Raw genomic sequence first — 57,631 nt, 5'->3', positions numbered from 1 at the left:
TCCGCGTTCAGCCGCCTTGCGGTCGATCCTGCCTTGCTCATCGCCTCTCCCGGTCATCAACACTATGGGTGTTGCATTGACCCGTTGAAACCGCCGGCCCAAAGAGAAAGTAACCAAAGAGAGAATGGCCTAAGAGCAAAGGCTCGCGACGCGACTAGAAGGAGCGGTGGGCGGCTGCGGTAGCCTGATTAACCTGGGTCTACACGAAACATCAGTGCGTTTACGTAGCGGGTGCTTCAACGTGCCGTGGCGAAGAGGAAGTTCAGCGACTGAGGCGGCTTCTGCTTTTCGCTCCTGTATGCGACGCCACCACACTTCTCCCTCTCCCCTCCGGGGAGAGGGTCGGGGTGAGGGGCCGGGCGGAGCGGGGCGATGAATCCCGATGCAATGCGTCTCTTCCCTTCGCTCACCCCGAAGAGAAGAGACGCCCCATGCAGAGCGCTACTCCGCGCTATCGACCTTCACTTCCACTCGCCGGTTCGGTGCCAGGCAGGCGATCAGTTCCGCGCGCTTGCCGTCCGGGCAGTCCTTCACCTGATCGGCCTTGCCATGTCCTTCGGCGCTGATCCGCTGTGCCGGCACGCCGGCGCGTACCAGTTCGGCTTTTACCGATTCGGCGCGGCGCTGCGATAGCTGCTGGTTGTAGGCATCGCTGCCCAGGCGGTCGGTGTAGCCGTCGATGCGTACCGAGCGCAGTTTGTCGCCCTGCCCGCTCAGTTCCGCGGCGAGGTCGTCCACCGTGCGGCGGCCCGTTGGCGACAGCTCGGACTTGTCGAATGCGAACAGTGCATCGGCGGAAAGTACGCGCGGCTTGCTTGCCGCCGCCGCGGGTGCGGGTGCCGGCGGCTTCGGCTCATCCAGCAAGGCCGCGCAGGATTCTGGCTTCCAGTAGAAGCTGCGCGCCAGCTTGTTTTCGTCGAACAGCACCTTGTACTGGCACACCGTTACTTCGTCGCTGCCGGGTTTGCGGAAGTTGAACAGGTAGTTCCACTCGCGCACGCCCCACACGCCTTCGCTGAAATGCGGATAGCCGATCAGGTCGGACACCTGCGGCTTGTTGAGGCCGGCCTTGATCTGCCGCAGGTTGGCCAGGTTCGGGAAGGTGCCGCCCTTGTGCATCGGCGTGGTGTCGCCGGGCTCCGGCCAGACCATCTGGCCAGCCGAGCCGCCATCCTTGGCGATGTCGTGGCTCACATTGCCGCAGGCGGCCAGGGCCAGCGCGAACGAGGCCAGGGCGAGGTGCTTGATCGAGATACGCATGGAATGGACTCCTTGAAGATCGCTCATGGTCTTGTTCGCGCTCACCACACCACCCCCGCGCCGACGCCGGCGCCGGCATCGCCGCGCGAGTTGGTGGTGGCATTGAGCTTGAATACGTAGCGGCCGCTCTCGGTGATGGTGGACACGCCGACCGCAATGCCGTTCTCGCCGTGGAACGTGCCCAGCGCCACGCCGGCCGAACTCTGGTTCGGCTGGTAGGCCTGCGGCAGGCTGGCCATGGCCATGGCCGAGGCGATGCCGGCATTGGCGCGGTTGCCGATGCGGTTGAGGTCGCGGTCCACCGACTGGAAGCGCTGGTCGACGTAGTCCTTCGACCAGTTCTTGGCGCTCTGGATGGCGTCGTTGAGCTGGCCCACGTTCACCGCGTCGGTAGCGTTGGTGCCGGCCGCCACGTTGGTGACGGTGCGCTCGTGGCCCACCGAACCGACCGACACGGTATTGGCGGTATTGGCTACCGAGTTGGCGCCGATCGCCACGCTGTTGTCGCCGGTGGCGCTGGAGTTGCCGCCGATCGCCGTACTGTTGTTGCCCGAGGCGTTGGAGTTGGCGCCGGCCGCGGTGGAGTTGTTGCCGGTGGCGGTGGCGTTCTTGGTGTTGTCGACGCTGGTCTGGTAGGTGTTGTTGGTAGTGCCCGGCCCCTGCGACGGCAGGTTGTTCACCGTGTTGGTCAGGTTCTGCAGGCTGGTGTAGAGCTGCTGCAGGGTCTGGTTGGTGGCGAACAGCTGCGAGCCGTTGATCGCATCCGTGCTGCTGCCGCTGATGCGGCCCGCCGCCACGTTGGTAAGCGTGCGCTCCGCGCCCACGCTGCCCACGCTCACCGTCGAACCCGGCGTCGCGCCGGCGAAGTTGTAGGTGGTGCCCGCCAAGGTTGCGCTGGCCGTACCCACCGCCGCGTCGGTCTTCGAACCCGCGCCGAGCGCCACGCTGCCGGCGAATGCCGCTTCCGTACCCGCGCCCAGCGCCATCGCCTGGATACCGTTGGAGGTGGCATTGGTACCGAGCGCCACGCCATCGGCCAGGTTCACCGTGGCGTTCTGGCCGATCGCCGTGCCGCCCGGAGCCGTCTGCTGCACGATCGCACCGTTGCCGATGCCTACGCCGTTGTCGCCGTTGACCGTGGTCTTCGGGCCGACCGCCACGGACTCCGCACCCGCCGCCAGCGAATCGCTCGCGGTGGAGTTGGCGTGGAAGTACTTGATCGGCGTGACCGAGAACGAGGACATCGCACCCTTCAACTGGCGCAAGGTCACGGCATCCTGGTCGAGCGTGCCGTCCGCCACGTTGGTGATCTGGCGGAAGTCGGTGGTGTTGCCCACCGACACCGCGCCGAGCAGGTTGCGGTCCGTGGTGTTGTACGGAATCACATTGGTGCCGACGATGATCGAGCCGGACGCCGGCGCGATCGCACGATCGGACACCGCTCCCGAACCCAGCGCCACGCCGCCCAGCACCGATACCCCGGTATTCTGGCCCAGCGAAGTACCGGAAGCCGCCGTGGCCGTGGCGCCCACGCCCGCGGCCAGCGAGTTGGCACCCGTCGCGCCGTTGTTGGCGTAGTTGCCGCCCTGCGTGCCGCCGTCGTTGACGCTGTAGTAGTGCGTGGCGTTGGCGATCACGGTGCTGTTCAACGTGTCGATCGCCTGGTTGGTGGCGTACAGCTGCGAGCCGTTGATGGCATCGGTGCTGTTGCCGTTGACCTGGCCCGCGGCCACGTTGGTGACGGTGCGTTCGGCACCCGGCGCACCCACGCTCACCGTGCTGGTCGGCGTCGTGCCGGCATAGGTGTAGGTGTTGCCGGCGATGGTGCCGCTGCCGGTCTGCACTACGGCCGCGGTGCTCGAACCCGCGCCCAGCGCCACGTCGCCCACGTTCGCGCCGGCGGTGGCGCCATTGCCGATCGACACCGCGTTCTCCGTGTTGGCCGTCGACACCGGGCCGATCGCCACGCTGTTCAGGCCATTGGGCAGCGAATCGGCCAGGTTGGAGTTGGCGTGGAAATACTTGATGCCGCCGGTGTTGATCTGGTTGAACACCTGCTGCAGCGAGCTGTAGGTGTTGCCGCCGTAGGTGATGCTGGTATTGAGCGTGCCGGTGGCCGGATCGTAGGTGGTGTTGCCGCCGTAGCTGGTGGCGATCGAGTTGCCCAGGTTGGTGACGGTATTGCCCAGATTGGTGACGCTGGTGCCTACCGTGCCGATCGCCTGGTTGGTCTGGTACAGCTGCGAGCCGTTGATCGCATCGGTGCTGTTCTGGTCCAGGCGGCCGGCGGCCACGTTGGTGATGGTGCGCTCCGCACCGGTGGTACCGACGCTGATGGTGCTGCCCGGCGTGGTGCCGGCGAAAGCGTAGGTCTGGCCGTTGATCACCGTGTTGGGCGTACCCACCGCCGCGGCCGTGACCGAACCCGCGCCCAGCGCCACGCTGCCGGCGAACGCCGCCTGCGAGCCCTGGCCGATGGCCACCGCCTGGATGCCGTTGGAGGTGGCATTGGTGCCCAGCGCCACGCCGTCAGCCAGGTTCACCGTGGCGTTCTGGCCGATCGCCGTGCCGCCCGGCGCGGTCTGCTGCACGATCGCACCGTTGCCCATGCCGATGCCGTTGTCGCCATTGACGGTGGTCTGCGGACCGATGGCTACCGACTCCGCACCGGCGGCCAGTGAGTCGGTCGCGCTGGAATTGGCGTGGAAGTACTTGATCGGCGTCACCGAGAACGAGCTCATCGCACCCTTCAGCTGGCGCAGGCTCACCGCATCCTGGTCCTGCGTGCCGTCCGCCAGGTTGGTGATCTGGCGGAAGTCGGTGGTGTTGCCCACCGACACCGCGCCGAGCAGGTTGCGGTCCGTGGTGTTGTACGGAATCACATTGGTGCCGACGATGATCGAGCCGGAGGCCGGCGCGATTGCCCGGTCGGACACCGCGCCTGCGCCGAGCGCGACGCCGCCCAGTATCGATACGCTGGTGCCCTGTCCCAGCGAGGTGCTGCGATCGGCCGCGGCAGTGGAACCGACGCCCGCGGCCAGCGCATTGACGCCGGTCGCGCCGTTGTTGGCGTAGTTGCCGCCCTGCGTGCCGTTGTCGTTGACGCTGTAGTAATGCGTTGCACCCGCCGCCACCACGTTGCTGAGGTTGTCGACCGCCTGGTTGGTCGCCCACAGCTGCGAGCCGTTGATCGCATCGGTGCTGCTGTTGCTGATGCGCCCGGCGGCCACGTTGGTGATGGTGCGCTCGGCACCGCCCGCGCCCACGCTCACCGTGCTCGCCGGCGTGGTGCCTGCGAAGTTGTAGGTGGTGCCGGCGATGGTGTAGCTAGCCGTGCCCACCGCCGTGGTGGTGGTGGATCCGGAGCCCAGCGCCACATCGTTGGCATTGGTGGCGACGGCACCGTTGCCGAACGCCACGCCGCCCGCCGCCTGCGCGGCACTGCCGTTGCCCAGCGCGACCGAGCCCACGCCCTGCGCGTTGTTGCCGTTGCCGATCGCCACCGCACCGTCGCCGTTGGAGGTGTTGTTCGAACCCACGGTGACGGCGCCGTTGCCGGTGGCGGAGTTCGGATCGCCGATCGCCACCGCGCCATTGCCGTTGACGGTCTGGCTTTCGCCCAGCGCCACCGCGCCGGTGCCGCCGAGCACCTGCGAGTTGTGGCCGCCGGCGATCGAGCCTGTACCCGCGCCCGCCGCGACAGTATTGGTGTCGCCCAGAGCCACGGTAGATGCGGCGAGCGCCTGCGAAGCATTGCCGACCGCGGTCGCATTGGCCGCCGACGAAGTCGCCGCATTGCCGACCGCTATCGCGTTCTGGCCAGACGCATTCGCATGAAGCCCGACCGCCGTTGCGGCAGCCCCCGACGCGGAAGTCTGGAAACCCGCGGCAAACGCAAAATTGGCTGAGGCGACGCTGCTGGCACCAAGAGCGGTGGCCTGCTGGACCGAGGCGTTCGCTCCTTGACCGAAGCTCGTCGCCCAATCGCCGGTCGCCTTCGCGCCGATACCGATGGCGGTGGCGAACGAGCCGTTCGCGTTGGCGTTGCCTCCGATCGCGATAGCGCCTCCCGATGGTCCGGTGGAAGCAGCGCTGGTACCGATCGCGATGCTGTCGACCGCGGACGAGGCTGCGCCGTTACCCACTGCCACGGCGTTCTGGGCGGAAGCGTTGGAATGAAGGCCGACGGCAGAGGCCCCCGAGCCGGTGGCCGACGCCTGGAACCCTGACGCCAGCGCGAAGGTGGCGCTGGCTGTGCTGCCGGCTCCCAGGGCCGTAGCCGTTTGCACCGTGGCGTTGGTGTTCTGTCCGAGCGCCACCGCCCAATCGCCGCCTGCCTTTGCATTCATGCCGATGGCCGCGGCGTAGGTGCCCGAAGCAGCGGCGCCCGGTCCGATGGCAATAGCGTTGGGGGAAGTGGCACCGTTGTTGAGGTAATTGGCCTGCTGCGTGCCACCGTCGGTGACGCTGAAGTAGTGCGTAGGCGCGCTGGTCGCGACCGCATTGACCGCCTGCGTCAGCGCATAGAGCTGCGAGCCGTTGATCGCATCCGTGCTGCTGCCGCTGATGCGGCCGGCGGCGACATTGGTGATGGTGCGCTGATTGGTACCACTGCCGACGCTCACGGTGCTGGTCGGTGTGGTGCCGGCGAAGTTGTAGGTGGTGCCGGCGATGGTGTAGCTGGCCGTACCGACCGCGGCAGCGGTGGTGGACCCGTTGCCCAGCGCCACGTCGCCGACATTGTTGGCGGCGGCCGAGTTTCCGAGTGCCAGCGTGCTGTTGGCGTTCGCGCCGGCGCCGGCACCCAGGGCCACCGCATTCGTCCCGTTCGCGGTGCTGATCCGGCCGATGGCGATGGCGCTCCCGCCGGTGGCACTCGAACTGGTACCGATCGCGATGCTCTGGTTGGTGTTGGCCACCGCCGTATCGCCGAACGCCACGGCACCGGCGGCCAGCGCCTGGCTGGTGCTGCCGATCGCGATACTGCCCTGGCCGACCACCGTGTTCTGGTAGCCGATGCCGACCGCGCCCTGCGCCGCGGTTCCGGCCGTACCCACCGCTTGCCCACCGCCGCCGACCATGTTGGTGTTACCCATCGCGACCGAGCCGTTGCCGGTGGCGGTGTTGTCCAGGCCGCTGGCGATCGCGCCGTTGCCGGTGGCGGTATTGGGATCGCCAATGGCGACAGCGCCATTGCCGCTGGCGACGTTGCCGGAGCCGACCGCGACGGCCTTGCCGCCGGTGGCGGTCGAGCCGTTGCCGATCGCCACGGCATCGCCCGCATTGGCGACCGTGGCGGTGCCGATGGCGATCGCGTTGGTGGCGGAAGAGGCAGACTGCCCGCCAATGGCGATGGAGTTATCCCCGCTGGCCGTCGCACTCGCGGTGGCATTTGCACCGATCGCGGTGGCCCCCACGCCCGTGGCATTGGCTCTCACACCCAGGCCTACCGCGTAATCCTTATTGGCGAGGGACTGTACGCCGATAGCGACGGAACCCGCGCCGCTGGATGTCACGTCCGTACCGATAGCCACCGCGCTTCCCGCGGTGGCCCCTGTATTGGCGGCCGTGCGCGCTCCGAGATAAATCGAATTAGTGCCGGAAGCGATCGCACCAGCGCCTTGAGCGATCGCGTTCAAAGCAGAACCATTGGCTCCTGAGCCCAGGACGACGGCACCTTGCCCACTCGCCTTGGTCAAATAGCCGATCGCTACGGCATTGACACCGCTCACCGCCGACTGCAGGCCCATGCCGATCGAGTACTGGCCTGACACGCTCACGTCCGTACCGATGGCGATGGCCGATTCGGCCGACGCGCCAGTACCCACGGTGCGCGCGCCAAGATAAACCGCATTGAGCGCTGTTGCATAAGCTTGCCAACCGGCGGCGGTCGCATGAGTGGCGGTGCTTTGCGATGACAAGCCGACCGCCGTTGCGCCATCAGCCGAAGCTTTGCTGGATGCGCCCAGCGCAGTGGCCTGGCCCGTACTTGCCGCGGCGCCGGAACCAAGGGCTACGGCATTGATGGCGCCGGTCGCGCTGGCCGAAGGACCGATCGCCACGCTGTTGCCGGAGTTGACATCGACGGAACTGAGAGCGCCGATGGACACCGCGTTGCCGCCGACAGCTTTCGCGACCGTACCGATGGCGACACCACTGACGCCGGAGGCGGTGACGTCCTGGCCTATACCGATGGAGCTATTGGCGAGCGCACCAGTGCCCGCTGCCGTGCGTGCACCGAGATAGATCGAATTGACGCCGGTCGTGTATGCCTGGAAGCCGAGGGAGATGCCGTTCTGGGCTGCCGCGTGCGAGTTGTACCCCACCGCCAGTGCGCCCAGCACGTCGGCATGCGCAAGCGAACCGAGCGCGGTGGCTCCTACGCCGCTTGCCGCGGAACTGAGGCCCATGCACGCAGCGGTACTGTTATAGGCGTTGTAAGGCGCCGCCGAGCAATCCACCGACTGCGCCTGCGCTGTCGCCGACCACCCGACCCAGCCAAACGCGACCATCGCGGTGAACACGCCCGCGCCCAACGGACGCAGCACGCCGCGCGCATCGCCCTTGGTACTGGCGCCACGCCGGCTCGTCGCCAGCTCCGACACCACCACGAGCTGCTGCAGCGCGCGGTTCCAGACCTTGCCGTAAATCTTGTTCATGACGATCTCCTTGCATGGGGCGAGTGCAAATCAAGGAGGCGCGCGGATCCGGCGACGCGGGCGCGCAAAGACCCGGAGCGCGCAACCGCCATCGGGTTCCGCGCTATCGGCGCCTGCGGCGCGCGTGCAGGTTGTGGTTCCGCGGCCCGTGTGTTTCAGGCGTTCGCGACGAGCGCGAACATCACGGCGACGGTGCCCGGGACATGGCCCGGATCAGTCGCTCATAAGCGCGGAAGCGGCGCGAGGCCGCGACATGGTTGGATGGGGATCCCCTGGATCGGCGGGCGCTGGAATCGCTTGTGCTCGACCAACGTCATTGTCGACTACTCCCGTATGGCTTCCATCTGTGGATACGTGTCCTTTGCGTATGCCACTTCCCTTCCTGGGAAGGCCGCCCCTTTCCATTCGTTTCCACCGCCGCTGCCGGAGTGCGCGCGAAACCGCGCGCCGGAAAGCGCGATGCGTGATCGTGGTCGAACCGGCGATGCGCGCGATGGCACGCCCACCGGCGAAAAACGCCAGGGCACTGCGTGCCTGCGATACTCGCCATCTGCTCTGGTGATTTTTCGCGCAGGGCATGTGCGCACGCGCGCGCATCAACGTTTGCCACGGCATGCATCCGCGCGGCCACCGGCAGCAACCTGCACGGCTGGCTCGGACTGGGTTTCCGCACGCGCGGGCACTGGCCCATTGCTTTCTCCCATGGCGCTGCATGGGAACACGGGAAGGTGGAACGTTTTCGCGGGGCAGCACTTTCCCGTGGCGCGGCGGACGCGCCATGGCAGGAACACATGCTTTGCCGGGCGAAACGCTGCTTCCGGATGCCCCCTGCACCTCGCTGTCTGGGGCCGCGTCCAGGCCCGTCGCTTCCTGGCGATGAGGCGTGAACGCAACCGTTGATTGGCATTCACGGATGGAAGCCGATGCGGGCCATCCAAGAATGCTTCCGTGAGACTACGCAGGTTTTGAGCAACGAAAAGTAGTGCCGCGCGGAGTTGCGAGCTGCGTCACTCTATTTTCCGGTAACGCTTTGTCGCTGATCTTTTCCGTCACGCGAGCCGTGACATTGATGCGCCGAAGACTTGAAAGATTGCGCAATCTAAAAATATTTGGACGTCCAAACAGAATGTCGCGCGATGCCGTCGCGGTCGCCGATCGCGATGATCGGAAGCCGGTTGCGAAACATGCGCGATGCATATCATCCGGGCGCCATGCGCACGCCGGAAACGATGGCTCAGGGGCAATCGCGCAAGGAGAAGATCGGCGCCATCGGCACCCATTTCTGTCCAGGCTGCGCCCACGGCAGGCGTTGCTGGAAGCTGTCCATCAAGGCCTCCCACGCCTGCACGCGCGGGTTGGCGGCATCGGCGGCGGCCTTTGCGGCGCCGTCGAAATCCTCGGCCACGTCCATCACCAGCACCAGGCGGTTGCCGGTGCGGAAGATCTCCAGGTCGCGCACGCCTGCATCGCGGATCGAGGCGACGATCTCCGGCCAGATCTGCTCCGGCCGGTGCCAGCGTTCGTATTCGGCGATCAGCGCCGGGTCGTCGCGAAGATCCAGCGCGAAGTACATGCGCGGCATGTCAGCGCTCCGCCGCGCCGCGCATGCGCGCGAACAGCAGGATCACCACGAAGCTCACCGCCGGCACCAGCATGGCGCGCGCGATGTCCGCGGCATCCGACACCGCGCCCATCACCGCCGTCAGCACCGCGCCGCCGATGATGGTCATCACCAGCAGGGCCGAACCGAGCTTGCGCTCGTCGTCGCCGCGGCCTTCCACGCCCAGCGCGAAGATGGTGGGATACATCACCGACATGAAGAAGCTGCACGCCACCAGCGCGCAGGCGCCCAGCGCTCCGGGCACCGCCACCGCGAACACGGTGAGCACCACGTTCACCGCGGCGAACAGCGCGAGCAACCGGCGCGGCGCGACATAGCGCATCAGCGCGCCGCCGGCGAAGCGCCCGGCCATGAAGCAGGCGAGGGACACGAGCATATAGTTGGCGGCGAGCTTGGCCGGCGTGCCGGGCACGGTTGCCTGCACGTAGCGGATCAGGTAGCTCCACACGCCCACCTGCGCGCCCACGTAGAAGAACTGCGCGGCCAGCGTGGCGAGGAAGCGGCGGTCGCCCAGCAGGCGCGCCAGCACGCCTTGGCCTTGCGCCGCGCCGCCCTCTCCCACCGCATGCACGGCGGGAAAGCGCGTGAGCACGATCAGCAGCCCCCAGGCCAGCACCACCAGGCCGATGGCCAGGTACGGCAGCTGCACCGCCGCGGTCTCGTGCGCGACGAAAGCAGCGCGCTCGGCGGCGCTCAAGGCGGCGAGTTGTTCGGGCGTGTGTTCGACACCGGAAAAGATGAAGTGCTGGCCGATCAGGATGCCGGTGATCGAACCCAGGGGATTGAAGGCCTGCGCCAGGTTCAGGCGGCGCGCCGCGGTTTCGCGCGGGCCCAGCAAAGTCACGAACGGATTGGCGGAGGTCTCCAGGAAAGCCAGCCCGCTGGCGATCACGAACAGCGCGAACAGAAAGAAACCGTACGTGCCCTGCTCCGCCGCCGGCCAGAACAGCAAGGCGCCCAGCCCGTACAGCGCCAGCCCGAACACCACCGCGCTCTTGTAGCCGAAGCGGCGCATATAGATGCCGGCCGGCATCGCCACCAGGAAGTAGCCCAGGTAGAACGCGCTCTGTACCAGGCCCGCCTGGAAGTCGTTCAGCACGAACGCCTTCTTGAACTGCGGGATCAGCACGTCGTTGAGGTTGTTGGCCACGCCCCACAGGAAGAACAGGCTGACGATCAGCGCCAGGGGAATCCACGGATGGCCGGCTACCCGCGCCGAGGGCGCCGCCAGCTGCGGCGTTTGCGTTGTCGTGTCCAAACTGCCTACCCCGCTGGCTGGCGTCCCTGGAGGGACAAGTCGCGACAGATTGTGCAAATATGAACAGCAAATTCACCCGTAACACAAGATGCAACGCAGCAAGGGGCCGCTGCGTGGCGCTACAGGACGCGCTGAGGCAATCTTGCCGGTCATCGAAGGGATCATCGAGGGGACCCCCAGCATCATGCCCAAGCAGAGCACACCCAAGTACCGCGCGCCCGCGCTGGACAAAGGCCTGGACATCCTGGAGCTGCTCGCCGGCTCGCCGGTGCCGCTGAGCATCGCCGAGGTCTCCGAGGGCGTAGGCCGGTCCCGCGGCGAGATCTTCCGCATGCTGCAGGTGCTGGAGGAGCGCGACTACATCATGCGCGGCGAGGGCGACTCCGGTTACTCGATCACGCCGCGCCTGTTCCGCCTGGGGATGGAGCAGCCGCCGCTGAAGACCGCGGTCGAAGCGGCCTTGCCTGTCATGCATCGCCTGGCCCACTCGGTCGACCAGTCCTGCCACCTGGTGGTGCCCTCGCGCGAGCAGATCGTGGTGATCGCGCGCATCGACCCGCCCGGCGAGATCGGCCTGGTAGTGCGCGTCGGCCACCGCCGCCCGATGTCGCAGGCCACCTCCGGCCACGTGCTGCTGGCGTTCCAGACCGACGAAGTGCAGAAGCTGTGGCTGGACATGATCGCCGCGCACGAACCCGAGCTCGACCGCAAGAAACTGCTAAAGCACGCCGCGCTGGTGCATTCGCGCGGCTACGCCACCGCACCCAGCCATATCGTCGACGGCGTGACCGACCTGTCGGCGCCGGTGATGCAGCACGGCAGCGCGGTGTGCGCGCTGACGGTGCCGTTCATCGAGCGGCGCGCTTCGGCGATCAGCGAGAAGCTGACGCTGGAGCATCTGCGCCAGGCGGCGGCGGATATCTCCGACACGCTGCAATACGGCGGCCCTTCGCGAGCGGATTGAACCGGACGGATCCGCACACGCGTTAGCGCGTTAACGGGCAAAGGCATACGTTTTTCACGCTCCGCCACGGCAAGGATGCCGACACTGGCTTGCCCTCAGGCCGCCCAGGAGCGCGTCATGCCGTCGTCCCTTCCGCGCTGGTGCATCGTGATCCCCTGCCACAACGAGGAACGCGCCATCGGCGGCGTGCTGGCCAGTGCGCAACGGCTGGGCGTGCCGATCTGCGTGGTGGACGACGGTTCCACCGACGCCACGGCGAAGATCGTCGCGCGCCATGCCGGCGTGACCCTGCTGCGCCACCAGGGCCGGCACGGCAAGGGCGAGGCGCTGCGCACCGGCCTGCGCGCCGCGCGGCAGAGCGGTTTCGAAGCGGTGCTGACCATGGACGGCGACGGCCAGCATCAGGCCGACGACGTGCCCTATATGCTGGCCGCCGCCAAGCGCCACCCCGGCAGCGTGGTGATCGGCGCGCGCCTGCTGGATACCGAACGCCAACCCCGCGCCCGCCACATCGCCAACCGCGTCGCCGACTGGGGCATCTCCTGGGCCTGCGCCCGCGGCATCGCCGACACGCAGAGCGGCCAGCGCTGGTATCCGCCGTCCGTACTCGAGCTGGCCGATACCGCCACCACGAACGGCTTCGCCTACGAGGCCTCGCTGCTGATCCGCGCCTGCCGCGAAAGCGGCGTCGACGTCGTTTCCATCCCCATCCCCTCGCGCTATGGCGCGCAGTTCCGCCACAGCCATTTCCGCCCGCTGCTGGACGTGGCGCGCATCACCTGCGCCACCGCCATGCACCTGCTGAGCTACGGGAAACTGCGCGAAAGCTACCGCCTGGCCCGGGAACGCCAGGCCTGCGTCGAGCACCATCGCGTGCGCATCGCCGCCGACGGCGCCCACCTCAGCACCGGCCTTCCCGGGGGATTCGGCTGACCAGCTCTTCCACGCCGGGCGTGGCCATGCCCAGCGTCTCGCGCAAATGCTCCAGCACGCGCCGGTTGCGCGCCTGCGTCTGGCTGGCGATGGCATCGCGCACCACCTGCACCTTGTAGCCATGCACGTGCGCATCCAGCGCGGTGGTGAACACGCAGGCATCGCCGGCCATGCCCGCCAGCACCAGCTCCCCGACCTGCAAGTGTTCCAGCAGCGCGGGCAGCTGCGTGCGGTAGAACGCCGAATGGCGCGACTTCAGCAGACGCACGTCCTCGCGCCCCGGCATCAGCGCATCGGCTGCTTCGCGCGATACGGCAGGGCCGGCTTCGCGCGTGTACGCGACCACGCCGTGCAGGTCCTCATGCCAGCGGTCGAAGTTGTCATTGACGTAGACGACCGGCACGCCCCGGCCACGGAAATGCTCGCGCAACAGCGCAAGCTGCGGGATCGCCGGGCGGAACTGCTCTGCCAGTCCGGTACCGCCTTCGAAGCGGAAGTCGTTGAAGACGTCGACGATCAGCAGGGCCTGGCGATGGGGTTGCACCATGGCCGCAACGTGGCACCCGGATGGTCAACGGGGAGTGTTGGGGACGTGGAATTTTTCGGCAACGCACCGCCAGGCTTTCACTGGCGCTACGGCAGCCTGAACTTGCGCGTGGCGCGCAGCGGCCAGATCGACGTAAAGCGAGTGCCGCCGACCAGGCGGTGGGCGGCCGAAACGCCGTTCAGAACGCCCAATCCATCGAGCACATCCTTGGCGCGCCGGAAGGCATGCCGCGGGTCAGCGGTGAGCATGAAAAGATTGATCTCCTTCGGGCTGACATCGTAGCCCTCCAGTTCGACCGCATCGCCCAAGGCCTCCTTCAACTTGCCCTCGATGGCCGCGAGAAAGGCTTCGTCGGCCAGGGATTTGCGCCAGAACTTGATGACGAGCTGATAGTCCATCGAATGATTGTATGCCCTGTTCCGGGTCGTCGGCAGAGCTTATGCAAGCGCCATCGGAGTCGCTCGAGGCGGTCGCTAAAGATTCTGACAGCGGGCCGGGCCGCCCCATGGTCTGCTTTACCTGCCCGGCGTCGGGTGCAACCACAGGCCAGCAGCATGAACCGCGAACAGAAAGAGCGTGCCGGGCTTTTCCATCAACTGCATGCCGGCCCAGGGCCATTGATGCTGCCCAACGCCTGGGATGCCGCCAGTGCCAGGGTGATCGAAAACGCGGGCGCCAAGGCGATCGCCACCACCAGCGCCGGCATGGCCTGGGCGCTGGGCTATCCCGACGGCGAGCAGATGCCCGTACAGGAGCTGCTGGCGGCCTGCCGGCGCGTTTGCCGGGTGGTCGGCGCGCCGGTCAGCGTCGATATCGAACGTGGCTATGCGCTCGATGCCCAGGACACCGGCAACCTGGCCGAGGCGCTGATCCAGCTGGGCGTCGTGGGTATCAATATCGAAGACGGCACCGACCCGGGCTCGCGGACGCTGGGGCATCCCGGCGTGCTCAGCGAGCGCATTGCCTGCGTGCGGAGGATTGCGCGGCATCGTGACCTGCCTTTCTTCATCAATGCGCGCATCGATACGTATCTGAGCGATCTGCCGGCCGAAGCACGCCTGGAGGAAACGCGAAAGCGCGCGCTGGCCTATGTCGATGCCGGCGCTAATGGCATCTTCGTTCCCGGCCTGGCCGAGGCCGCGGACATCGCTACGCTCGTGCAATGGCTGCCGGTGCCGCTCAACGTCTATGCCGGCTATCCGGGCGCACCGGGCTCGCAGGCGCTGGAACAGCTGGGCGTGCGGCGCATCAGCCTGGGGTGCGGACCGATGCAGGCCACGCTGGCACACCTGGGCGCCATCGCGGCGGAAGCGCTCGATGAAGGCCGCCACGACACGATGGGCAAGCGGATGTTGACCCCAGCCCAAGCGAATGGCCTGTTTCGCACGAGCGAGCACGAGAAGGCCGGCGTCCAGCGATACGCAAGCCGTGCCGTGGCCAGCGCGGCGGCGACAGCGTAGGAACACGGGGCGGCGCCACGAAGGGTTTCGGGTATGAGGCCACCCACGAGGACGGCCACAGGTGGAACGCAAGCGGTGGAATGGGCAGGAACCCAGCCAGGCCAGAAACATGGCCCGCGGCGTGCGATGCCCGCGCACCTGGGTCTGGCAAGCTTGCGAAGCAACGCTTGCAGGCGTCATACCCACCCGGCACTCTAGGCGGCTTTCGCCAACCGGGAATCCCCATGTCGAACCTCGACAACATCCTCCAGATCATGCCCGCCACCGGCTGGGTCGCCGTCTACGACGAAGCCGGCGAAGAAAGCGCCCAGGCCATCGTCTGCTTCGCCCTGGTCGAATCCGAAACCGGCGGCACCCGCCGCCGCAGCGTCCGCCCGATGTGCGCCGACGGCCGTGCCGTCGCCTTCGCCGACGAAGCGCCGAACTTCGTGCGCGTCGAAGAGCTCGAAGCCTTCGAGGAAGACGAGGAAGACGAAGAGGAAGAAGAAGACGAGGAATAAGCCCCCGTCCGCTCAGGCCAGCTGGCGCGCCGCCAGCTGGCCGAGTTTTTTCAGCGCCTGCTCCAGCCGCGCATCCCACGGCATCCCGCAGCTCAGGCGCAGGCAATCGCGGTAATCCCCGCGGCTGGAAAACAGCACGCCTGGCGAAGTGCCGATGCCCTGCCCCAGCGCCGCCTCGAACAGAGCCTCGCCATCGCCGCCCGGCGGCAATTGCAGCCACAGCGACAGGCCGCCCCGCGGCTCGCAGGCGCGCGTGCCCGCCGGCCAGTGCCGCGCGATCGCCTCGTGCAGGCGCTGCGCGTTGTCCGCCAGCGCGCGGCGCAGGCGCCGCAGATGGCGTTCCAGATCGTGCTTCTGCAGGTAATCGGCCATCGCCAGCTGCGGCAGGCTGGCCGCGCCGACGGTGGAGAAATACTTGGCGCGCACCAGCGCATCCGTCCATGCGCCGGCCGCCATCCAGCCCAGGCGCAGGCCCGGCGACAGCGATTTGGAAAACGAACCGCAACTGATCACGTTGCCGCGCGTATCCCAGCGGCGCAGCGGCGATGGGCGTTCGCCTGACCAAGCGAGATCGCCGTAGACGTCGTCCTCGATCACCACCGTGCCATGCCGCGCGCAACTGGCCAGCAGCGCCTGCTTCGCCGCGTCGCTGGTGACGCTGCCCAGCGGATTGTTGAAGTTCGGCACCAGCACCGCCGCGCGCACGCGGTTCTGCTGCAGCAGTTGATCGAGCCGCACCGCATCGATGCCCTGCCCGGGCAGGTTCGGTACCTCCAGCACCTTCAAGCGCAACGTCGCTACGGCCTGCAGAATGCCGTGATACGTCGGCGTCTCCACCAGCACCACGTCGCCCGGCGCAGTGAGCGTGCGCAGCGCAAGGCTGATGCCTTCCATCGCGCCGGCGGTGATCACGATCTCGTCCGGCGACACCGCGGCGCCCAATTGCGCATACCGGCGGGCGATCTGCCGGCGCAGCGCGGGCAGGCCTTGCGGCGGCGCGTAGTCGAGCGCTACGGCGGGATGGTGGCGCAGGCTGCGGCTCAATGCCGCCGTGAGCGCCGCCTGCGGCAACAGCGCGAGCGAGGGCGTGGCGCTGTGCAGCGGCAGCACGTCGCCGCGCGCCAGCATGTCGAGCACCTCCTGCAACGCAGGGTTGTTCACCGTGCCCGGCGCGCGCCGGCGCATCGGCCTGGCATCGGGCGGCGGCGGCGCGGCGGCCCGCACGTAATAGCCCGAACGCGGACGCGCCAGCACCAGGCCCTCCCGTTCCAGTTGCAGGCAGGCCTGTACCGCGGTGGCCGCACTCAAGCCATGGCCTTGCGCCAGCTGGCGGATCGACGGCAGGCGCTCGCCCGCGCGCAGGGCGCCGCGGGCGATCTGGCCGCGCAGTTCGCCGGCCAGGCGTTCGTAGAGCAGCATGGCGCCCTCCCAACTGTATCGGTCTAATTTCATCCTATCTGAATCTGTATCGGTTGAGGCAAGCGGCCTACGCTGGCCTCGTCGCCCACAGAGAAAACGCCATGACCTCCCTGCCCGGCCGCGGCGATTCGCGCGCGGCCCTGCTCCAGCTGCTGTTCGCCGAACTGCTGATCGGCTCGGTCGGCGTGTTCGTGCACGAGAGCGGCCAGGACGCCGTCACCGCCGTGTTCTACCGCTGCCTGTTCGGCGGCCTGTTCCTGCTGGTGCTCGGCCTGGCCCGCGGCTATCTGCGCGGGCTGTGGCAGGATCGCGCCCTGCTGCGCGGCGCCGTGTTCAGCGGCATCCTGCTGGTGCTCAACTGGGTGGCGCTGTTCGCCGGCATGGCGCGTTCGTCGATCGGCGTGGCCACCCTGGTCTATCACTTCTTCCCGTTCGTGATGCTGATCCTCGCCGCGCTGCTGCAGGGCGAGCGCACGCATCCGGCGGACCTGGGCTGGACCCTGCTGGGCTTTATCGGCGTGGCCTGTTCGGCCGATCCCCTCAAGCTGTGGCGCGACGCCGACACCTCGTACCTGATCGGCATCGGCCTGACCCTGCTGGGCGCGCTGCTCTGCGGTGCTTCCTTGCTGATGTCGCGCACGATCGGACGCGAGCGGCCGTTTGCGCTGGTGATGATCCAATGCTGGGTGGGCGTGCTGATGCTGGCGGGATTTTCCAGCCCCGGCGTGTTCCACGTCGGCACGCACTGGTGGTGGCTGTGCGGGCTGGGCGTGATCCACAGCGGCATCGTCTACATGCTGTTCTATTCCTCGTATCCGCGCCTGCCGGTGGTGACCATCGCGGTGGTGGCGTTCGTGTATCCGCTGGTTACCTTGCTGCTGGATTACCTGATCTACGGGCATCGGCTGGCGCCGGTGCAACTGGCGGGGCTGGCCCTGATCGTGGCGGGGACGCTCGGGGTCAATCTGAAGTGGCGGCTGGGCGCGGGCCGCAGGGTGGGCAAGGCCGTGTCCACCTGACCGGTCGACCGCTGGTCACGCTCGCGGCACCGCTCGTCACCGGAGGCGCGACCGCCGCCCGGTGCGCATCTAGCCTCGCCGTGTTTCCCATGACGAGGCACGACCGATGCGCCGCCTGCTCCCCCTGGCTTTCCTGCTCACCTTCGGCGGCATCGCCTCCGCGACCGACAACCCCACGGCAGCGGCGCTGTTCGCGCCCGGCGTGATCTCCGGCGCCGGCGACGAAGGCCCGGCTGCGTTCATGCCCGATGGCAATACGGTCTACTTCTCGCGCGGCAGCAGCGACCACGAGCACTACGCCATCCTGGTCTCGCAACGCACCGGGCAGGGCTGGTCGGAACCGCGAACGGCGCCGTTCTCCGGCCGGTGGCGCGATGCGGATCCGGCCATGTCGCCGGACGGATCCTTCCTGGTGTTCGCCTCCAACCGTCCGGCCGACGGCAAGGGCGCGGTGCTCGATACGGTGATGGGCGGCAAGAGCTACCCCGGCCGCGGCATGAACTTGTGGCGCGTGGCGCGGCAAGGCCAAGGCTGGGGTGCGCCGGAGCGCTTGCCGGATACGGTGAACACCTGCCACTCGGTATTCGCACCCGACGTCGGTCCTGACGGCACGCTCTATTACATCGGCTGCGGCGCGGACGGCCAGCTGCGCCTGCTGCGTTCCGTGCATAAGGACGGCCGCTACCAGGCGGCGGAGCCGGTGGCATTCGGCGCGGACGACCTGACCGTGCGCGACCCGGCCATCGCGCACGACGGTTCCTTCATGGTGGCCAGCATCAAGAGTGCGAAGACGCAGCCGTACCGCCTGGCCATCGCCTTCGCCACGCCGCAGGGCTGGAGCACGCCGCAAGACCTTGGCGACGCCGTCAACGGCGGCACGCACGCCATGGGTGCGCAATTGGGCGCGGACGGCCGCACGCTCTACTTCGTCAGCGACCGCCGCGTGCCCGGCGAGCAGGCCGACTGGAACAAGGACGGCGACAACCTGTGGCAGGTGTCGCTGGCGCCCTGGCTGGATGCGCATGCCCGCGACGGCGCGCCGGTGGCCGGGCCGTGGGACCGCGCCCAGGACGCCTCGCCGGCGTTCGGGCCCGGTGATCGTTCGGTGGTGTTCACGCGCCAGGTGGACAAGACCTACCGGCTGTTTTTCTCCTCGCGCGATGGCGACCGCTGGTCCGTGCCGCAGCCGCTGCCGTTCTCCACGCAATGGCAGGACATCGAGCCGGCAATGGCGCCGGACGGCGCCTCGCTGGTCTTTATCTCCAACCGCCCCGAGCACGACGGCGGCGCGGCACTGGACGGCGTGTTCGACGGCCAGCGTTTTCCGGGGCGCGGCGGCAACCTGTGGCAGGTGGCGCGCGGCAGGGACGGCTGGGGTACGCCGCAGCGCATCGCTGCGCTGCTCAACACCAACTCCTCCGTGTTTGCGCCCGCGCTGGCCGCGGACGGCACGCTTTATTTCATGCGCACGGATCCGGATGCCAATGGCAAGGGTGCGTTCCGCCTGTTCCGCAGCCGCAACGTGCATGGCCAGTACCAGGCGCCGCAGCCCCTGCCCTTCAGCGACGGCGTGACCGGCGATTTCGATCCGGCGGTGGCGCCCGACCAGTCCTTCATCGTCTTCAGTTCCAGGCGCGCACCGGCGGGGCCGGCGGGCAGCGAGCTGTTCATCGCCTTCGCGCGCGGCGAAGGCTGGAGCACGCCGCAACCGCTGGGCCTGACCGGCATCGAGGCGCGGCTGTCGTCCGATCACGCCACGCTGTACTTCAACGCGCCGGACCGCCGGGTGCATGCGTTCGACCTGCGCGGCTGGCTGGCCGGACACAGCGCGGTGGCCGACGTCGCCCGCGCCCGCAACCCCTGAGACCTGCGGCACTACCCGGGCATCGGCATCCGTCCCACACTGGATGCCCATTCCCGGTTGCCGATGAGAACCTCGTGTCCGCCGCAAGCACCACGCCACGCTGGGCCCGCCTCGCCATGCCGCTGGGTTTCTGGACCCTGCTGGCGGCCTCGTACACGCTGAGCGGCGGCCTGTCGCAGATCAGCGAAGGCGAAGTGCCGAACTGGCCGCGCGTGGCCACCTGGAACTTCAGCGACTTCTATCTGTGGATGCTGCTGGTGCCGCTGGTCGCCTGGCTCGGACGGCAGGCGGCGGACGGCGACTGGCGCCGCTACGCGGCGGTGCACGTACCGGCCAGCCTCGCCGTGGCGCTGGCGCAGCTGCTGGCGCATCTGGCGATCTTCTGGAACGTCGCCGGTCCGGGCCATGCGCCGGTCAGCACGTACGCCGGCTTCGTGCGCATGCAGTTCGCTTTCAGCTACCACTTCGCCCTGCTGATGTACTGGGTGATCCTGGCGGTGCTGCGCGGGCTGGATTCGCGCCGTCGCCTGCGCGACGAACGCCTGCGCAGCGCGCAGCTGGAATCCCAATTGGCGCAGGCGCAGTTGCGCACCCTGCGCGTGCAGCTGCAACCGCACTTCCTGTTCAACACGCTCAATGCCATCTCGGCATTGGCCCTGGCCGATCCGCACCAGGCGCGCCTGATGATCTCCCGGCTCAGCGACCTGCTGCGCCTGACCCTGGAAGAACGCCACGCGCTGGAAGTGCCGCTGTCGCGCGAGCTGGAACTGCTGCGCTGCTATCTCGACATCCAGCAGGTGCGTTTCCAGGACCGCCTGAGCACCCAGCTGGACGTCGCCGCCGACACCGTGCGCGCCGCGGTGCCCAGCATGATCCTGCAGCCGCTGGTGGAAAACGCGTTGCGCCACGGCCTGCTCGACAAACCCGAACCCGGCCGCCTGCACATCGTCAGCCGCCGCGAAGGCGCGCAGCTGTACCTGCGCGTGGACGACGACGGCCTGGGCCTGCCCGATGGCATGGCCGAAGGCCTCGGGCTGGGCAATACGCGTACGCGCCTGCAGGTGCTGTTCGGCGACGCGGCCAGCGTGGCCTTGGCGCGCAGGAACGAAGGCGGCACGCGGGTGGAGTTGCGTTTTCCTTATCGCGAATACGCCACCGAGCACGTGGCATGAGCCTGCCGCCGATCCGCACCTTGCTGGTGGACGACGAAGTGCTGGCGCGCCTGGCGCTGCGCCAGGCGCTGGCCGCGCATGCGGACGTGCAGATCGTGGGCGAATGCGGCAATGCCCATGAAGCGCTGCAGGCGATCGCCGCGCTGGAGCCGGCGCTGGTGTTCCTGGATATCCGCATGCCCGGCATGGACGGCTTCAAGCTGCTGCACAAGCTCAAGCCCGAGACCTTGCCGATGGTGGTGTTCGCCACCGCCTACGGGCAGCACGCACTGCGTGCGTTCGACGCGGATGCGGTGGACTACGTGTTGAAGCCGATCGACCAGGCGCGCTTCGACCAGGCGATGGCACGCGTACGGCGCGTGTGGGCGGGCTTGCAGACGGCAACGCCAGGCGTCATTAACAGCATGCCCGTGTCGCTCCCCACCCATGCGCAACGCATCAGCGTGCGTGTGGGCGAGAGCATCCGCGTGATCGCCACCGACGATATCGACTGGATCCGCGCCGACGGCAACTACGTGCATATCCATGTCGCCGGCACGCGCTATCTGCACCGCGAAACGCTGAGCCATCTGCTGGAGGCGCTGGATCCGCAGCGCTTCCTGCGCATCCATCGCGGCACCCTGGTCAATGTGGAGCGCATCCGCGAGATCCACCCGCTGTTCCAGGGCAATGCCGAAGTGGTGCTGCGCGACGGCACGCGGCTGAACCTCAGCCGCCGCTTCCGCGCGCAGGCGCGGCTGGCGCTGGGCATGGCCTGAGCGTCCGTCCGGACCGCTCGCCACGCTGCCGCAACCGCTCGTCACAAAAGCACGGCACGCTTGCGCACCTGCGCCCACCGTACGCACGGGCCGGCATGGCCCGGCCATCCACGGAAGCACACATGAAGTTGCATACGTTCGCCTGGGCGACCGCCTTTGCGCTGGGTTGCGCCCCACCTGTCGGCGCCGCCGAGCTGCTCGGCCCCGGCGTGATTTCCACCGACCTGCAGGAAACCACCGCCGCGCTGTCGCCCGATGGCCAGACCCTGCTGTTCCTACGCTCCGATTTCGCCGAGAAGGACGACACCATCCTGCTCGCGCATCGCCAGGGCAACAGCTGGTCCGCGCCGGAAGTGGCGCCGTTCTCCGGCCAGTGGCACGACTCCGAACCGGCGTTCGCCCCGGACGGCAAGCGCGTGTACTTCGTCTCCAACCGGCCGCCGCATGCCGGCGAGGCGCCGGTGACGGCGGAGATGGGCGGGCAGCATTTCGCAGGCACCAACCTGTGGTACGTCGAGCGGCAGTCGAATGGCCGCTGGGGCGAACCGGTGCACGTGGATGGCGCGCATAACGACGGGGCCATGCTTTACAACCCGACGGTGGCAGCCAATGGCGACATCTATTTCTCCGCGCACCGGCCGGATTCCGGCAAGTTCTATCAGGTGTACGTGATCCATGCCGCCGGCCAGGGCTATTCGGCGCCGGAGCGGGTGGACCTGGGCGATAGCGAGCACAACCGCATGGATCCGTGCATCGATCCCAAGGGACGCTTCCTGCTCTATGCGGGCAACGAAGGCGATTCGCTGGGCAGCGCCGACATCTATATCGCCTTCCGCCAGGCCGATGGCCGCTGGGGCAAGCCGGAACACCTGGGCGGCGACGTCAACACCGCCGCCCTGGAGAACGCGCCCACACTGGGTCCGGGCTTCGGCGAGCTGTATGTGTCCAGCAACCGGCAGGACGACGTGCAGTTCCCCAAGAAGCGCGACGACATCGGCTCGCTGCAGAAGCGGCTGAACGGTCCGAATAACGGCTCGCGCAATATCTGGCGCATGGATATCGCCGACGTGCTGAAGGCGCACGGCCTGCACGATTGACGGGTTTGCCGGTCACCCGGCGTGCGCACGGCAAGGCGCAGGCCGGTTCTTTTTGCTTCGCCGCGATCGCCGATGGTCATGCCAATGAACATCCGGAGGCGTAACGGCAAGAAAAAAACGTGATGCGATCGCCCATTTTCCCGACGCTTGCGTCACGCGGCACATGACATGGCGACAGCCTGGACTAAGCACGTTTTCACGCTGTTTTGTCATTCCTTATGAGCTTTGCAACAGCCGGTTGTTACCGCAGGAATCTTCTCGGACATTTCACGCCAGTGACCCTAATTTGCCACCGAATCGGGGAGCGGAGCGGCTGGCGCAAACATGGAATCCAGGCTTGGATGGTTAGGGCGGCAGCTCGCGGTCGCGATCATCTACGGCATCGCCTACATGCTGCTGCGCAAAGTGGGCTTCGCCCACTTCGTGCCCGCCAGCGGACTGAAACTCGCGGTCCTGCTGCTGACGCCGCGGCGCTACTGGCCGGCGTTCCTGGTCAGCGAAACCCTGTTGCTCGCCTACGATCTTTACGACGGCGTCGCCATGTTCGGCTGGGCGTTCTATCTCGCCTCCATCGTGCCGCCGATCGCCCTGCTGATGGCGGTGGTCGCCCTGTGCCAGGACCGCTTGCCCGGCGCCGCGTTTCCCGATATCCGCCTGGGCAGCGTGCTGGTGTGCATCTTCGGCGCCAGCGTGGTGCTGGTCGCCGACGGCCTGATGGTGGCTTCGCTGATGCCCGAGGCGGCGCGCTTCGGCCGCAAGCCGCTGACCGACCTGGTCTCCGATTATTTCCTCGGCACCTACAGCGGCATGCTCGCCGTGGTGCCGCTGGCGCTGGCCGGTGCGCAGCAGTGGCACGAGCAGCGTTCGCTGAGCGGCGTATGGATGGCCAATCGCAGCCTGCTGCAGGCTTCGGTGATCACGGTGATCGCGATGTCGGTCGAGGTGCTGGCGCTGTCCGGCACCCAGGACACCGCGCTGCGCTTCGTCGGCCAGGCGGTGCTGTTCGTGCCGGCCGCGTACTTCGCCATCACCTGGGGCTGGAAAGGTGCCGCCGTGATCGGCGCCATCGCCAGCTTCGGCATCGTTGCGCTGATGCCGGAGATGTTCGACATCGCCACCTTGATGACGCAGACCATGATGGCGCTGTTCCTCACCATCTCCACCGTGCTCGGCATGCAGACCACGCGGCTGGAACATGCGCTCGCCGCGGTGGACGACCAGCTGGACAAGGCCCGGCTGGAACAGCACCTGGCCGAAATGAAGCTGCAGCGCAGCTCGTTCGAGCTGGCTTATGTCAGTGGCGAGCTGGCGCGTGCGCATCGCCATCTGCTGATCCAGCTCGACCACTCGCCCAACCGCGGCGAAGTGGATACCTACAAGCGCACCCTGACCATGACCACCTCGCGCCTGAAGGAAATGGCCGATGCGCTGTCGCCGCCGATGGGCGCGGGCCATCCGCATGCCTTGAGCGAAGGTCCGCTGGTGCAGGTGCTCGACTCGCTCGGCATTGCCTACCAGGCCAACGTGCATGGCCAGTGGAGCCGGCTGCCGCGCAATACGCTGTCGCTGCTGTATCGCCTCGCCTGCGAAGCGGTGACCTACCTGCTCAAGGAATGCCCGAGCGACCGCATCGCGCTGACCACCGACACGCACACCACCGACAGCGGCACCACCATCCACCTGAGCGTGCGCAGCGAAGGCGTGCCGATGGCCCCGCCGGCGCAGGACAAGATCACCAAGGGATTGGGCACGCTGGGCCTGGGGCTCGGCGAGCTGCGCCTGCGGGCGCAGCTGTTCAACGGCGACGTGATGGTGGATGGGCGCAGCGTCCAGGTGACGCTGCGCCAGGAACTCACTGTTCCCCGATTCGATTGATCGGGCAGCTGTTCGGGTCTTCCTTGCAGTTGGAATCCGGCGTGTCCTGCGGCGACAGGCGCAGCGACTGCTGCGGATTGGCGCGATTGATCGGGCAGCTGTTCGGATCCTGCTTGCAGTTGGAGATGTCGCCGTCCGCCGGCGAAAGATTCGTGGTCGGCATGGTGACGCGGCGGTTGATCGGGCAGCTGTTGGGATCCTGCTTGCAGTTCGACGGATCGTCCGCCGGCGCGTAGCGCCCACCCGCCAGGGTGGCATCGGCCACCGTCCACACATATTGGCCGGCATCGTTCAGCCCGACGCTCAAGCTCACCAGCCCATCTTTGTAGACCGTTTCCGCACCACGGATGGCAGCCACGGCCAAGGGCGATTCCGGCGTGGAAACGCGCTCGGCATCGACACCCATCGGCAACACCAGATGCACCCCCGCAGCCGCCGCGACGCCGGCGCGCACGCGCCCCGCGGCATCGTTGACCTGGACGTACTCGATGCCGTCCTTGACGAAGGTATAGACGTGCCAGCGCGGACTGATCGAACGGTCCACCGTGCCGGGCGCGGCGCTACCCATGCCCTGCGCGGGGCCAGCCGCCCACACGACCGAACTGCAACTCAACGACACGCCCGCGGCAAGCAGGCCCCATGCGAGATAGCGCAGCTTCATCGTGGTGATTCTCCCTGTGGTGTCACCCCTGTGGTGTCAACGCATCGTGACCAAGCCATCGTGATGGCCGGGTGAGCGGTGCGCTATGCAATGGATACTCGAACGTGCAGTCAACGTCTGCATTTAGGTGACGTTCGAGCACCGATCCCCGGGTGAAACGCGGCGAGAACGTTTACGCGCACGCAGCACCGCGCAGGGGCCGAGCGGGGCCGGTGCATGACCTCGCTCGTGCCGGGATGCCGACCATCAGCGGCGCGGCCGCCACCCCACCATGCTGCCCAGCACGCCATCCCGGCGCACCAGTCCGTGATAGAGCGCCGCGCCCAGATGTGCGAGGAAGGTGGCGAACAGCAGCGCCGCCAGCCATGCATGCAGATGCCGCAGCACCGCGAACGCCACCGCATTCGCCGGCAGGATCGAGGGCAGCCGCAGCGAAGCGCTGAGCATCACCGGATACCCGCCGGCCGAAAGCATCGCCCAGCCGACCAGCGGCAGAGTCAGCATCAAGGCGTACAGCAACCAGTGCGAAGCCAGTGCCGCGCACTTCTGCAGCACGGGAAGATCGGCAGGCAGAGGCGGCGGCGGATTACGCCATCTCACGATCAGCCGCACCACCGCCAACACCAGGATCGCCACGCCCAGCGGCTTGTGCAGCCGCACCAGCCAGTCATGGCGCTCGGATACCGAAGCCACCATCCCCACGCCGATGAACAGCATCGCGATGATCAGGACGGCCATCAGCCAATGCAGCAGCCGCGCGGGCCACACGAACATATCGGTCGGGCGTGCCATCAGCGGGCCTCCTTCTTTGCGGTCGCGCTACCTGGCAGGTGCGCCTCTTCGCTGGTGCGGCGCAGGTACGAAGCGGCGTAGGCCGCCGAACGCGCGGGCAGCAGCGGATCGTCCGAAGCCTGGATGCCGTCGGGCAGCACCAGCGGGTCGTAGTTGACGTCGCGGCAGGGGCCGCTGTCCTGCGGCTGGGTGGAAGTGAGCTCCAGCGTGCCGGCATCGATTTCGCGGCGGCTCGCCGGCCACGCCTTGGTTGCGTCGGACGTGGGATCGCCGGGATCGGCCAGCGTCACCAGCAGGTGCCAGCGCAAGGGGCCGGCCGCCAGCCGTTGTACGAGGTCGGCCGCGAGATAATCCTCGCCCTGCCCCGCGCTGCCGTCCGCCCTGGCCTCCGGCACCATCCGCCAGCGCACCGGGTGATGCGCGCCCTGCGCGTCGACCAGCTCGAAGGCGTTCAAGCTCCAGTAGCTGTCCACCGCATAGCTGGGCGAAGGCTTCGCCGTCTTGACCCAGGCCAGGAACGCGCCGGCTTCCGGATGCGCACCGAAGAACGCGCCGACCTTGGCCTGGTCCGGCTTGCCGCTCGCCGGATCCGGCTGCTGCGCCTGCAGCAGTTCGTAGAAGGCCTGCGGCGTGGCCACCGGAAACACCGGCATGCTGTTCATCCCCGTGCGCCATTGCTGCCCGTTGGGCTGGGTCAGGCGCAGCGCCATGCTGCGGATCGGCGCGCTGCTGTCCGGCGCATAAGGGTTGCCGCCGGGAATGGCGAAGCGCCCGACCACCGGCACCACGCCCGGCGCGAACACCTGCGCCTTCGAATACGACTGCAAGGCGCCATTGCCGGTGAACGTGCCTGCCACGCACACGCCCTTGGCGTGGTTGCGGCGATAGCCCGGATGCACGCCGGCATTGGACTGCAGCTGGTCGACCAGTTTCTGCGCCGTGAGCCGCCCTGGCGTCAGCCAGCCGCCGGCGTAGCCCAGGCCTGCGGCGACCACCAGCGGCACGCCGGCGATCACGCCGTAGCGCCACCATCCACCCACGCGCCGCAGGACGCGGCGCCATTCCCCATTTCCGTTCGATCCCATGACACCTGCCCCGTGGCTAGCCAACGATGCGCTGTTTTCGTAGGAACAAACCCGGAGGTTACTTCCTTCAGAAATGTCTGCCTGCCTGACAGATGGCCGATGCCGCGGGCGGCGCAAAAAGAAGGCCCCCTGTGCGGGGGCCTGGGAGTGCCTCGAAAGTAACCGCGAGATGCTACCTCCGGGCACGGGCGAGACTCTGCGACGGCTTGCATCCGGGTCCATGGGCAAGGCGTGAAATCCGCCGAGAAGGTGGGAATCCGGGTGCTGCGTCACGCTTTTCAAAGCCGTGATACGGAGCTCGTTCGCACTGACGGCGCCTTCACGTTGCGACCGGTATCTAGTCACCCGTCGGGACGGTCTTGACCCCCCTTTCAACCCTCCCGACAGGCTATTTCCCAACGGATGGCCTGGCCCCCGCAAGGGGGCCATTTTTATGGGCGCCGTAAAAATCGGCGCCATAAAAAAAGCCGCCGGGCGAACCCGGCGGCTTTCTCGATCAGGCAAGGCGAAAGAATTACTTCGCGCCTTCCTTCTCCATCAGCTTCGCGACCATGCTGGCCGGCACTTCCTCATAGTGGTCGAACTCCATGGTGAAGGTGCCGCGGCCGCTGGTGGCCGAGCGCAGGAAGTTGATGTAGCCGAACATCTCCGCCAGCGGCACGAAGCCCTGCACGAAGGCGTTGGTGCCACGCTGGCCCTGGTCGCTGATCGAACCGCGGCGGCGGTTGATGTCGCCGATCACGTCGCCGAGGTAGTCGGCTTCGGTCACCACTTCGAGCTTCATCACCGGCTCGAGCAGCTTCGGGTTGGACATCTTGTGCGCTTCGCGGAAGCAGGCCTTGCCGGCGATTTCGAACGCCAGCGCGGACGAGTCCACGTCGTGGTACTTGCCGTCGACCAGGCGCGCCTTGAAGTCGAGCACTTCGTAGCCGGCCACCTGGCCTTCGCGCGACTCCACCGTCACCGCATGTTCCACCGCCGGGATGTACTCGCGCGGCACGCGGCCGCCGACGATCTCGTCGGAGAAGATCACGCCGCTGCCGGGTTCGCCCGGCTCGAAGATGATCTTCACTTCGGCGAACTGGCCCGAACCGCCGGACTGCTTCTTGTGCGTGTAGGTGTGCTCGATGGTCTTGCCGAACGCTTCGCGGAAGCTCACGCGCGGCTTGCCCATGCTGGCGTCGACGCCCAGCTCCGTGCGCATGCGGTCGATGGTGATTTCAAGGTGCAGCTCGCCCATGCCCTTGAGCACGGTCTCGCCGGTTTCCTTGTCCACTTCGAGCTTCAGCGACGGGTCGGCCTTCACCATCTTGTAGAGGGCGGAGGACAGCTTGTCGATGTCGTTGCGGTTCTTCGGCTCCACCGCCACGCTGATCACCGGGTCGGGGAAGCGCATGCGCTCCAGCAGCACCGGATGGGCCGGATCGGTGAGCGAGTCGCCGGTCTCGGTTTCCTTCAGCGAGACGAAGGCGCAGATGTCGCCGGCGCGCACTTCCTCGATGTCCTTGGTGGCATTGGCCTGCACTTCCACGATGCGGCCGATGCGCTCCTTCTTGCCGCGGGTGACGTTCTGCAGGGTGTCGCCCTTCTTGATCACGCCGGAGTAGATGCGGCAGAAGGTCAGGCTGCCGAACTGGTCGTTGATCACCTTGAACGCCAGCAGGCGCGCCGGAGCGTCGTCCACCACGCCCTGCTCGCCGACCACGTGGCCGTCTTCGTCGACCAGCGCGATGCCGCCGTTCTCGCCCGGGTAGGGCATGTAGTCGACCACGGCGTCCAGCAGCTGCTGCACGCCCTTGTTGCGGTAGGAGGAGCCGCAGAACACCGGCACCAGCTTGCCGCTGACGCAGCCCTTGCGGATCGCCTTCTTCAGCAGTTCCAGGCTGAAATCGCCGCTCTTGACGTAGGTTTCCACGTCGCCCGCGTGCAGCAGCTTGTCGAAGGCCTCGTCGTCCATCTCCAGCGCGCGCTCGATGGTTTCCTCGTGCAGCTTGGCCAGGTTGGCCACCCACTCGCGGTCGCCGGTGGCGCTGAACTGGCACTTCGGATGGCTGGCGACCTGGTCGAGCGGGACGCTCTCCCAGGTGCTGTCCTTGTCGTCGCCCTGCCAGATGTAAGCCAGGCCGGCGACGAGGTCGGCCATGCCGATGAACTCGTCGTTGCTGCCGAGCGGCACCTGGCACAGCAGCGCGTTTGCGCCCAGGCGGTTCTTGATGCCTTCGACGGCGTGCTTAAAGTTCGCGCCGATGCGGTCCATCTTGTTGACGTAGCACATGCGCGGCACGTTGTACTGGTCGGCCAGGCGCCAGTTGGTCTCGGTCTGCGGTTCCACGCCGGCCACGCCGTCGAACACCACCACGGCGCCGTCGAGCACGCGCAGGCTGCGGTTCACTTCGATGGTGAAGTCCACGTGCCCGGGGGTGTCGATCACGTTGATCTGGTGGCCCTTCCACTCGGTCGACACGGCGGCCGACTGGATGGTGATGCCGCGCTTGCGCTCCTGCTCCAGATAGTCGGTGGTGGTGGAGCCCTTGCCGTCCTTGGTGTCGTGCACGTCGACGATCTGGTGCTTCTTGCCCGTGTAGTACAGGACGCGTTCGGTGGTGGTGGTCTTGCCCGCGTCGATGTGGGCGATGATGCCGATGTTGCGGTAGAGCGAAAGCGGTTTTTGGCGAGGCATACGGCCGTCCGGGTTGGTTGGATGGGAAGAAGGAATGGGAAAGCGGGGGGCTAAACCTGGAGATTCTAATGGGTTATGGCTACCGGTGGAAAACGTGCGGCGGGCACGAGCAGGCCGGGCCGGGTCCCGGACCCGCCCGAACCTACGTGCCAGTACGGGTAAAACGGCGCCATTTGGCTAAAATGCCCCGCTTTCACGCCCCAAGACGGACCCGAGACTCGTGATCATCAACCCCAAGATCCGCGGCTTCATCTGCGTCACCGCCCACCCCACCGGCTGCCGCCAGAACGTGCTGGAGCAGATCGCCATCACCCGCCAGGCGGGCGCCGCCGCCCCGGCCGGCCCCAAGCGGGTGCTGGTGCTGGGCGCCTCCACCGGCTACGGGCTGGCCTCGCGCATCGCGGCGGCGTTCGGTTTCGGGGCCGCCACCCTGGGCGTGTTCTTCGAGAAACCCTCCAGCGAGAGCAAGCCCGGCACCGCCGGCTGGTACAACGCCTGGGCCTTCGACGAGGCGGCCAAGCAGGCCGGCCTGTACAGCAAGTCGATCAACGGCGACGCCTTCGCCAATGAGACGCGCCAGCGGGCCATCGAGATCATCAAGAACGAGATGGGCGGCCCGATCGACCTGGTGGTCTATTCGCTGGCCTCCCCCGTGCGCAAGCTGCCGGATACCGGCGAGGTGGTGCGCTCGGCCCTCAAGACGGTGGGCGAAACCTTTACCGCCACCTCGGTCAACACCGACAAGGACGAGGTGATCCAGGCCACGGTGGAACCGGCCACCGAGCAGGAGATCAAGGACACCGTCACCGTGATGGGCGGCGAGGACTGGGCGCTGTGGATCGACGCCCTCAGCCAGGCCGGCGTGCTCGCACCCGACGCCAAGACCATCGCCTACAGCTACGTGGGCACCGAGATCACCTGGCCGATCTACTGGCACGGCACCCTGGGCAAGGCCAAGCAGCACCTGGACAACACCGCCCGCGAGCTGCGCCAGCGCCACCCCGGCCTGGACGCCCGCGTCGGCGTGATGAAGTCGGTGGTGACCCAGGCCAGCGCGGCCATCCCGGTCATTCCGCTGTACGTGTCCCTGGCCTTCCGCATCATGAAGGAGAAGGGCATCCACGAAGGCTGCATCGAGCAGGCCAACCGCCTGCTGCGCGAGTTCATGTACCGCGCCGACGGCAAGCCGGCGCCGCTGGACGACGAAGGCCGCCTGCGCCTGGACGACTGGGAGCTGCGCGACGACGTGCAGCAGGCCTGCAAGGCCCTGTGGCCGACCGTGACCACCGCCAACCTGAAGCAGATCACCGATTACGAAGGCTTCAAGGCGGAGTTCCAGAAGCTGTTCGGGTTCGGGCGCAAGGATGTGGATTACGCGGCGGAGGTCAATCCGGACGTGCACTTTGACGTGGTGCAGCTCTAACCGAAGGAACCCTTCTCCCCTCCGGGGAGTACGCGGGGAGGGCACATGGATGTGCCCGGCTTTGAGGAGCGAGGAAGGTGGCGGCAGCCGGATGAGGGGCGGGTGCTCGCGGTAATGTTTCTACCGGGCGAGCAAGAGCTTTTGAGCTTGTAACGACCCTCCGCGCACCGCTCCGCCCGGCCCCTCACCCCAACCCTCTCCCCGGCGGGGAGAGGGGGCAAAGGCGGCGGCGCTCAGCCGTCGCACAGCGGCTCGGCGGCAGCGGGCTTCGGCTTCGCCGGTACCGCCCTCTTCTTTTTCACCACCACCGCCGGCTTGGCACCCGTGCCCGGCGCCGGCACGTGGCGCGGCCCCGTGCGCTTGCTCTTGGCGATCGCGGCTTTCTTGGCGCCCGCCGCCGCGCGCGGCTTGCACTTGCCCAGCGGGGCGTCGTCCGTAGCTGCTGGCTTGGCCGCTTCGGCGGCACCCGCACCGGCAGCGGCCAGCGCGGCGCCGGCAACCACCGGCGCGGCCTTGTCGCCACGCGAGGACGGATCGTCCGCCGCGGGCGCTGCAGCCGGCACGGCCGCGGCGGCCGGAGCCAGCGGCGCCGCCGGCAGCGCGTCCATCCGGCGCGCGCTCGCCGCCATCGCCGCGGCCGGCGCGGCAAAGCTCCAGCGCACGCCCAGGTTGGCGGCATGGCTGTCGCCGCGGCTGGCGATATCGGCGGTGTAGTAGAAGTAGGCGCTGGCCTGCGGCGAGATGTCGAAGCTGAAGCCGGCGCCTGCCTGCCAGTGGTTGCTCACGCCGGGCGTGCCGTGCACGGCGAAGCCCACGTCCGGTGCGCCGGCGAAAGCCACGCTGGTGGTGGCATCCGCATCGGCACGCGTGTCGTGCAGATAGCGCAGCAGGAAGATCGGATGGATCTGCGTGCCATTGGCCTGCCTGGCGAAATCGCCGATCACGCGCAGGCCCGCGCCGTAGGCCATGCTGCTGGCGCGCGAGCGGCCCACGGCGAGGTTGGCATCGCCCGCGCCCTGCTCGGTGAAGGCGTCGTACTTCACCTTGGCGTAGTAGGCGCCGACGAAGGGCTCCAGATGCCACGCGCCGGTGTTGAAGCGATAGCCGCCTTCCAGTCCGGCGTTGAGCGACGTGCCGTCGTAGCGCGAGCTGGCGCGCGAATCGAACAGCGGCCCCACCTGGATGCTGCGGTCGCCGCTGGCGCGCTGCCAGCCATACGAAGCCGCGCCTTCCACCCACCACTGCTCCACCGGCATGTACAGCGCATGCAGGCCCACCGTGTACTGGTCGATATCGACCCGGTCGCGGCGGCTGTCCACCTGGGTGCGCGAATTGCCGAAGCTGGCATGCGCGCCCAGGCGCAGATCGGAACCGAGCGTGGTATCCGCGCCGACGATCACGCCGCGGATGCGGTAGTCGGTCTGGGCAATGCCATTGCTCGCGTCGCGGCTGGAACTGTACGTATACGGCTCCGCCCACACCGCCGTGCCCTGCTCGCCGGTATCGCGCGCCAGCTTCAGGCGATGGAACACGGTATCGAGCAGCTGGCCCTGGCCGTTGAGTTCGTAGCGCGTGGACGAGGCATAGGTCTCGCCGGTCAGCGTGTCGAACGAGCCGATCACCTGGTCGCTGGTGAGGCCGCGCGCGTAGCCGAGCAAGGTGGCCAGGCGCTGCGGCGTCTGCTGCGAGATCGTCTGCAGCGCACCCGCCATCGCCACCTGGTTGGACGACAGCCCCGGGTACTGGTTGAACGGCGTGCCGGTGGGCGCGCCGCTGCCGGCCTGGGTCAGCGTCAGCAGCACCGCGTTGCCTTGCGTGGTGACGCTGGCGGTGAGGAAGGGCAGCAGGTTCTGCACCACGCTCGCATAGCTGCCGCTCAGTCCACCGGTGGCGTTGAGGATGGTGTAGGTGGTGGTCGGCGCGTAGGAGCCGGCCGCCGGCAGCGCCACCAGCTGGCCGCCGAGCGTGGCCGCGCCGTTGACCTGCACGTGGTCGCTGGTGCCCGCCGCGGTGGCGCGGATATCGGTGATCGCACTGCCGCCGCTGCTCAAGCCGCCCAGCGTGATGGTGCTGCCCGCCGCGCCGCTGCCACCGGCCATGCCACCCGCGCCGGGCAGGCCGCTCGGTGCCAGCGTGCCGTTCAAGGTGACATTGCCGCCGACCGTGCCGCTGCCGATCAGCGCGCCGCCATTGGCGATCGTCGCCGGGCCGCCCAGGCTGCCGTTGCTGTTCACCACCAGGTTGCCGCCCACCGTGCTGCCGCCGGCAAAGCTCGCCGCGGTGCCGCCGGCGATGCCGAGCGTGCCGCCCGCGCCGACGTTGAGGTTGTCGATGTTGTTGAACGTGCCGGAAGGCAGCGTCGCCTCGCCGGTGCCGGTGAGATTGACCGCGGTGCCGGCGCCCTGCCCGTTCACCGTGCCGGTGATGCCGCCCAGCGCACCGTAGCCCACGTTCACCGCGCTGCCGGCGCCCAGGTTGAGCGTGCCGGCCAGCGCACCGTCCACCGTCGCGCTGCTGCCGCTGCCCTGCAGGTTGGCGGTGGCGCCGGTGCCGACGCTGATGCCGCCGCTGTACGGCGAGGTGGCGGTCAGCGTGCCGCCGTTCACCGCCAGCGAACCGCCGAAGCCGCCCAGCGCACCGCCGAGCGTGAGCGTGCCGCTGCCTTGCTTGTCCAGCGTGCCGGTGCCGGTGAGGCTGCCGTTGAGGCCAAGATCCGCCGCGCCCTGCACGGTGAGGCCGTTGCCGCCGATGCTGACGTTGTTGGCGAGCGTCACCGCGGCATTGGATTGCAGCGAGCCGCCGTTGGCGGTCAGCGCACCGGTACCCAGCGCCGTGGCATTGCCCACCACCAGGTTGCCGCCGCCGAGCGTGACGCCGCCGGTGAAGCTGTTGGCGCCGTTCAAGGTGATCGGCGCCGTGCCGCCCACGTTCACCGCGCCGCTGCCGGAAAGCGTGCCGCCCAGCGTCAGCGCCTGCGCGCCGCCCAGGCTGAGCGCGGCGCCGAGCGTGACGTCGTTCGCCACGGTGAGCGGCCCGGTCGCATCGAGCGTGGTGGCCCCCGCGACGTCGAGCGCCCCCGTGCCGAGTGCATTGGCATTGCCGAGAACCAGGCCGCCGCCGTTGCTCGTCAACCCGCCGGTGAAGGTATTGGCGCCGCCCAAGGTGAGCGTCGACGCACCGTCCTTGACCAGATTGCCGGCACCGCTGATCGCGCCATTGAGCGTGAGCGCGCCGCCCGTGCCCGGCAGCGTCAGCGTGGTGCCGCCGCCGAGGGCGATGGCATTGCCCACCGAGACCGGAGCCGACGCATCGAGCGTGGCCGCGCCATTGACCGTGAGCGCGCCGGTGCCGAGCGCGTTGTTGTTGCCCAGCAGAACGCCGCCACCGTTGAGCGTGACGCCACCCGTGAAGGTATTGGCGCCACCCAGCGTGAGCGTGGAGGCACCGTCCTTGACCAGGCTGCCGCTGCCGCTGACCACGCCGCCGAGATTCACCGCGCCGCCGGCGCCGGGCAAGGTCAGCGTGGCGCCGCCATTGAGCGCGACGTTGTTGGCGACGTTGAGCGCCGCGGTCGCATCGAGCGTGGCCGCGCCGTTGACCGCGAGCGCACCGGCACCCAAGGCATTCGCGCTGCCGACGATCAAGCCGCCCGCATTGAGCGCAACACCGCCGGTGAAGCTGTTGTTGCCGGACAGCGTCTCCACGCCGCTGCCGTTCTTCACCAGGCTGCCGGTGCCGCTGATGGTTCCGGCAAAGGTCTGGTTGCTGGCGTCGCCGAAAGCCAAGGCGTTCGCACCCAGATTGATGCCACCTCCCGCGCCGCCCAGTGCACCGATGGTCTGCGCACCACCCGCTGCGCTGAGATCCAGCACGCCGGTGCCGTTGAGCGTGACCGCCCCCGTCGCCGCCAGGCTGCCGCCCGCACCCAGGGCCAGCGTGCCCGTATTGATCGTGGTGCCGCCGGTATAGGTGTTGGCGCCGTTCAAGGTCAGCGTGGCGTTGCCGTCCTTGACCAGGCTGCCGCTGCCGCTCACCGCGCCGTTCAAGCTCAGCGCGCTGCCGCCGAGCACGTCGAGCGCGGCGCCCGCGCCGAGCGTGACCCCGTTGGCCAGTGCGATCGGACCGCTCGCATCCAGCGTCGCCGAAGCACCCACGTTGAGCGCACCGGTACCGAGCGCCGCGTTGTTGCCTACCAGCAGGCCGCCGCCGTTGAGCGTCACGCCTCCGCTGAAGGTGCTGGCGCCGGACAGCGTCTGCACGCCGGTGCCGTTCTTGATCAACCCGCCGCTGCCGTTGATGGCGCCGGCGAACACGCTGCTGGCGGCGCCGCCGAGCGTGAGGCTGGCGGCGCCCAGGTTGACGGTGCCGCCGGTGCCGGCCAGCGCGCCGATGGTCTGGTTGCCGGCCGCGCCGATATCGAACGTACCGGTGCCGCCGAGCGTCACCGTGCCGGCCGCGCTCAGGCTGCCGCCCGCGCCGAGCGCCAGCGTGCCGGCATTGATGGTGGTGCCGCCCGTATAGCTATTGGCGCCGCTCAGCGTGAGCGTCGCCGCACCGTCCTTGATCAAGCCGCCGGTGCCACCGATCGCGCCGCTCAAGGTGAGTGCATTGCTGCCCACCACGTCGAGGTTGGCGTTGAGGTTCACCGCATTGGCGAGGTTCAGGCTCGTGGTGTTGTCGAGCGTTGCCGCGCCATTGACCGTCAGCGCGCCGCTGCCCAGCGCACCGGCATTGCCCACGCTCAGCCCGCCCGCATTGAGCGCGACGCCGCCGGTAAACGTATTGGCGCCGCTCAGCGTCTGCACGCCCGCGCCGTTCTTGATCAGGCTGCCGGTGCCGGAGATCGTGCCGGCGAAACTCGTGTTGCCCACGCCGTTCAGGGTGAGCGCGTTGCCGCCCAGGCTGACCGTGGTGCCCGCACTGCCCGCCAGCGAACCGATCGCCTGGTTGCCGCCCGCGCTGATATCGAAGGCGGCGCCGGGATTGATCAACGCGACGGCACCCGTCGCCGCCAGGCTGCCGCCCGCGCCGATGGCCAGCGTGCCCGCATTGATCGTGGTGCCGCCGGTATAGGTGTTGGCGCCGGTCAGCGTCTCGGTGCCCGCGCCATCCTTCACCAGGCTGCCGCTGCCGGCGATGCCGCCGCTGAAGGTGCCGTTGGTGGCGCCGCCGACGTGCAGCGTATTGGCGCCCATGTTCACCGTGCCGCCGCCGGTGAGCGTGCCGAACACCTGCGTGCCGTTGCCGGCGGAGAGATCGAAAGTGGCGCCGGTGGCCACATTGACGATGCCGCCCGCATTGAGGCTTGCACCCGCGCCCAGCGCCAGGATGCCGCTGTTGATCAGCGTGCCGCCGCTGTAGGTGTTGGCGCCGTTCAAGGTCAGCGTCGCCGCGCCTTGCTTGGTCAGGCTGCCGAGGCCGCTGAGGTTGCCATCGAGCGTCAGCGCATTGCTGCCGCCCACCGTCAGCCCGGCGTTGAGCACGATGTTGTTGGCAAGGGTGACCGCGTTGTTCGCATCCAGCGTGGCCGCGCCGGCCACGGTGAGCGTGCCGGTGCCGAGCGCGCTATTGCTGCCCACGATCAGGCCGCCATCCACCAGCGCCACGCCGTCGCTGAACGTGTTGTTGCCGGACAGGGTCTGCGTGCCCGTTCCGGTCTTCAACAAGCCCCCGGTGCCGCCGATGGTGCCGGCGAAGGTCTGATTGCTCGCATCGCCGAAGGTCAGCGTGTTGGCGCCGAGATTGACGCTGCCGGAAGCGCCGGCCAGCGAGCCGATGGTCTGGTTGCCGCCCGCGGAGATATCGAAGCTGCCGGTACCGCCGAGCGTCACCGCTCCGTTGGCGGCGAGGCTGCCGCCCGCGCCGATCGCCAGCACGCCGGACTGGATCGTGGTGCCGCCGGTATAGGTGTTGGCGCCGGTGAGCGTGAGCGTGGAGCCGCCATTCATGCTCAGGCTGCCGGCGCCGGAAATCACGCCGCCCAGCGTCAGCGCGCCACCGCCCTGCACGGTGAGGCCGGCGCCCAGCGTCACGTTGTTGGCGAGGCTGATATTGCCGTTGGCGGCCAGCGTGCCGGCGCCGTTGACGCTGAGCGCGCCGGTGCCCAGTGCCGCGTTGTTGCCGACCACCAGGCCGCCCGCATTGAGCGCGACGCCGCCGCTGAACGTGCTGGCGCCATTGAGCGTCTGGATGCCCGCGCCGTTCTTGATCAGGCCACCGGTACCGCCGATCGCACCGTCGAAACTGGCATCCACCGCACCGCCAAGCGTGAGCGTATTGGCACCCAGGTTCACGTTGCTGCCGGCCACGCCGGACAGCGTGCCGATCGCCTGGTTGCCACCCGCACTGATATCGAACGCGGTGCCCGCGTTGACCAGCGACACCGCTCCATTCGCCGCGAGGCTGCCGCCCGCGCCCAGTGCCAGCGTGCCGCCGCTGATCACAGTGCCGCCCGTATAGGTGTTGGCGCCGGTGAAGGTCTCCACGCCCGCGCCGATCTTCACCACGCCGCCGCTGCCGGCGATGCCGCCGCTGAAGGTTCCATTGGTGGCGCCGCCGACATTGAGCGTGTTGGCGCCCATGTTCACCGTGCCGCCGCCGGTGAGCGTGCCGAAGGTCTGCGTGCCGTTGCCGGCCGACAGATCGAAGGTGGCGCCCACCGCGACATTCACCGTGCCGCTGCCCGCAAGGCTGGCACCCGCGCCCAGCGCCAGCGTGCCGCTGTTGATGAAGGTGCCGCCGAGATAGCTGTTGGCCCCGTTCAAGGTCAGCGCGGCCGCGCCGTTCTTGATCACGCCACCGTTGCCGCTGAGGTTGCCATTGAGGGTGAGCGCGTTGCTGCCGCCGAAAGTCAGGTCGGCATTGAGCAGCATGCTGTTGGCGAGCGTGAGCGCGGTGGTGGTATCGAGCGTGGCGGCGCCGCCCACGGTGAGCGTGCCGGTACCGAGCGCGGTGTTGCTGCCCAGGCTGAGCCCACCCGCATTGAGCGCAATGCCGCCGGTGAAGCTGTTGTTGCCCGACAAGGTCTGCGTACCGGCGCCAAGCTTGATCAAGCCGCCGGTGCCGCCGATGGCGCCAGCGAAATTGCCGCTGCCCGCGCCGCCCAAGCTCAGCGTGCTGGCGCCGAGATTGACGCTGCCGTCTGCACCGGCGAGCAAGCCGATCGTTTGATTGCCGCCACCGGAGATATCGAACAGGCCGGTGCCGCCAAGCGTTACCGTACCCGTCGAACTGAGGCTGCCGCCGGCGCCCAGGGCCAAGGTGCCCGCGTTGATCGAGGTGCCGCCTGTAAACGTGTTGGCACCGGTCAGCGTAAGCGTGGAAGCGCCATTCATGGCAAGGCTGCCGGCACCGGAAAGCACGCCGCCCAGCGTGAGCGCACCGTTGCCCAGCACATTCAAACCAAAGCCGGCGCCGAGGCCGATCGTATTGGCCAGGCTGATATTGCCGTTGGCGGCAAGCGAAGCGTTGCCGCCCAGCGTGAGCGCCCCCGTGCCCAGCGCCGCATTGTTGCTAACCACCAGGCCACCGGCGTTGAGCGTGAGTCCACCGCTGAACGTGCTGGCGCCGCCGAGCGTCTGGATACCCGCGCCGTTCTTGATCAAGCCGCCGGTACCGGCGATGGCGCCGCTGAAATCCGCATCGGCCGCGCCGCCCAGCGTGAGCGCATTCGCGCCCAGGTTCACCGTGCTGCCCGCGATGCCGGCCAGCGATCCGATCGCCTGGTTGCCGCCGGCACCGATATCGAAAGCCGCACCCGCGCCGGCAAGATTCACCGCGCCATTCGCGGCCAGGCTGCCGCCTGCGCCCAGGGCCAGGGTGCCGGCATTGATGGTGGTGCCGCCGAGATAGGTATTGGCGCCGGTGAGCGTAGTGATGCCGGCGCCCAGTTTGACGATGCCGCCGTTGCCGCCGATTCCGCCGCCGAAACTCAGGTTGGCGGCGCCGCCCAAGCCAAGATTGTGCGTGCCGAGCAGGATGCTGCTGCCCGCGACGCCGGACAGATCGCCGATCACCTGATCGGCGCCTGCCGCGGAAAGATCGAGGCTTGCGCCGGCACCGGCGAGGTTCAATGCGCCGTTGGCGGCGAGGCTGCCGTTCGCACCCAGGGCGATCGTGCCGGCGTTGATGGTGGTGCCGCCGGTGAAGGTGTTGGCGGCATTGAGGGTGATCGACGCAGCCCCGTTCTTTACCAGCGCACCGGCGCCTGAGATCGCACCGTTGAAGCTCAGCGGCTGGCCGCCAATCAGGTTGAGCGCGCCGCCCGCACCGAGATTCACCGCATTGCCCAGCGACAATGCGGCCGTACCGTCCAGCGTGACGTTGCCGCCGACGTTCAACGTGCCGGTGCCCAGCGCAGAGCCATTGCCAAGCAGCAGGCCGCCCGCATTCAAAGCCACGCCGCCGGTGAAATTGTTCGCGCCCGTCAGCGTCTGGATGCCGGTACCGACTTTCACCAGTCCACCGGCGCCGGTGATCAGGCCGCCGTAGGTCTGGCTGGTGCCGTTGCCCAGCGTCAAGGTCTGCGCACCGAGATTGACGGTGCCGCCCAGGCCGGCCAGCGAACCGATGGTCTGGTTCGCGCCGCCGCTCAGGTCGAACGTCGCACCGGTGGCAAGCGACACGTCGAGGTTCGCGCTGAGGCTGCCGCCCGCGCCCATCGCCAGGGTGCCAGCGTTGATCGCCAGGCCGCCGCTGAAAGTGTTGGCGCCATTCAAGGTCAGCAACGAACCGCCGCTCTTGATCAAGCCGCCCGTACCGACAAGCCCGCCGCTGAACACCAGCGGCTGGCCGCCGAGCACATTGAGCGAAGTACCCGCGCCGAGCGTGATGACGTTGCCCAGCGTGAGTCCGGCCGAAGCATCGAGCGTGACATTGCCGCCGACGTTCAAGGCGCCCGTGCCCAGCGCCGCACCGTTGCCCACCAGCAAGCCGCCCGCATTGAGCGCAAGCCCACCGCTGAAGGTGTTGGCGCCATTCAAGGTGAGCAGCGCGCCGCCGTTCTTCACCAGCGCTCCGGTGCCGCCGATCGCGCCATTGAAGGTGAGCGGCTGGCCGCCCAGCAGGTTGAGCGTGCCGCCTGCGCCGAGATTCACCGCATTGCCCAGCGACAACGCAGCCGTGCCATCCAGCGTGACATTGCCGCCGACACCGAGGGCGCCCGTGCCAAGCGCGGCGCCGTTGCCGAGCAGCAGGCCGCCCGCATTGAGCGCGAGACCGCCGCTGAAGTTGTTGGCACCGGTCAGCGTCTGGATGCCGGCGCCGACTTTCACCAGGCCGCCGGTACCGGCGATAAGGCCGCCGAAGCTCTGGCTGGTGGCGTTGCCCAGTGTGAGCGTCCGCGCGCCGAGATTGACGGTGCCGCCGAGGCCGGCCAGGGTGCCGATGGTCTGGTTCGCGCCGCCGCTCAAGTCGAACGTGCCGCCGGCGGCGAGCGAAACATCGACGTTGGCCGTCAGGCTGCCGGCAGCGCCCATCGCCAGCGTGCCGGCATTGATCGCCAGCCCGCCGCTGAAATCGTTGGCGCCATTCAAGGTCAGCAGACCCGCGCCGCTCTTGATCAAGCCGCCCGCGCCGGTGAGTCCGCCGTTGAACACCAGCGGCTGGCCGCCAAGCACGTTGAGCGAACCGCCCGCGCCGAGGCTGATCGCATTGCCCAGTGACAACCCGGCCGACGCATCGAGCGTGACATTGCCACCCACGCCGAGCGTGCCGGTGCCCAAGGCACCCGCATTGCCCAGCAGCAATCCGCCACCGTTGAGCGCAAGACCGCCGCCGAAGGTGTTCGCGCCATTCAAGGTGAGCAGCGCGCCGCCGGTCTTTACCAGCGCACCGGCACCGGAGATCACGCCATTGAAGCTAAGCGGCTGGCCACCCAGCAGATTGAGCGTGCCACCCGCGCCGAGGTTGACCGCATTGCCGAGCGACAAGGCACCCGTGCCATCCAGCGAGACATTGCCACCCACGCTGAGCGCGCCGGTCCCCAGCGCGGCGCCATCGCCGAGCAGCAGGCCGCCTGCGTTCAGAGCCACGCCGCCGCCGAAGCTGCTGGCGCCGGCCAGGGTCTGAATACCGGTGCCCAGCTTCACCAGTCCGCCGGTGCCCGCGATACTGCCGGCGAAGCTGGTGTCGCCCAGGCCATTGAGGGTGAGCGTGTGGGCGCCGAGATTCACCGAACCGCCGAGGCCGGCGAGCGAGCCGATCGCCTGATCCGTCCCCGCGCCCGACAGATCGAGATTCGTTCCCGCCGAAAGCGTGATGCCCGCGCTCGGCGACAGACTGCCGCCGGCACCCAGCGCCAGCGTGCCGCCGAGAATGGAAAGGCCGCCGGTCAAGCTGTTCGCACCGCCGAGCGTGAGCGTGGCAGCGCCGCTCTTCAGCAGGCTGCCCGCGCCGGAAAGTCCGCCGTTCAGCGTGAGCGCATTGCTGCCGAGCAGATTCAAGGAACCGCCGCCGCCGATCGCGATGGCGTTGTTCAAGGCGAATGCGCCGGAGGTGTCGAGCGTGGCGGCGCCTCCGACATTCAATGCGCCGGTGCCAAGCGCTCCGGCATTGCCGAGCAGCAGGCCGCCGCCATTGAGCGCAAAGCCGCCGCTGAAGGTGTTGGCGCCATTCAAGGTGAGCTGCGCGCTGCCGCTCTTGGCCAGGCCGCCGGCACCCGCAATCAATCCGTTGAAGCTGAGCGCCTGCCCGCCGAGCAGGCTGAGCGTGCCGCCCGCTCCAAGGTTCACTGCATTGCCCAGCGACAAACCCACGGAAGCGTCGAGCGTGGCGTTGCCGCCCACGTTCAGCGCGCCGGTGCCAAGCGCACCGCTGTCGCCGAGCATCAAGCCGCCGGCATTGAGCGACAGGCCACCGGTAAATGTGTTCGCGCCGTTCAAGGTGAGCAGCGCACCGCCGTTCTTCGACAGCGCGCCGCTGCCACCGATCAAGCCATTGAAGCTCAGCGCCTGGCCGCCCAGCAGATTGAGCGAAGTGCCGGCGCCGAGGTTCACGGCATTGCCCAGCGAAAGGCCAAGCGACGCATCGAGCGTGGCATTGCCGCCGACGTTCAACGCACCGGTACCCAGCGCACCGCCATTGCCCAGCATCAGGCCGCCGGCATTGAGCGCCAGGCCACCGCTGAAACTGTTCGCGCCATTCAAGGTAAACAAGGCGCTGCCGCCCTTCACCAGGCCGCCGGTGCCGCTCATCGCTCCGTTGAACACCAGCGGCTGCCCACCGAGCAGATTGAGCGTGCCACCCGCGCCAAGGTTGACGGTATTGCTTAGCGACAAGCCCACCGAGGCATCGAACGAAACATTGCCGCCCACGCCCAGCGCGCCGCTGCCCAGCGCGGAACCGTTCGCCAGCACCAGGCCGCCCGCATTGAGCGCGACGCCGCCACCGAAGGTATTGGCGCCGGACAGCGTGATCGGCGACGTCGTATTGATCGCCAGGCCGCCCGTGCCGGAGAGCACGCCGCCGAAACCGAAGTTGTTGGTGCCGCCGAGCGTGAGGCTGCCGTTGAGCGCGACGTTATTGCCCAGCGACAAGCCCGCGGTGGATGAAGCCAGCGCGCCGCCGTTGACCGTGAACGAGCCGCTGCCGAACACGTTGGCGTTGTCGAAATTGATCAGGCCGTCGTTGAGCGTGGCGTCGGCGCTGACCAGCGCGCCCTGCAGATTCCACGTGCCGCTGTGCACGGTCAGATGCTGGAAGCCGAGATAACCGGTGGCGCCGATGGTGGTGGCAGCGCCGCCCGTACCCGAACCGGGACCCGCGGCAGAGTTCTGCAATACCAGCGTGTTGTTCGCACCGGTGCCCGCGCTGACCGTGCCGGCCGCGGCCAGCTTCACGCCGGTGACGCCGGTCATCACACCGGCGATGGCCGTGCCGCCCGAAGCGTTGACGCTGGAACCCGAAACCGCCGTGAAGGTGCTGCCGGCGGCCGAGTCGCCGAGGTAGATACTGCCGTTGACCGTGCCGGCATTGAGAAACGTATTGCTGCCGCTGCTCGCCGCGCCCAGGCCGATGCGGCCGGTGATGGTGCCGGTATTGGTGAGGTTGGCATTGGCGCCGCCATAGGTCACCACCGCGCCCGCGTCGGCGGTGTTGCCACCGCCGAGCAGCGACATGCCGATGGTGCCGGCGTTGGCGATGGTGGTGGTGCCGCCCGCGCCGTTCTGCACGGTCAGCGCCTGGCCGCCGAAGCCGAACAGCGTGGCGATGTTGAACATGCCGCGCATCGAGCCGCCGGCCAGGTTGTTCACCGCGATGGTGTTGGCGGAGGCGTTGCCGAGCACCGAGCCGGCCATCACCAGCGACAGGCCCGCGCTGTTGGTGGTGGGATCGATCGTGCCCTGGTTGTTGAGCGTGATGCCGTTGCCGGTGAGCGTGAGCGAGTTGCCGCCGACGATCGGCGGCGAACTGACCACCGCGCCGGTCTGCACGTTCACCGTGACATTGGCCGTGCTGTTGGAAAGATTGTTGGTGCTGGAGCCGGTGGCGCAGGTAACCGTGGTGCCGGCGGTGGTGCACGCGGCGAATGCCACGCCGGTGGTGAACGGCAGCGCGATCACCGGCGCCAGCGCGAGCAGGATGCTTTGGACCAGGGGGCGGCGGCCGAAGCGGCCGGAACGATGCACCTGCATGACGGTTTCTCCTTTGCACGAATGGGCACGCACCGCAGCCGCCATCGGCCCGCGCAGGCGCGCGGACGCACGGCGACGCGCCGCCCCGCGGGCGGCGGATCGAATCAGATGAAAATCAGGAATCCCCTTCCGCGCGGTTTACGCGGGATGCGGCCCTGGTGGCGACGCCGGGGGAGGCCCATCGCGATGGAATGAGCCGCGGCGATAGCTGGAACGAAGCACCTGCATGACAGCCTCCTTACCGATAGGCACCGCACCGTTGCCAGCTCGCGTACCCCCTGGAGGTCGTTCCACGCCCCCGCCCTGCCGCGAGCCGGTCCGCCGCTTGCGTGAAGCGGTCGGTCCACTTGCGTCGAAGAATTCGCGCGGCTCCGCACGCGAGCTTCGATCCCCTGCCGGTCGTCCGCTCCTCTGCCGGGAGGAGCGGCGGCGATGTTCCTTTCCGTAAAAACTGCGCGCCATATCACGAAATGCGCGCGCGGCGGAGTTTGCCGCCACGTGCCGTGAAAAGGTCGTCAATCGATCAGGTGGCCGAAAGAAAACGTGGCAGCAAGAACAACGCCAACGGCGCTCGGATCAGCCTGAACAGCTGCCGCACGAAAACGGCTTCGTTGCGTGCAAGTAGGACTTATCTGAAAGAGCCGCCGCAGCGCGCTTCCTAGACTGCCGCCCGACCCAACCGCAGCACGCGGCGGGCCATGCGGCCGGGACACGGGGGCACTCCCGCACGGCCGTTCCATCAACGAACGGAGGGCATGACATGACGCACGGCATCCTGGCGTGGCTGGTCATCGGGGCGGTCGCCGGCTGGCTGGCCGGTGTGGTGATGAAGGGCGGCGGCTTCGGCCTGCTGGTCGACATCGTGGTGGGCATCGTGGGCGCCTTTATCGGCGGCTGGCTGTCGGGCCTGCTCGGCATCAGCCTCGGCGGCGGACTGATCGCTTCGATCGTCACCGCCACGCTCGGCGCGATCGTGCTGCTGTTCGTGGTGCGCCTGTTCAAGCGCGCCTGAGCACGGCGCCGTTCCACAGCAAGGCAGCGCGCGCGACGGTGGCATGCCGCCGCGCGCGCCAGCCGGGGGGCGACATCATGCAGACCATCGTTTACCGCATCCAGGAAGACCAGAACGGACGCTGGACCCTGTGGACCGGCGACCTGCCGGTTTCCGGCGGCCTGCGCCTGGGTCCGGCGATCAAGCTGGCGCGCATGCTCGCGCGCGAACGCAGCGACGACGACGCGCGCATCGAACTGGTGAGCTGCGGCCACACCATCGCGATCGACCGCTGCTGAGCGGCACTCAATAAAGGCGCTTGAGCGTCGCCACCGCGCGGCGCAGCACGTCGCACATGTCCGGATCGACCGCCAGCAGGCTCTCTTCGGTACGCAGCATGGCCAGGGCGATTTCGTCGTGCAGGGCGGGCGCGCCCCATTCGGCTTCCAGGATGCGGCGGAGCAAGGGCTGGCGGATGCGCGCGAGCGACGCCGGTTCGTCCTGCCTGGTATGCGCGACCAGCTCGGCCAGTTCGCGCCACAGCTGCATGTCGCGCGGGCTGTGATAAGGCCGCGTGCGCGCATCCCCGACCAGGCGGAGCACATCGAGCAGCGAGCGGCGCCGGATCGGCCAGGCCATGGCAGCGTTCATGCCCGTCCCGCTTTGGCGTACAGCCCTGCCGTGGCGGCGACCTGCGTGCATGACCCGTTGCGATTCCTGCTCATCGTCTTTCCCGAATGACCGTTGCTCCGACTGCCGATGCCATCCGTTGCATGTGGATCCCGCATGGAATGAGGATCCCGGCACCCAGGCGCCAGGGGGCTAGTGCCTGGGTACCGCCAGCGTTAGCTCGCCGACACATACGCATCCTTGGTATGCGGGAAACCGGGTGCGGCACGGGGTGGGCGCTGAGCCCCGAAAGAGCGGACGTGCCCCGTCGCACTTGGCATGGCACATTTTGGTGACGGGTAGCACGCTTTGAATCAGAAAAGTCCTAGTGCGCACAGAATGTGCTTTAAGTCACGCAATTGACCGAAATGGCGTGATAAGCGGCTGAACCCCGCATTCAGGCACGCGAAGCGGCCGGCCAGCGGGGCCGGCCGGGAAGGAATCCGGTTGAGGGAAGGGCTACAACAGCCCGTTGGACCGCGCGTAGTCGAACAGCTGCTTGTCGCCGTCCAGGCCGAGCTTGCGCATGGCGTCGCGCTTCTGCTGGCTGATGGTCTTGACGCTGCGGCCGGTGCGGCGGGCGATCTCGGAAACCGTGACGCCCTGGGCGAGGAAGCGCACCACCTCGGCCTCGCGCGGCGACAGCGCGCTGGTTTCGTCGCCGCCCTCGATCTGCCGGCGGGTGCGTTCGCTCAGGTACACGCGGCCGGCCTTGATCATGTCGATGGCCAGCATCAGCTCGCGGGTCATCGCCATCTTGTCCACCACGCCGCGCACGCCGGCGGCGAGCATGCCCTGCACCAGGGCCGGGTTGCTGAGCATGGTGAGCACGAGGATGGGCAGCTGCGGCCAGTGTTCGCGCACGCGGGCGAGCATGGCCAGGCCGTCTTCGTCGGGGTTGTCGCCGGGCATGGCGAAGTCGGTGATGAGCAGGTCGCAGGGCTCGCGTTCGAGCAGCGCGAACAGCTCCTTACCGCTACGCGCCTCGCCCACGATGCGGAAGCGCTCGCCGTAGCCCTGCAGGGCTGCCTTCAATCCCATCAGTACGACGGGATGATCGTCGGAAATGATGACCCGCAACGTGCCCTGCCTTGCCTGGGTAACCCCCTTGCCAACTGCCCCGGCGGGGTCCCCCCGGCCGGTCCGTCCGGTTTGTACCGGAACGGCGGCAACAGTAGCATGAACGCGCAGCGGGACATGGACACCGGCCGCCTGCGCCACGGGGAGCATCGCCAACCACAGCAGGCCGCCGGTCGCCGGCGCGCTTGCCGCGCACCCGATCGGAACCGTGACGTCCAGGAACGCCATGCCAACCACGCTACGCCGTCCTTGCCCCAGGCTTGCGTTCTCCCGGCCGGCCGCCGCCGCGCTGGCCTCCGCCTGGATCGACAACTCCCTGGTGGATAACCAGGCGGTGCCGGTCACCGGCGCCACCCTGATGCTGGCGGGCCTGCTGATCCTGGTGGCGGTGGCTGCCATGGCGCTGGCCTGGCGGCTGCACGGACAGAACGAGCGCTTGCGGCAGAGCGAAGACGAACTCGCCGCCGAGCGCGCCGCGCGCAGTGCCGACCGGGGCCTGCGCGAAGTGGTGCAGCACATCCCGGTGGTGGTGTTCACCCTGCAGCGCGATGCGGATGGCACGCGCCACGTGACGTTTTCCGCCGGCGACGTGCAGGCCCTGTTCGGCCTGGACACGCGCGAGCTGCTGCGCGACGGCGACGTGCTGCAGGAGCGGCCGCTGAAAGAACGCGTGCATCCGGACGACGCCGACGCCTTCCTCGCCCTGATCTCGCCGCTCGGCGACGACCTGGCGCCGCGCTCGCTCGACTTCCGCGCGTTCGGCGCCGAAGGCCTGCGCTGGATCCACGCCATGCTCGCGCCGCGCGCGCTGCCGGAAGGCCGGCTCAGCCTGGCCGGCTATTTCATCGACACCACCGAGTTGAATGCGCGCAACGAAGCGCTGCGCATCGCCCGCGACGTGGCCGAGCGCGCTTCCAAGGCCAAGGCCGATTTCCTCGCCACCATGAGCCACGAGATCCGCACGCCGATGAACGGCGTGATCGGCATGCTCGAACTGCTCGGCCGCACGCCGATCAATGCCGAGCAGCGCGAACTGCTGCGCGCGGTGGAGGACTCCGCCGGCGTGCTGCTGCAGGTGCTCAACGACATCCTGGATTTCTCCAAGCTCGAAGCCGGCGACCTGCGCCTGGACGACAGCGCCTTCGATCCGCGCGTGCTGGCCGACAATGTGGTGAGCGTGATGGCGGCGCGCGCGCAAACCAAAGGGTTGGCGATCCGGTTGGCGGTGGATGCCACCGTCGCCGGCACGCTGCGCGGCGACAGCGTGCGCCTGCGGCAGATCCTGCTGAACCTGCTGAGCAATGCCACCAAGTTCACCGAGCGCGGCAGCGTGGCGGTGCGGCTGGTGGTGCTGGGCGACGATGGCGCGCGGCAGCAGCTGCGCATCAGCGTGAGCGACACCGGCATCGGCATTGCGAAGGACAAGCAGGCCCATTTGTTCAATCCCTTCACCCAGGCCGAAGCCTCCACCAGCCGGCGCTACGGCGGCACCGGCCTGGGCCTGGCGATCTGCCGGCACCTGGCCACGCTGATGGACGGCACGGTGGAACTGGACAGCACGCCGGGCGCCGGCACCACCGTCGCTTTCGACGTGTGGCTGCCGGTCGAAAAACGCGAAGCGGCCGCACCGGCCTCGCTGCGCGGCCGCCATGCGGTGGTGCGGCTGGCCACACCGGACATCGCCGCGGCGGTGGGCGAACACCTGAAGTCGCTGGGCCTGACGGTGGAGCTGGCGCCGCCGGAGCAGCCGCTGCGCGAAGGCATGGCGGCGAGCCTGCTGTTCGTCGAGCCGGCCGACCGCGACAGCGAGACGCGCATCAGCTCGCACGTGGTGGCGGTGACCGGGGAGGCGCTGCCCTCCGGCGGCACCGAGCAGCGCGACGAACGCTGGTGGCTCAGCGCCAATCCGCTGCGCTGGCAGGCGCTGCTGCGTGCGTGCCTGGGGGCGCTGGAGCTGCGCGACGAGGCCTATGCGGAACTGCCCGCCACACCGGAAGCGGCCGCACCGGCGCCGGCCTCCTTCGCCGGCCTGTCCACCCATCGCGGCGGCATCCTGGTCGCGGAAGACCATCCGGTCAGCCAGCAGCTGATCCAGCGCCAGCTCGCCCTGCTGGGTCTGGCCTGCGAGGTGGTCGACAACGGCGCGGACGCGTTCGACGCGCTGTCCGGCCACGATTACGCGCTGCTGCTCACCGATTGCAACATGCCGGGCCTCAGCGGCTACGAACTCGCCACGGCATGGCGCCGGCACGAGGCGCAGAGCGGCGCCGCGCGGCGCCTGCCGATCATCGCCATGACCGCCAACGCCCTGGCCGGCGAAGCGGTGCGCGTGCGCGAGGCCGGCATGGACGACGTGCTGGCCAAGCCGCTGCAACTGCTGCCGCTGAGCCTGGCGTTGCAACGCTGGCTGCCGGAGAACGCTGCCGTGGCGGGCGCCGGTGCCGGCCTCCCCGGCCGCGCCACGCCGCTGGCCGGCATGGCCGAAGCCGAAGACGGCCCCGCGCTGTATTCGGACATGCTGCGCGCCTTCACCAGCGCCAGCCACGACGACCTGGGCGAATTGCGCCGCAGTGTCGAGCACGCCGACCCGGCCGCCGCCGCGCTCAGCCTGCACCGGCTGCTGGGCGCGCTGCAGCTGTTCGACGACGGTCCGCTGCTGAACCGGGGCCGGCAATTGCTCGAAGCGCTGCACGGCGCGGCGGCCCCGGAAACCCTGCCCCGCCTGCCCGGCTACGCGGCCGAGGTGGAGGCGCTGCTCACCAAGCTGAACCGGCTGACCGCCGAGCAGGGGCTTGGTTAGCTATTTTTCCGGGCGTCCGCGACAATAGGATTTGTCTGAATCCGCACGGGCGTTGGATGGATTGGACGATCCATCGACCCGGAGGGACCGCGCGGTGAGCGTCAGGGGGCGCAACAGGAAAGAGGTTTTCCCATGACATACAGGGTTTGGGGGCGGCCCAGGCTCGAGCGCCGTACGTGCACCGCCCCGATCGTTCAACGCATCGTTTTCGCCATCGCGCTGGCTGCGGCCACCGTCGCGCAGGCCGCGCCGTCGTCCGACTGGACGTACCGCGTACGTCCCAAGGACAACATCTGGGACCTGGCCGCCCGTTATCTGAAGTCCGATGTCCCGTGGCAGAAGCTGCAGGACTACAACCACGTCGCCGATCCCCTGCATCTGCCGCCGGGCATGACCCTCCATATCCCGGTCGCCTGGCTGCGCCTGGAGCCGGCCAAGGCCAAGGTGGTGGCGGTGATCGGCGAGGCCACGGCCAAGCTGCCCGACAGCGCCGCGCCGGTGCCGGTGAAGGCCGGCATGAGCTTCGGCTACGGCGCCAGCCTGAGCACCGGCAACGACACCAGCCTCACCTTGGAATTCGCCGACGGCTCGCGCGTGCTGGTGCAGGCCAACAGCGAGCTGGCGCTGGACCGGCTCAGCGCCTATGGCGATACCGGCATGGTCGACACGCGGCTGCGCCTGCAGCGCGGGCGCGTCAACAGCGACGTGCATCCGCTGACCGGCAGCGCGGCGCGTTTCAGCGTGTCCACGCCGGGCACCATTTCCAGCGTGCGCGGCACGCACTTCCGCGTGGTCGCCGGTGACGGCGCCGCACGCACCGAAGTGGTGGGCGGCAAGGTGGACGTGGGCGGCGAGAAGCGCCACGTGCTGGTGAAGTCCGGCCGCGGCGTGGCCACCGCCGACGGCGCCGCGCCGGGCCAGCCGCAGGAGCTGCTGCCGGCGCCGGCGATCGCCTGCCCGAGCGGCCCGGTCAATCAGTTCCCGGTCGAACTGCATTGGCCGGCCCTGGCCGGCGCCGAGCATTACCGGCTGCAGCTGGCGCCGAACGACAAGTTCGAAGCGCTGCTGCTGGACCGCGTGGTCAGCACCAGCACCGCCACCCTGCCCGACCTGCCGGACGGCAGCTACGCCGTGCGCGTGCGCGGCATCGGCGCGGGTGCGCTGGAAGGACTGGACGGCGTCTGCCCGAACGTCACCATCGACGGCACGCCGCAGCCACCGCTGATCGTGTCGCCGCAGCCGGACAGCAAGGTGCGCGACAAGCGCCCGGAGTTCCGCTGGACCGAGAGCGTGCAGGCCGTTTCCTACCGGTGGCAGCTTTCCGCCGACGCCGCTTTCGGCCAGGTGCTGGCCGAACAGGACAACGCCCGCGGCGACGGCACGCGCGCGCCGCAGGCGTTGCCGCTGGGCCGCTACTACTGGCGCGTGGCCAGCCGCGACAGCAACGGCAAGGTCGGTCCGTATACGCATGCGCTGCCGTTCGACCTGGTGGAAGAACCGCCGGTGCCGGTGCCGGGCGAGCCGAAACGCTCCAACGGCGACCTGGTGCTGAGCTGGCCCGGCGGCACGCCCGGCCAGCACTACCACGTGCAGCTGGCGCGCGATCCGCAGTTCGCCAAGCCCGAGGTGGACGCCACGGTCGACAAGCCGGAGCTGGACCTGAAGAAGCTCAAGTCCGGCAAGTGGTACGTGCGCGTGCAGACCATCGACATCGACGGCTACGCCGGCCCGTGGAGTCCCGCGCAGAAGACGCGCATCAGCTGCGTCTCCTGCCGCTGGGCCATCGCCGGCGGCGGCGCGGCGCTGCTGTGGCTGGCGCTGTGACGCGATGAGCGAACGCGCCGTCGCCAAGCTGCAGCGGCGGCGCGTCCGCGCATGAAGCGCTTCCATCCGATGGCGCTGCTGGCGCGCGCGCTGGGCTGGATGATCGGCGTGGCGGCGCTCACCCTGGTGCTGGCCAGCGGCCTGCCCATGCGCCTGGACAACGCGTTCTACGACCTGCACATGCGCCACTGGAGCTACGGCCCCGGCGACGCGGTGGCGATCGTCGCGATCGATCCGAAGAGCCTGTCCGCACTCGGCAACTGGCCGTGGCCGCGCGCCACCCACGCCCGCCTGCTCGACCGCCTGAGCGAAGCCGGCGTGCGCGCGGTGGGCATGGACATCACCATGGCCGAGCCGGACCTGCGCCATCCGGAAAACGACCAGGCGCTGGCGCAGGCCATGCGGCGCAACGGCCGCGTGGTGATGCCGGTGTTTCCGGAAGCGGCGGATCTCGGCGGCACGCTCGAAGAAATGCTGCCGCCGCCGCAGATCGCCAGCGCCGCGGCGGCGTTCGGCCACGTGGACGCGGCAAAGGACGAGGACGGCGTGGTGCGCGGTGCGTATCTGCACGCCGGGCTGGGCAGTCCCTACTGGCCCGCGCTGGCGCTCGCGGTGCGCGACTTCGGCCAGGCCTCCGCGGCGCAAGGCCAGCCGCCGAGCCTGCATCGTTCGACGCTGGACAGCGCCTCGCCTTATCAATGGCTGCGCGACGACTACGTCATGCTGCATTTCGCCGGCCCCGCCGGCAGCTTCGACCAGGTGTCCTATGTGGACGTGCTCGAAGGCCGCGTGCCGCCTGCCCTGCTCAAGGACCGCTGGGTGCTGGTCGGCGCCACCGCCGCGGGCCTGGGCGACCTGCTCGACACCTCCGCTTCCGGCGGCAGCGAGCGCATGCCCGGCGTGGAATACCAGGCCAACCTGCTGGAATCGATGCACGACGGCAGCACGCTGGCGCCGCTGAATTTCAGCGGGCAGCTGGCGATCGGCGCGGCGCTGCTGGCGTTTCCGTTCCTGCTGTACGGACTGCCCGGCCTGCGCTCGGTGTGGATAGTCGCGCTGATAGCCCTCGCTGCGTGCTTCCTCGTCAGCGCGGGCCTGCTGCGCGAAGCGCGCTGCTGGTGGCCGCCGACCGGCTGCGCGGTGGTGATCCTGGCCTGCGCCGGCGTGCTGCGGCTGCTGCAGGGTGCGCGGCGGCGCGCCTGAGCTTTCATTCGATGATCCGGTGCTGGCGCGCCAGCTCGATCACCTCGCGGATGTTCGCCAGCCCCAGCTTGTCCATCAGGTTGCGCTTGTGCGCGCTGACGGTCTTGTTGCTGATCGACATGTGCCGTGCGATGTCGATATTGGCCATGCCCAGCGCCAGGCAGCGGAACACCTCGAACTCGCGCCGCCCCAGCTCGTGCAGCGGGCTGCGCGTGCCCTTCGCCGCCAGGCTGGACGCCGCATCCATGATGCCGCGGCTGAAATAGATCTTGCCGCGCACGATCAGCTGCGCCGCGGCGACCACGTCCTCCATCGGCGCGCACTTGTGCACGAAGCCGTCGGCGCCGGCGCGGAACGCGCGCACGCCGCTGACGGTTTCCTCGCTGGCGGAAATCATCAGGATCGCCATCGGCCCGCCGCCCTCGCGCAGGCGGCAGATCACTTCGATGCCGTCCGGCTGGGGAATGTCCAGGTCGATGACCAGCAGGTCCGGCTGCAGCTCCATGGCGACGGAGAGCGCCAGCTGGCCGCTGGTGCATTCGGCCAGCACCTTGAACTCCCCGGTCCGCTCCAGCATGTTGCGGATCGCCCCATTGATCATGGGGTGATCGTCGACGATGACGGCGGTGAACATGCCGCGGCCTCCCTGTGATGAATCGCCATGGCTCGTGCCGCGCATGGCGCCGCGGCGGACTCAGTAGCCCACTTCGGTGGCGTAGGCGTAGATCTCCATGTCCGAGCGCAGGCCCAGCTTCTTCATCGCGTCGGTCTTCTGCTTGCTCACCGTCTTGACGCTGCGGTCCAGCTTGCGCGCGATCTCGGTGACGCTCATGCCGGCGACCAGCAGGCGGATGATTTCGCCCTCGCGATCGGTCAGGCGGTTGATCGAGTGCGCGCCGAAGCGCGACAGCCGGCCTTCGAACGTGGCGCTGACGAAGACGTGGCCCGTGGCCGCAAGCCGCACCGCGGTATGGATCTCGGCCATGGCGGTGGATTTGTCCACGATCGCCTTCACGCCCGCCGTCAGCAGGGCCTGCAGCAAGGCGACGTTGCGCAGCATGGTCAGCACCACGATGGGCAGCTCCGGCCGCAGCTCGCGCAGCCGTTCGATCAGGCGGATGCCGTCCGGCGAGCTGTCGCTGGGCATGATGTAGTCGGTGACCACGGCATCGCATTCGACCCGGCTGAGCAGGGACAGCAATTCCACCGGACAGGACGCCTCGCCGACGACGGATATGTCGCTGCCGCCGAGCACGGCCATGACGCCTTTGCGAATGATCGGGTGATCGTCGGCCAGAATGATCCGGATGTTCGCGTCGTTCGTGGTGTTCACTTAAGAAATCTCCTTGGCTTCGTAGCGCCTGGATGGCGGACATGCCGGGACTTGCCACGGCGGGTCCGCTGATGCTATGTCCCGGAAAACTCGCGCTGGGAAGTCCTGCGCGCAGCGTTCAATGTTCTAATGCGGCACCCGATGCATTTCCATGCGATGTATCCGAAATCGCATTCGTATTATTTGCAGCTGCGGAAGCTTCCTCGCTGCTTGCACGCAGCGCATCGATAAAGCCAGCCAGATAATCGTGCAGGGCCTTGGCGTGCCCGAGCACCTCTTCCGCGTCCCGGCCAGGCTCGACGGCGCCGGCCAGCACGGACAGCCGCTGCGCGCCGAAGAACGAACCCATGCCGCACAGGTAATGCGCCACTTCGCGCAACCGCTGCAGATCGCGCCCGTCGAGATGCAGCAGCAGGCGCTGCTCCTCGTTGCACATCAGCCGCAGGTAATCGTCCATGGCCGCCGCATCCTCGCCGAACACGTCGAGCAGGCGCCGCACGACCCGCTGCGCGTCTTCGCGGGTCGACGCATCGGGTTCCGGCCGCCCGGACAGGTCCGCCTCTGCCGAGGACGGTCCGTGGCGCGCGTCATTCATGAAGGAACAGCCGCCGCGCGGTGCGGCACCGGCGCCCAGCCAGACCAGCGCAAGCAGGCTCTCGATGCGTTGCTGCAAGGTTCGCGAAGCGTGTTCGGCGCCTTCGACCAGCGAGCGCTGGCGCGGCGTGAGCTCGGAATAGCCGAGCAGTTCGAGCGTACCGATGATGCCGGTGAGCGGCGTGCGCACATCGTGGCTGATCGTCGCGAGCATGGCCTGGTCCACCGGTGCCGCAGGCGTTGCGCTGCCGCTGCGCGCCGGCGCCAGGCGGCGGCGGAGCAGCAGCCATGCCGCCGCGACCGCGCCGAGCAGCACCACGCCCACGGCGGCGTGGAGAAACCAGTGCTCCGGCGTCTGAATCGACGCCCGCGCCTGATCCGACACTTGCTCGCCGAATCGTCCTAACCAGTCCCTGGCGACTCCCGCCCATATCTCGGTACTTGTGAGACGCATTGCCAGACTTCCTCCTGCTGCCGGGGACGCTTCCATCCCGCAAAGCCGCGTGGATCACCGCGGATCAGACGCTTGCCCGCATGCCCCCTTGTGGTCGTCCGTATCGGACTCCCCACTACCGCTGCGCCTACATGTGGCCTGAATCGGCTGCAGGCATTCTGGAACGGACGGCGGTGCTTAAGGCATTGGGAGTAGTCCGAAAAATCAGGCGCAGAACGCAAGCCCATGAATCGCCCGGCAAAACAGCCGCCACCCTCGCCGCTTGCGCCCCCATCGGCCGTTACGTAGAATTCGCGGCTCGCTGCCGGAATAGCTCAGTTGGTAGAGCGGCGCATTCGTAATGCGTAGGTCGTAGGTTCGATTCCTATTTCCGGCACCATCAGTACCGCCGCAGGCCACCGCAAGGTGCCGCCGAAGGCCCGAAACCCCGCATCACTGCGGGGTTTTTTGTGCCTGACCCATCCGCCTTGTGCCTGACCCAGCCGTCTCAACCGGTGAGTACGATTGTGAGTACAGTGCGGCCACCGCGGCTTCCGCACCCTGCCGTACTCACACATGGCCCTCCTCACCGACGCGCGCCTGCGCTCCCTCAAGCCTCGTCCCAAGGTCTATCGCGTCGCCGATGCCGGCGGCCTCTGCATGGAGGTTCGCCCTACCGGGGCGAAGCTCTGGCGCTACCGGTACCGCGCCGGCGCGAAGGCGAACATGATCGGCCTGGGCGAGTACCCGGCCATGTCGCTGCAGGAAGCGCGGCGGGAGCGAGACCGGCAGCGCGACCTGCTCAGCGCCGGGGCAGACCCGTCGACGCACCGGAAGCTGGCCAAGGCGCGGGAGGCGGCGGAGAAGGACAACCGCTTCGAGGCTGTGGCGCAGGAATGGCTGGCCAAGCAGGGGCACTGGAGCGAGGCGACAATGGAGAAGTCCGTGGCCATGCTCAAGACCTGGGCCTACCCGTGGATCGGGCACCGCCCGCTGCGCGCCATCACCACGGCCGACATGCTGGCCCTGATCCAGCGGCCCGAGGCGCAGGACAAGATTGAGACCGCCCAGCGGCTGAAGCAGCGGTGCGGCCAGATCTTCCGCTACGCCATTCCGACCGGCCGGTGCGACCGCGATCCCACCGCGGACCTGCGCGGCGTGCTGAAGACGGTGCGCGTGCGCCACCACGCCAGCGTGACCGACCGCGCCAAGGTGGGCGGCCTGCTCCGCGCGATCGAGGGGCATGGGGGCACCTTCGTGGTGCTGTGCGCGCTGCGTCTCTCCGCGCTGACCTTCGTCCGGCCAGGAGAACTGCGGCACTGGGAATGGGCGGAGATCAACGCCGATGGTACGGAGTGGCGCATCCCGGCGCCCAAGATGAAGATGCGCACCCCGCACATCGTGCCGCTGTCGCGCCAGGCGCAGGCCGTCATCGAGGAGCTGCGGCCGCTCACCGGCGACGGCCGGTACCTGTTCCCGAGCGCCCGCGGCGCCGGCCGGCCGATGTCGGAGACCGCGATCAATGCTGCGCTGCGCACGCTCGGCTACAGCAACACCGTCATGACCGCCCATGGCTTCCGCAGCATGGCCAGCACCCTGCTCAACGAGGAAGGGTGGAATCGGGACTGGATCGAACGCCAGCTCGCGCATGCCGAGCGCGACAAGATCCGGGGCGCCTACAACTACGCGGAGTACCTGCCGGACCGGCGGCGGATGATGCAGGCCTGGGCGGACCTGCTCGACCAGCTGCGCGCCGGCGGCAAGGTCGTGGCGATCCGGGCGGCTTAGCGGCTAGCGCCGCGCTGCGGCGTCCCATGGATGGGGTCGTCAGCCGGCCGGCTGATTCCGTTCAGAAATGGTCGAGGTACTTGAACTGCGTCACCATGCCGCACTTTATGGCCCAAAAGACCTATTGAACTGGAGCCGTCCTGGTGTCAAATAGGCCCCAGGAATAGCGTATATACATTTAAAGCTTTTGGTATTGATGCCGAAACAGGATGTATATACAGTAGTCGTCTAGCAAGGAGGCAGCGGACATGGGCTTTAACTTTTCTTCGCATGTGATCACGAAGTTGCAAGACGACCATGACGTAACGCAGAAAGAAGTCATGGAATGCTTCGCGAACGGCGAAGCGATCTACTTCCTTGATCCCAATGAAGACCACCAGACGGATCCCCCTACCTTCTGGTTCATGGCGCCCACGAACCGAAACCGAATGCTGAAAGTGTGCTTCATCCGTCGCGGCGATGACGTCGATATCAAGACGGCCTTTGAACCCACCAGCGACAAGCATTTGGACACGTACCGCCAGCAAGCCGGACTGCCGAGCTGCTGGCCCAACGAGGAGTAAGACAATGAGCAGCAAGAAGATCCCGGGAACTGCGGAGAACTGGGAGAACGGCACGCTTGGCCTGGATGCCAGCAGTGCCGTGCGCGTCGACGAAAGCGAGACGCAGGCGATCGAAAAAGCGACCGGCCTGAACATGCAATTGATCTCGATGCGGATGCCGGCGGACCTGATCAATGTGCTCAAGGAGATCGCCAAGTATCGCGGCATCGGTTATCAGCCGATGATCCGTGACCTGCTGCAGCGCTGGGCGGTGGGCGAAATCTCGACGATCCTGGAAGAGCGCTCCCGCGAAGCCAAAAAGAAGGCCGCCGAGATGGACAACAATGAGCCGCTCGCTGGCGACCTGCGCAAAAGCGCCTGAATAACCCGCCCACAGAATTACGAAGCCCGCTCCGGCGGGCTTTTTTTATGCGCTATTGAGGCCGGTGCGCACGCCGATTGGCGACCTGGACCGGATCGTCCGGCGGCTGGCCGCGCCGCGGCAGCGGAACCTGGTGCAGGCTGGCCCCATGGTGGAACTGGCTGGGCGATCCAGGCAGGTCGACTCCAAGGCGCGCTGCTAGCGCCTCGACGCGAGAGCTCCAGTAGGCGCCGTGGCAGACGTGTTCAACGACCCGGATGGCCAGCGCGCGGTCGATCTCGCCAGGGGCCTCGATCATGGCCAGGAGGTGCGC

The 57,631-nt window shown here is 68.2% G+C and carries 37 protein-coding genes and 1 tRNA gene (1 of these 38 running past the window's edge); 20 read left to right on the top strand and 18 right to left on the bottom strand.

Annotated features, from left to right (window positions below):
- Nucleotides 1-441: 441 nt before the first annotated feature.
- The 4 genes from FHW84_RS09370 to fucP form a co-directional block, all read right to left on the bottom strand.
- Entirely contained in the window at nt 442-1,260 is an 819-nt protein-coding gene (locus tag FHW84_RS09370) for an OmpA family protein (RefSeq protein WP_167254685.1), read from the bottom strand.
- Nucleotides 1,261-1,301: 41 nt separating this feature from the next.
- The gene (locus FHW84_RS09365) at nt 1,302-7,919 is read right to left on the bottom strand and encodes an ESPR-type extended signal peptide-containing protein (RefSeq protein WP_167254683.1); all 6,618 of its coding nucleotides are present in this window, start codon (nt 7,917-7,919) and stop codon (nt 1,302-1,304) included.
- A gap of 1,234 nt (nt 7,920-9,153) precedes the next feature.
- The gene (locus tag FHW84_RS09360) at nt 9,154-9,501 is read right to left on the bottom strand and encodes an L-rhamnose mutarotase (protein WP_167254681.1); all 348 of its coding nucleotides are present in this window, start codon (nt 9,499-9,501) and stop codon (nt 9,154-9,156) included.
- Nucleotide 9,502: 1 nt separating this feature from the next.
- A complete protein-coding gene (gene fucP / locus FHW84_RS09355; protein WP_167254769.1) occupies nt 9,503-10,771 on the bottom strand; it encodes an L-fucose:H+ symporter permease in 1,269 nt (422 codons plus the stop codon).
- Between the two features lie 211 nt (nt 10,772-10,982).
- Here fucP and FHW84_RS09350 point away from each other — a divergent pair, with 211 nt between their 5' ends.
- Both FHW84_RS09350 and FHW84_RS09345 read left to right on the top strand, forming a co-directional pair.
- Nucleotides 10,983-11,762: an IclR family transcriptional regulator gene (locus FHW84_RS09350; protein ID WP_167254679.1), complete on the top strand. Its 780-nt coding sequence runs from the start codon at nt 10,983-10,985 to the stop codon at nt 11,760-11,762.
- A gap of 117 nt (nt 11,763-11,879) precedes the next feature.
- A complete protein-coding gene (locus tag FHW84_RS09345; protein ID WP_167254677.1) occupies nt 11,880-12,695 on the top strand; it encodes a glycosyltransferase family 2 protein in 816 nt (271 codons plus the stop codon).
- Here FHW84_RS09345 and FHW84_RS09340 read toward each other — a convergent pair.
- Together FHW84_RS09340 and FHW84_RS09335 are read right to left on the bottom strand one after the other, a co-directional pair.
- Nucleotides 12,664-13,242 carry an isochorismatase family cysteine hydrolase gene (locus tag FHW84_RS09340; RefSeq protein WP_167254675.1) on the bottom strand — a complete coding sequence of 193 codons (579 nt, stop codon included), beginning with the start codon at nt 13,240-13,242 and terminating at the stop codon, nt 12,664-12,666. The genes FHW84_RS09345 and FHW84_RS09340 overlap by 32 nt on opposite strands.
- 86 nt (nt 13,243-13,328) lie before the next feature.
- Nucleotides 13,329-13,640, bottom strand: a complete 312-nt coding sequence (locus FHW84_RS09335) for a hypothetical protein (RefSeq protein ID WP_167254673.1) — start codon at nt 13,638-13,640, stop codon at nt 13,329-13,331.
- A gap of 156 nt (nt 13,641-13,796) precedes the next feature.
- On the opposite strand from FHW84_RS09335, the gene FHW84_RS09330 reads away from it, so the two are divergent.
- On the top strand, nt 13,797-14,702 hold the full coding sequence (locus FHW84_RS09330) for an isocitrate lyase/phosphoenolpyruvate mutase family protein (RefSeq protein ID WP_167254671.1): 906 nt from the start codon (nt 13,797-13,799) through the stop codon (nt 14,700-14,702).
- Nucleotides 14,703-14,926: 224 nt separating this feature from the next.
- Nucleotides 14,927-15,202: a hypothetical protein gene (locus tag FHW84_RS09325; RefSeq protein ID WP_167254669.1), complete on the top strand. Its 276-nt coding sequence runs from the start codon at nt 14,927-14,929 to the stop codon at nt 15,200-15,202.
- A gap of 12 nt (nt 15,203-15,214) precedes the next feature.
- Here the strand turns inward: FHW84_RS09325 and FHW84_RS09320 are convergent, their stop codons facing one another.
- Complete coding sequence (locus tag FHW84_RS09320) at nt 15,215-16,621, bottom strand: PLP-dependent aminotransferase family protein (protein ID WP_167254667.1); 1,407 nt, start codon at nt 16,619-16,621, stop codon at nt 15,215-15,217.
- 101 nt (nt 16,622-16,722) lie between these two features.
- On the opposite strand from FHW84_RS09320, the gene FHW84_RS09315 reads away from it, so the two are divergent.
- From FHW84_RS09315 to FHW84_RS09290, 6 genes are all read left to right on the top strand, one after another.
- Nucleotides 16,723-17,640 (top strand): DMT family transporter, encoded by a 918-nt coding sequence (locus FHW84_RS09315; RefSeq protein WP_167254665.1) that lies wholly within the window; start codon nt 16,723-16,725, stop codon nt 17,638-17,640.
- A gap of 106 nt (nt 17,641-17,746) precedes the next feature.
- Nucleotides 17,747-19,504, top strand: a complete 1,758-nt coding sequence (locus FHW84_RS09310; RefSeq protein WP_167254663.1) for a PD40 domain-containing protein — start codon at nt 17,747-17,749, stop codon at nt 19,502-19,504.
- 74 nt (nt 19,505-19,578) lie between these two features.
- The gene (locus tag FHW84_RS09305) at nt 19,579-20,676 is read left to right on the top strand and encodes a histidine kinase (protein ID WP_343203583.1); all 1,098 of its coding nucleotides are present in this window, start codon (nt 19,579-19,581) and stop codon (nt 20,674-20,676) included.
- Nucleotides 20,673-21,434: a LytTR family transcriptional regulator DNA-binding domain-containing protein gene (locus FHW84_RS09300; protein ID WP_167254661.1), complete on the top strand. Its 762-nt coding sequence runs from the start codon at nt 20,673-20,675 to the stop codon at nt 21,432-21,434. The genes FHW84_RS09305 and FHW84_RS09300 overlap by 4 nt, the downstream gene beginning before the upstream one ends.
- 122 nt (nt 21,435-21,556) lie before the next feature.
- Entirely contained in the window at nt 21,557-22,531 is a 975-nt protein-coding gene (locus tag FHW84_RS09295; protein WP_167254659.1) for a PD40 domain-containing protein, read from the top strand.
- A 324-nt stretch (nt 22,532-22,855) separates the two neighbouring features.
- Entirely contained in the window at nt 22,856-24,406 is a 1,551-nt protein-coding gene (locus tag FHW84_RS09290; RefSeq protein WP_167254657.1) for an MASE1 domain-containing protein, read from the top strand.
- Here FHW84_RS09290 and FHW84_RS09285 read toward each other — a convergent pair.
- The 4 genes from FHW84_RS09285 to fusA all read right to left on the bottom strand — a co-directional run bounded on the left by FHW84_RS09285 (nt 24,384) and on the right by fusA (nt 29,624).
- The gene (locus tag FHW84_RS09285; RefSeq protein WP_167254655.1) at nt 24,384-25,067 is read right to left on the bottom strand and encodes a hypothetical protein; all 684 of its coding nucleotides are present in this window, start codon (nt 25,065-25,067) and stop codon (nt 24,384-24,386) included. The genes FHW84_RS09290 and FHW84_RS09285 overlap by 23 nt on opposite strands.
- Before the next feature lie 246 nt (nt 25,068-25,313).
- Complete coding sequence (locus FHW84_RS09280) at nt 25,314-25,859, bottom strand: cytochrome b/b6 domain-containing protein (RefSeq protein ID WP_167254653.1); 546 nt, start codon at nt 25,857-25,859, stop codon at nt 25,314-25,316.
- The gene (locus FHW84_RS09275) at nt 25,859-26,944 is read right to left on the bottom strand and encodes a catalase family peroxidase (RefSeq protein WP_167254651.1); all 1,086 of its coding nucleotides are present in this window, start codon (nt 26,942-26,944) and stop codon (nt 25,859-25,861) included. Before FHW84_RS09275 ends, FHW84_RS09280 begins: the two co-directional genes overlap by 1 nt.
- 514 nt (nt 26,945-27,458) lie before the next feature.
- Complete coding sequence (fusA, locus tag FHW84_RS09270; protein WP_167254649.1) at nt 27,459-29,624, bottom strand: elongation factor G; 2,166 nt, start codon at nt 29,622-29,624, stop codon at nt 27,459-27,461.
- Between the two features lie 220 nt (nt 29,625-29,844).
- On the opposite strand from fusA, the gene fabV reads away from it, so the two are divergent.
- Nucleotides 29,845-31,047, top strand: a complete 1,203-nt coding sequence (gene fabV, locus FHW84_RS09265) for an enoyl-ACP reductase FabV (protein WP_167254647.1) — start codon at nt 29,845-29,847, stop codon at nt 31,045-31,047.
- A gap of 233 nt (nt 31,048-31,280) precedes the next feature.
- Here fabV and FHW84_RS09260 read toward each other — a convergent pair whose 3' ends face one another.
- Nucleotides 31,281-43,679: an autotransporter-associated beta strand repeat-containing protein gene (locus tag FHW84_RS09260; protein WP_167254645.1), complete on the bottom strand. Its 12,399-nt coding sequence runs from the start codon at nt 43,677-43,679 to the stop codon at nt 31,281-31,283.
- A 760-nt stretch (nt 43,680-44,439) separates the two neighbouring features.
- On the opposite strand from FHW84_RS09260, the gene FHW84_RS09255 reads away from it, so the two are divergent.
- Nucleotides 44,440-44,691: a GlsB/YeaQ/YmgE family stress response membrane protein gene (locus FHW84_RS09255; protein ID WP_167254643.1), complete on the top strand. Its 252-nt coding sequence runs from the start codon at nt 44,440-44,442 to the stop codon at nt 44,689-44,691.
- A 77-nt stretch (nt 44,692-44,768) separates the two neighbouring features.
- The gene (locus FHW84_RS09250) at nt 44,769-44,969 is read left to right on the top strand and encodes a hypothetical protein (RefSeq protein ID WP_167254641.1); all 201 of its coding nucleotides are present in this window, start codon (nt 44,769-44,771) and stop codon (nt 44,967-44,969) included.
- Nucleotides 44,970-44,976: 7 nt separating this feature from the next.
- On the opposite strand, the gene FHW84_RS09245 is transcribed toward FHW84_RS09250, so the two are convergent.
- Both FHW84_RS09245 and FHW84_RS09240 read right to left on the bottom strand, forming a co-directional pair.
- A complete protein-coding gene (locus FHW84_RS09245; protein ID WP_167254639.1) occupies nt 44,977-45,321 on the bottom strand; it encodes a hypothetical protein in 345 nt (114 codons plus the stop codon).
- 477 nt (nt 45,322-45,798) lie between these two features.
- Nucleotides 45,799-46,419, bottom strand: coding sequence for a response regulator transcription factor (locus FHW84_RS09240; protein ID WP_167254637.1), 621 nt, complete (start codon nt 46,417-46,419; stop codon nt 45,799-45,801).
- Nucleotides 46,420-46,645: 226 nt separating this feature from the next.
- Here FHW84_RS09240 and FHW84_RS09235 point away from each other — a divergent pair, with 226 nt between their 5' ends.
- The 3 genes from FHW84_RS09235 (at nt 46,646) to FHW84_RS09225 (ending at nt 52,246) form a co-directional block, all read left to right on the top strand.
- The gene (locus FHW84_RS09235; protein WP_167254635.1) at nt 46,646-49,219 is read left to right on the top strand and encodes an ATP-binding protein; all 2,574 of its coding nucleotides are present in this window, start codon (nt 46,646-46,648) and stop codon (nt 49,217-49,219) included.
- 132 nt (nt 49,220-49,351) lie between these two features.
- Nucleotides 49,352-51,043 (top strand): FecR domain-containing protein, encoded by a 1,692-nt coding sequence (locus tag FHW84_RS09230; protein ID WP_167254633.1) that lies wholly within the window; start codon nt 49,352-49,354, stop codon nt 51,041-51,043.
- 51 nt (nt 51,044-51,094) lie between these two features.
- Nucleotides 51,095-52,246: a CHASE2 domain-containing protein gene (locus FHW84_RS09225; protein WP_243868012.1), complete on the top strand. Its 1,152-nt coding sequence runs from the start codon at nt 51,095-51,097 to the stop codon at nt 52,244-52,246.
- 4 nt (nt 52,247-52,250) lie between these two features.
- On the opposite strand, the gene FHW84_RS09220 is transcribed toward FHW84_RS09225, so the two are convergent.
- The 3 genes from FHW84_RS09220 to FHW84_RS09210 all read right to left on the bottom strand — a co-directional run bounded on the left by FHW84_RS09220 (nt 52,251) and on the right by FHW84_RS09210 (nt 54,663).
- Nucleotides 52,251-52,880 carry a response regulator transcription factor gene (locus tag FHW84_RS09220; RefSeq protein WP_167254631.1) on the bottom strand — a complete coding sequence of 210 codons (630 nt, stop codon included), beginning with the start codon at nt 52,878-52,880 and terminating at the stop codon, nt 52,251-52,253.
- Between the two features lie 60 nt (nt 52,881-52,940).
- Complete coding sequence (locus FHW84_RS09215) at nt 52,941-53,579, bottom strand: response regulator transcription factor (RefSeq protein ID WP_167254629.1); 639 nt, start codon at nt 53,577-53,579, stop codon at nt 52,941-52,943.
- Nucleotides 53,580-53,697: 118 nt separating this feature from the next.
- Nucleotides 53,698-54,663, bottom strand: coding sequence for a histidine kinase dimerization/phospho-acceptor domain-containing protein (locus FHW84_RS09210; protein ID WP_167254628.1), 966 nt, complete (start codon nt 54,661-54,663; stop codon nt 53,698-53,700).
- Between the two features lie 267 nt (nt 54,664-54,930).
- On the opposite strand from FHW84_RS09210, the gene FHW84_RS09205 reads away from it, so the two are divergent.
- From FHW84_RS09205 to FHW84_RS09190, 4 genes are all read left to right on the top strand, one after another.
- Nucleotides 54,931-55,006: transfer RNA gene (locus tag FHW84_RS09205), tRNA-Thr, on the top strand.
- 176 nt (nt 55,007-55,182) lie between these two features.
- A complete protein-coding gene (locus FHW84_RS09200; protein WP_208399708.1) occupies nt 55,183-56,394 on the top strand; it encodes an integrase arm-type DNA-binding domain-containing protein in 1,212 nt (403 codons plus the stop codon).
- Nucleotides 56,395-56,642: 248 nt separating this feature from the next.
- On the top strand, nt 56,643-56,957 hold the full coding sequence (locus FHW84_RS09195) for a DUF4258 domain-containing protein (protein WP_167254626.1): 315 nt from the start codon (nt 56,643-56,645) through the stop codon (nt 56,955-56,957).
- Between the two features lie 4 nt (nt 56,958-56,961).
- On the top strand, nt 56,962-57,318 hold the full coding sequence (locus FHW84_RS09190) for a CopG family antitoxin (RefSeq protein WP_167254624.1): 357 nt from the start codon (nt 56,962-56,964) through the stop codon (nt 57,316-57,318).
- 52 nt (nt 57,319-57,370) lie between these two features.
- On the opposite strand, the gene FHW84_RS09185 is transcribed toward FHW84_RS09190, so the two are convergent.
- Nucleotides 57,371-57,631, bottom strand: the 3' portion of a protein-coding gene (locus tag FHW84_RS09185) for a hypothetical protein (RefSeq protein ID WP_167254622.1). It continues 231 nt past the right edge of the window; 261 of the gene's 492 nt are visible here — the last part of the coding sequence; the start codon falls outside the window, past its right edge — the gene reads right to left on this strand; it ends in the stop codon at nt 57,371-57,373.

Source organism: Dyella sp. SG562, assembly GCF_011759495.1.
Classification (GTDB): Bacteria; Pseudomonadota; Gammaproteobacteria; order Xanthomonadales; family Rhodanobacteraceae; genus Dyella_D; species Dyella_D marensis.
This window is presented reverse-complemented; position numbering and strand designations above follow the sequence as displayed.

Excerpts from the sequence above, each read along its gene's own strand:
- FHW84_RS09370 (WP_167254685.1), bottom strand. The coding sequence starts at position 1,260 with ATGCGTATCTCGATCAAGCACCTCGCCCTGGCCTCGTTCGCGCTGGCC.
- FHW84_RS09365 (WP_167254683.1), bottom strand. The coding sequence starts at position 7,919 with ATGAACAAGATTTACGGCAAGGTCTGGAACCGCGCGCTGCAGCAGCTC.
- FHW84_RS09360 (WP_167254681.1), bottom strand. The coding sequence starts at position 9,501 with ATGCCGCGCATGTACTTCGCGCTGGATCTTCGCGACGACCCGGCGCTG.
- FHW84_RS09350 (WP_167254679.1), top strand. The coding sequence starts at position 10,983 with ATGCCCAAGCAGAGCACACCCAAGTACCGCGCGCCCGCGCTGGACAAA.
- FHW84_RS09345 (WP_167254677.1), top strand. The coding sequence starts at position 11,880 with ATGCCGTCGTCCCTTCCGCGCTGGTGCATCGTGATCCCCTGCCACAAC.
- FHW84_RS09340 (WP_167254675.1), bottom strand. The coding sequence starts at position 13,242 with ATGGTGCAACCCCATCGCCAGGCCCTGCTGATCGTCGACGTCTTCAAC.
- FHW84_RS09335 (WP_167254673.1), bottom strand. The coding sequence starts at position 13,640 with ATGGACTATCAGCTCGTCATCAAGTTCTGGCGCAAATCCCTGGCCGAC.
- FHW84_RS09330 (WP_167254671.1), top strand. The coding sequence starts at position 13,797 with ATGAACCGCGAACAGAAAGAGCGTGCCGGGCTTTTCCATCAACTGCAT.
- FHW84_RS09325 (WP_167254669.1), top strand. The coding sequence starts at position 14,927 with ATGTCGAACCTCGACAACATCCTCCAGATCATGCCCGCCACCGGCTGG.
- FHW84_RS09320 (WP_167254667.1), bottom strand. The coding sequence starts at position 16,621 with ATGCTGCTCTACGAACGCCTGGCCGGCGAACTGCGCGGCCAGATCGCC.
- FHW84_RS09315 (WP_167254665.1), top strand. The coding sequence starts at position 16,723 with ATGACCTCCCTGCCCGGCCGCGGCGATTCGCGCGCGGCCCTGCTCCAG.
- FHW84_RS09310 (WP_167254663.1), top strand. The coding sequence starts at position 17,747 with ATGCGCCGCCTGCTCCCCCTGGCTTTCCTGCTCACCTTCGGCGGCATC.
- FHW84_RS09300 (WP_167254661.1), top strand. The coding sequence starts at position 20,673 with ATGAGCCTGCCGCCGATCCGCACCTTGCTGGTGGACGACGAAGTGCTG.
- FHW84_RS09295 (WP_167254659.1), top strand. The coding sequence starts at position 21,557 with ATGAAGTTGCATACGTTCGCCTGGGCGACCGCCTTTGCGCTGGGTTGC.
- FHW84_RS09290 (WP_167254657.1), top strand. The coding sequence starts at position 22,856 with ATGGAATCCAGGCTTGGATGGTTAGGGCGGCAGCTCGCGGTCGCGATC.
- FHW84_RS09285 (WP_167254655.1), bottom strand. The coding sequence starts at position 25,067 with ATGAAGCTGCGCTATCTCGCATGGGGCCTGCTTGCCGCGGGCGTGTCG.
- FHW84_RS09280 (WP_167254653.1), bottom strand. The coding sequence starts at position 25,859 with ATGGCACGCCCGACCGATATGTTCGTGTGGCCCGCGCGGCTGCTGCAT.
- FHW84_RS09275 (WP_167254651.1), bottom strand. The coding sequence starts at position 26,944 with ATGGGATCGAACGGAAATGGGGAATGGCGCCGCGTCCTGCGGCGCGTG.
- fusA (WP_167254649.1), bottom strand. The coding sequence starts at position 29,624 with ATGCCTCGCCAAAAACCGCTTTCGCTCTACCGCAACATCGGCATCATC.
- FHW84_RS09260 (WP_167254645.1), bottom strand. The coding sequence starts at position 43,679 with ATGCAGGTGCATCGTTCCGGCCGCTTCGGCCGCCGCCCCCTGGTCCAA.
- FHW84_RS09255 (WP_167254643.1), top strand. The coding sequence starts at position 44,440 with ATGACGCACGGCATCCTGGCGTGGCTGGTCATCGGGGCGGTCGCCGGC.
- FHW84_RS09250 (WP_167254641.1), top strand. The coding sequence starts at position 44,769 with ATGCAGACCATCGTTTACCGCATCCAGGAAGACCAGAACGGACGCTGG.
- FHW84_RS09245 (WP_167254639.1), bottom strand. The coding sequence starts at position 45,321 with ATGAACGCTGCCATGGCCTGGCCGATCCGGCGCCGCTCGCTGCTCGAT.
- FHW84_RS09235 (WP_167254635.1), top strand. The coding sequence starts at position 46,646 with ATGCCAACCACGCTACGCCGTCCTTGCCCCAGGCTTGCGTTCTCCCGG.
- FHW84_RS09230 (WP_167254633.1), top strand. The coding sequence starts at position 49,352 with ATGACATACAGGGTTTGGGGGCGGCCCAGGCTCGAGCGCCGTACGTGC.
- FHW84_RS09225 (WP_243868012.1), top strand. The coding sequence starts at position 51,095 with ATGAAGCGCTTCCATCCGATGGCGCTGCTGGCGCGCGCGCTGGGCTGG.
- FHW84_RS09220 (WP_167254631.1), bottom strand. The coding sequence starts at position 52,880 with ATGTTCACCGCCGTCATCGTCGACGATCACCCCATGATCAATGGGGCG.
- FHW84_RS09210 (WP_167254628.1), bottom strand. The coding sequence starts at position 54,663 with ATGGAAGCGTCCCCGGCAGCAGGAGGAAGTCTGGCAATGCGTCTCACA.
- FHW84_RS09200 (WP_208399708.1), top strand. The coding sequence starts at position 55,183 with ATGGCCCTCCTCACCGACGCGCGCCTGCGCTCCCTCAAGCCTCGTCCC.
- FHW84_RS09195 (WP_167254626.1), top strand. The coding sequence starts at position 56,643 with ATGGGCTTTAACTTTTCTTCGCATGTGATCACGAAGTTGCAAGACGAC.
- FHW84_RS09190 (WP_167254624.1), top strand. The coding sequence starts at position 56,962 with ATGAGCAGCAAGAAGATCCCGGGAACTGCGGAGAACTGGGAGAACGGC.